The sequence below is a fragment of the Akkermansiaceae bacterium genome (assembly GCA_024233115.1).
Lineage (GTDB): Bacteria > Verrucomicrobiota > Verrucomicrobiia > Verrucomicrobiales > Akkermansiaceae > Oceaniferula.
Genome location: JACKQB010000003.1, coordinates 1 through 57,671 on the forward strand (window position 1 = coordinate 1; position 57,671 = coordinate 57,671).

Sequence of the window (57,671 nt, forward strand, 5' to 3'; positions counted from 1 at the left end):
CACATCCTCCCGCGTGCCGTAGTGGCCATTGTGAAAGGCCCACTCCTCGGTGACTTCGTAAACGTTGCGCGACGGACCGTCGTAATCGATCAGGATCAGGTCGCGCTCGCGCTTCTCCTCGTGATCGAAGAACTTGCCCCGATTGCGCAGGTGCTCGACGAATTCCCGGTTGCCGTAGATGTCGGTGTGGAGATGGCGGAACTGACCGAGCAAGGCGCCCTCGGCCTCGGCATAGCGCGGGCTGAATTCCCGCACCTTGGCGTCGAGCAGATCGGAGCAAAGGTATGGACACGCTCCCAACCCATTGATGCTCTGCATCTTGAGTCCTTCCCCCGAGAACAAAATGCGTGTGACGAGAAGAAAATTCTTGCCATGTAACATCGCTATGTTACATCACATAACATGGCTCGTGGCGATTCCGGACGAATAGTGCTCGAAATAGATCCTTCCCTAAAGGATGAGCTTTACTCTGCGCTGACCCGAGATGGGCACACATTGAAAAGTTGGTTTCTGGCGAACACTGAGAAATACCTTCTTGAACGAAACCAACTCCAATTGTTCCGACCAGCCCTCGTGGCCGAGGAACCTGCAGAATACAAGGCCAGTGGCAAAAAGAATGGCGGCCGTAATTCTGACAAGAAAAATAAATAAACAAATATATGAATTTTATTGAATTTGAGTCGGCTCAAAAACTCAGAGGCGGCTTCTACACCGAATCCGCTATTGCGGAGTATCTTGTGAGGTGGATTTCAGAGAAGAAACCGAAATCCATTCTTGAGCCCAGCTGCGGAGACGGCTCGTTCCTTCGCGCCATTAAAGCCGTCGGATTAAACTCTGTTAGCGATATTGTTGCTTGCGAACTGGATCCAGTTGAGGCCGCAAAAGCACGGGAGACTACAAAACTGCCTGTTGAGGTGCTCGATAGCGATTTTTTGCGTTGGTATCTGATCCATGGTCAAAATGGAAAACGGTTTGATGCAGTCCTCGGGAATCCGCCTTTCATTCGATACCAGTATCTTCCCTCTGAACAGCAGCTGCTAGCCGAGAAAATATTCTCCCAATTGGGGCTCCGCTTTACAAAGCACACCAACGCTTGGGTGCCGTTTGTATTGGCGTCGTTACGCCTTCTTAAGCCAGGCGGACGGCTTGCCATGGTCATTCCTTCTGAAATCTTTCACATTCCCCACGCACAGTCATTACGACAATATTTGGGCGAACATTGCTCAAAGATTTTGATCATTGATCCGAAAGAAATCTGGTTCGGTGAAACTCTACAGGGAACAGTTCTCCTGCTAGCGGAAAAGAAGGCCGAAAGCAGGGAAAAAGGACATGGGGTCGCGGTAATTCCTGCCCGGTCACGCGAATCCCTCAACGAGAGCCCCGAGGAACACTTTCAATCTTCGATTTATGCAAATGGCTCCACGATTGAAGGAAAGTGGATGCCCGTATTTTTGACGGTAGAAGAAAGAGCACTCCTCTCCGACTTGAGATCACGTGACGATGTAAAGAAATTCTCCGAAATCGCGTCAGTAGATGTGGGAATAGTTACCGGAGCAAATAAATTCTTCCTCGTTCCTGACGCTACAGTAAGTGAATTTTCGCTGCAGCGATGGGCACATCCTATGTTTGGCCGGAGTAATCATGTCAAAGGGCTCGTATATGGAGGTGCCGACCATGAATCGAATAAGAAAACGGGGCTTCCCGCCAACTTCTTATGGTTTGAAGAAGAGCAAATCGAAAAACTACCCGCGAATGTGAGGAAGTATTTAGATATAGGATTGAGCCAAAGTCTCCATACGAGGTTCAAATGTAGAACACGGAAAACTTGGTATAAAGTTCCATCGGTATACTCAGCACCCATAGCGATGTTGAAACGAGCGCATCATTTTCCTCGACTGGTATTGAACAGTGCAGAAGCTTACACAACTGATACCGCATATCGCATCCAGCCTCTCAATATCAAACCTGCTCAGCTCGTGTTTGGTTTCGTGAATAGTCTTACTAGTCTTACAGCAGAAATGGAGGGCAGGCACTATGGCGGCGGAGTGCTGGAACTCGTTCCGTCTGAAATTGAGCGTCTTCTGGTGCCCGTCATTAAAGCAACGAACCGTGATTTACAAATGGCGGACAAGAGATTTCGGTCAGTCTCAAACGACACAGATTTTCTTCGTATCCACGACGCACTCGTTTTGGGGCGTTTGGGATTGAGTGAGTCTGATCAGGACTCGCTACATTCAGCCTGGATGAAGCTTCGAGATCGTCGACATAGAGTAGACTCATCGGCTGTGAAAGACAGTGCCAAGTGATGTTCAAGCCTGCAGGCGAAACCTACGTTATATCGATGGCAAACTCGACGTCATCATCTGCCGTTTCGTAGAGTGAAAACACTGCTCCAGCCAAGTTTTCCCTAACTACAATGGGAGTGAATTCTTGTCCCCATCGAAGAATTGTAGTGTAATTCGCCTGTCCTGCTTCTCCTGAAGGTTTGTGGCTGATTTCAAAGTTTCGGATCCCGTAATCCTGACCGCGTATAATTATCCGCATTGGAACGAATGCATGCTCTTTCTCTTGTTGGGTATGGCCGAATTCACGCTCCCAAGGATAGTCCGCAAACATTTGTCGGAAATATCGTGTCCAATCAATCCTTGTTCCTTGAGGGTTCTCGAATCGAGCCTGCGTCAATCTGACACCGCCGACGTGGTTTGTGCCCTCAGCGACCTGCAAGGCGTCGGAATTTGAAAGGCTCTTTCTCCACATTAATACTCGAGGTGGAAATCTTTCTGGATCCGCGTCAACTGAATCCTCGGAGGGGTTGACCGGTTCCGGAGCTTCGCGATCTGCATGTGGCGCAGGTTCTTCTTGCCGGAGGTTGTCGGGTAAAAGTGGTGGCAGTTGTATTCCGATAGCACCAAAAGGATTTGGCGGAATATCCCCATCCCGGGAACGTCTTGCTCTCGCCTCGGCTCGCCTTCCTCGGCGAGCATCTGCCTCTGACGGCAGTTCGCCTCGTGCAATGAGCGTTGTAATCAGGTCGGCGTCGAGGCTTTGAACTATAGATCCGGAGGGGTCGAGGAAAGCGCCTAAGGGACCAAGAATCCGGTGATACTCGCCTTCATCATCTGCTAGTTCAAAGTCGTATCGGGTAGCGGCTTCGTAGTTTGTATAGAAACCACCGTCTGTCAGATTGTTCGATCCAATAAACAAAGTGGATTTTGTCTCACGTTCAAATAGATAAACTTTAGGATGAAACGTTGATCGGGGTATTGCGTTGTGAAAGATGTTCACCTCGCAATCCCATCGGAGAAGTTCTTCTAAGACTTCGCGGCTTGTTCCTCCGAGATCTATGCCGACGTTAAAGCGGAGGTCGGATCCTCCTGCCGCTTTGGTAAGGAGGCGCTCTCGCAGGCGGAGCGTTGTGCGAAGGGAGACGAAGGCGGAAACGAAGATAATTCGTGAGAAAACTTCGCTCTCTTCAAGAATCAGGTCAATTTCAAGACCAAGTTGGGTTTCAGGCTGCGTTATGGTAGTGACGTTCATTGAAAAACTGGCCCCGCTTAGGTAGCCGCTTGTGTTTAGATTCGCGTATGAGTAGTTGCTCCCTAATCCCCTCAATGGGTCGATAGGTTTCGGCGTCGCTGGTGTGGATGTAGCGGCTGGGGGAGATGGTGTAGTCGTTTTTCTTCAGCTCGGCGTGATCGACGATGCGGCTGAGTTTTTTCCTCTTCCTTACACCCGATGAGAGTGTCGGCGATGCGCTGGATGCCGGCGTCGGGGATGAAGTTCTTGGGATCGCCCTTTTCGAAGACCTGGCTGGCGTTGACGAGGAAGACCTTACCCTGTCGGGTCTTGGGCTTATCCCTGTTGAGGAAGAGGACGATGCCGGGGGCGGTGGCCGATAAAGTTTGAAGGGAGAATGATGATGGCAGCACAGGAGAAATTTCTAAAGCACTTCGATCCAGTGCAAAGCTCATACTCCGATCTTCTCCAGAATTTCCTTCAAGGCTTTGTCCGTCTCCCGCGCCTCCACCTTCGTCCCGCTTGGCGGGACTACGGCGGACAGGTCGGCCGGTTTTCGCACTCACTCTGTGCCTCCTTCCAACTGCTTTGCCGTCCGTGCGGTAAGCGTCTGCATCTGGCGAATGGCGATGGCGTTGAGGCGTTTCAGGCGCTCGCCTTGGGGGAGTTCCATGTGGATGAACTCGGCGTTCATGTTCTCGATATTGGCGAGGACGAGGAGTTGTTCCAGGGTGGCGTGGTCGCGCATGTTGCCTTCCTTGTCGGGGTTGGCATCGCGCCATTCGCGGGCGGTCTGGCCGAAGAGGGCGACATTGAGCAGGTCGGCTTCGTTGGCGTAGGTGATGGAGGCTTGCTTGGGGGTCACTTCCGCCGGGATGAGGTGCGCCTGAATGGCGTCGGTGTGGAGGCGGTAGTTGATTTTGGCGAGAGTGCGGTTGAGGTTCCAGGCGAGGGAGAGACGGCGGTTCTCGTCTTCCTTGAGCCGCTGGAATTCCTTGATGAGGTAGAGCTTGAATTCGACCGATATCCAGGAGGCGAACTCAAAGGCGATGTCCCGATGGGCGAAAGTGCCGCCGTAGCGACCAGATTTGGAAACGATGCCTACGGCTGAGGTGGTCTCGATCCATTGGCGCGGGGTCAGCACAAAGCTGTTGAGACCCGCCCGATTTCTAAACCCCTCGAATTCGACGGGATTAAAACCGGGGTTGTGGAGCTGCTCCCAGATGCCGAGCAATTCCAGCGTGTTGCGGTTGCGGAGCCAGTTGCGAATGAGATCGTCGGGGTGGTCGGCGTTCTTCGACTTTGCGATGTCAGTCAGGGAAATATAATCCTCGTCCTGATGGCGGACGACTCTGATTTCGTTCCCGCGAACCTCAATCGTGGCGTTGGTTGGCTTCTTTTTCATGTGTTACCTCCTTCCCTGTTCTCCAACCTTGCCCGGGAAATCTCGATGGCGGCGTGGAGTTTTTGTTGGAGGAGTTCGCGGGATGGCAGGGCGGTGAGGTATTCCTTGAGATGGCTACTGGCCCATTGGCGGAACTGCACGCCGCGTGGAGAGTGGACGCGGTAGCCGATGGCGAGAATGAGGTCGAGGTTGTAGAGCTTGGTCTTGTAGCGCTTTCCGTCGGCGGCAGTTGTCAAGGAATCCTTGACAACTGAATCCTCAGCCAGTTCGCCATCCTCCAGGATGTTCTTGGCGTGGAGGGAGACGTTTTGCTTCGTGGTTTGGAAAAGTTCGGCGATTTCGAGCTGGGTCAGCCAGACCGTCTGGCCTTCGACGCGAAGGTCGAGCCGGGTGCGGCCGTCGTCGGAAGTGTAAAGGACGAGTTCGCTCATTGGCTACCTCCTTTGTATCGCCCCTTCAGGGCTCCGGAATTCATGGGTCTCGGGAACCCAGGGCGTTGCCCTGGGCTGTCATATGGCCGCCCCGTTGGGGCTTTGAAGGTCTGGTCGTCGCTCATATCCCGAGTTGCTTGAGGATTTTTCCGAGGGCCTTGTCGGTCTCCTTGGCTTCCGCCTCGATGACCTTCAGTTCCTCGACGATCTCGGCGATGGGCCGGTAGGTTTCGGCGTCGCTGGTGTGGATGTAGCGGCTGGGGGAGATGTTGTAGTCGTTTTTCTTCAGCTCCGCGTGATCGACGATGCGGCTGAGCTTTTCCTCCTCCCTCCACCCGATGAGGGTGTCGGCGATGCGCTGGATGCCGGTGTCGTGGATGATCATGTTCATGTTGGCCATGGCCCAGGTCTCGGGGGTGAATTCCTGGCCGAACAATTTTAACGGAGCGCGGGTTTTCTTACCCGCGTCCTTTTCTCCCTTTCGCGGGTTGGAAAACCCGCGCTCCTTTTCGATCTCGCATTTCACGAGGAGACCGCCGGAGCCACAGCAGGGGTCGTAGATCTCCATGCCGGACTCGGGCTGGAGGACGCGGGACATGATGGTGCCGACCTCGGGCGGGGTGTAGAATTGATGAACGCCCCCGCGTTCACCCTCCGGGCAACCCTGTCGGGTTGTCCATGTCGCTCCGCTCCATTCACCGGCGCTCTGGCCGCCGCCCTCGGCGAACTTGCGGATGAGGTATTGATTCACGCCTCCGCGCTCACCCTTCGGGCTGCCCTGCCGGGCAGTCTGTCTCGCTTCGCTCCGGCTGTCCTTGGGGGTGGCGGCTTTCTTACGAGCTGCTTTCTTGGCGGCACGTTTGCGGGTGGCTTTTTTGGCGGCGGGCATTAGGGGATATTAAGAATGACGCCAGACTAACAAAGAGCGGATGCGTGGCAAGCGGGAAAGGGGATGGGGAAGAAGAATGTTGAATAGAGAATAGAGAATGTTGAAAAGTGAACTCATCAAAAACCCATGAAGCATACTCATCGAATATCATATTTCGAGGGCTTGGTGAAGCCTTTGATGAGTGGTGTAATACGCTCGATAGATGTGCCTCTGGAGGTAGTAATTAGAGTAAACGTGAAATGCGTAGCCACGCGCATACCACCACCTTGTTGCCACTTAGACCACGGTTTGTTGTAGGGTTTGATCCGAAATGGCTGATCAGCGGTCAGCTTGTATATGACACGACGCTGGACGCCGTTTTTCTTGTCAGACTCGTTCAGGCGGGTTTCCAGAGCTGAAAATGAGAGATTCTGAAAATGATACACATTGATGGACGGCTTGTGTTTGCTGTCGTATTTAGTGTAAGCATTTTTTGTAGTCCCGTCGGGGAAGTAGAAGTATTGGGCAATTTCGTTGTTGATGATATTCGCCTCAGCGGTCGTGGGCTCGGTATTGCTTTTGGGGTTGGTCAGGTTCTCAACAAAACTCTCAGCCGCGCGTTGGCAGGAAACAAAGGAACAACACAACACGGACAGACAAGCGAAATAACACACACACGTTTTCATAAGCGCATTTAAGACATAGTGACTATCAAGCAGCAAGAAATATTACAGCGGGATCGATTTCGCTACGCATGCACAGGGGGAGGGGGGAATGTGAGGCTTGGAACACTGACGAGCAGTTACCTCTACGGAGCCCAGGCAGGGGACGACAACTGGGTCTACTTCAGCAACAACGATAACCCAGGTAATGAAAAAACCTCGTTCTGGGCGCAGATCAATCTCACAGAGACAACAGCAACACCGGTGCGGTTTGTCTACGATACAACGAATCCTACCTCAGACATTACTTTTGCCGCTGCCATTGAGGCTGTGAACAATGTGCCAGAACCCAGCTCACTATTCTTGCTGGCTCTGGGATCGGGGATATGCTGGCAACACGCAGGAAAAAGGAATCCTGTGTAAGCGAAATACCGTAGCGGAAGCGCTACCGCTTCCGACATCTCTCAACTCTTCGCGTAAATTGAGGTCTATGGTTGCTCAGATGGAATAGAGCAACGAGCAAGGATAGGATTGTCGATGTGAGGAAAGGGATAATTGACACAGCCGGTCGCGTGGGGACACGCGCCCCTACCAACACACCATAAACAACCACGCATTACATACATTGTGCGAAGTTACATATAGATGCTGTAGAATGGTGGGTTTGTGGGGCTGTTTGGGTGTGAATACGTGAAAATGGCCATTTTCCGTGAACTTGGCGATTTTCCCCTGATGCAGGTAAATTGGTCAAAAAGTTAAGGCCCTGAGAATCGCGTATTTAAAACCCGGAACCCGCTGGTGCGCGAATTCCGGGTGTTTTAAGGATGATGTTTTAGGTTTTAAAGTTAGGCTGGTTACTTAACCCGCAACGAAGTTTACTTCTTATCAACCAGCTTCTCGATGAGTTCGTTCATGCGTGCGGCCATCTGGTGTGGGTTTTCCAGAAGTCCGGCGGCGAGCAGCGCGTTGTCGGTGAGTTGCTGTGCCACCAGCCTGGCTGTCTCCTCGTCTGAGTCAACGAGCTTGGAGAGCCCGTGGATGACATTGTGACGCGGGTTGATTTCGAGTGTGGCCTTGGTGACCGGCATCTCCTGGCCCATGGCCTGCATCATCGCGCGCATCTGGGCGTTGGGTGCGTCCTTGGGGGTTAACGCGGCCACGGGGCTTTTGACGAGTCGACCGGACGATTCCACCTTGCTGATTCTGTCAGCCAGTTCTTTTTCAAGGAATTTGATGAGTTTTTTACGTTTTTTACTGTCCAGCTCCTCGCCCTCGGCAGCCACCTCGTCGAGCTCGATTTCGCCCCGGTCGGCCGAGACCAGCTTCTTGCCTTTGAACTCGGGAAGCGCCTCCATGACGTAGGTATCGACCGGCTCGGTGAAGAAGCAGACCTCAAGCCCCCTCGCCTTGAACGCCTCCAGGTAGGGACCGCTCTCGATGGCGTCGCGGGACATCCCGGTCAGGTAGTAGATACTCTCCTGCTCGTCTTTGGCGCGTTCGAGATATTGTGCGAAGTTGGACAATTCACCCGGTTCGTTGAGTGAGGTTTCGAACCGCAGCAAGCCGGCCAGTTGTTCCTGGTGCTCGTAACTGGTGGCGATGCCCTCCTTGAGGAAACGGGAGAATTTCTTGTAGAATGCGTCGTATGCCTCGGGGTTGTTTTTCGCCTCTTTTTCGAGGAATTTGAGGTAGCGTTTGGTGATCAGCCCGTTGAGCTTCTTCACCAGCGAGCTGTCCTGCATGGATTCGCGGGAAATGTTGAGCGGCAGGTCCTCGCTATCGATGACACCACGGAGGAAGCGCAGCCATTCGGGCAGGAGTTTATCCGGTTTGGCATCGATGAGCACCTTGCGGCAGTAGAGCGACACGCCGGGCTCCATCTGGCCCATACCGAATTGCTCGGTGTTTTCGGTGGGGGTAAACAGCAGCGCGTTGATGGCGAGAGGCGCATCGGCGCTGAAGTGCATGGTGAAGCGCGGATCGTCGAAAGCGTGGGCTGTGAACTTGTAGAACTCCTTGTATTCGTCCTCGGTGATGTCCTTTTTGTTTTTCAACCAGAGGGCCTCGACCTTGTTGATGTGCTCGCCGTTGAGCTTGATCGGGAAAGAGACAAAATTGGAGTATTTCTCGAGGATGCCCTTGATGCGGGCCTCCTTGCTGAACTCCTCCGAGCCCTCCTTGAGGTGGAGCACGATGCGGCAGCCCCGTTTGGCCTCGGCATTTTCCACGATGCTGTAGCCACTGGCGCCATCGGAACTCCAAGTATGGCCGTCGGTGCCGTTTTCCCATGAGTGGGTGTGGACATCGACGTGGTCGGCGGCCATGAAAGCGGAGTAAAAGCCGACCCCGAACTGACCGATGACATCGGCGTTGGCATTGCCCTGCTCCTTCATTTTCTCCAAAAACGCCTTTGTTCCCGAGTGGGCGATGGTGCCGAGGTTTTCGATCAGTTCCTCGTTGTTCATACCGATCCCGGTGTCGGAAATCGTCAGCGTTTTGGCTTCTTCGTCGGTGGTGATTTCGATTCCAAGTGCAAGGTCGGAGTCATAGACATCTTTTTCAGTGAGCTGCTTGAGTCGCATTTTCTCCAGCGCATCGGAAGCATTGGAAACGAGCTCGCGGACGAAGATCTCCTTATCCGTGTAGAGTGAGTGGATCACGATATCGAGGAGCTGGCGCACCTCGGCTTGGAATGTGTGGGTATGTTCTTCTGTGGCAGTTGACATGGCTGATTGAATGAATAATTTAAGATTGCAGAATGGATGATTGCTGCGGGCGGAAAATAGCGTGACTCCCCCACCCTGCAAGTGAAAATCGTGGCTGTCTGTGGGCGGAAAAAACCCCCACCCCTGGAAACGAGGTGGAGGTTGCTTAATGTGATGTGTGATTCGAAAAGAAGGTCCGACTACTGACCAACGCTGAATGATCCGCTGAATCCACCACCTGCGGCAGTGAAAATCATGCTGAGCACCCAGCATGCTGTCCAGATCATCATGATCTTTTTATGGTCGTGCTTGGCAGCATTGATCCATCCCCAGATGAAGGCCCACAGGGGGCAGATGATGCCGAGGATGGCGAGACCGATGTTCTCTTTTTGAAACATTTTAATGAGTGTCATAACCCAGCATACGATAGATCCCAGGCTGAACAGTAATCCGATAATGGCCATAATTGTATTTTTGTTAGTTTATTGATTGTTATTAGGCGGAATGCCGATGAAGCGCTGTTGGAACTTGTTTCCAACAGCCGTTTAAACCCTATCACGTGATGAAATTCCGCGTCAATGCGTAAATGACAAGAGATATTCCGAGAATGACCGGCCATCGGGTCACCCGCTCGCTGGTTTTCACGGCGGCGAGGAATTTTCCTCGCCACGGCTCGGGCAGGACCAGGCCGATGCCTACCGCGCCCCAGAACAGGATGAATACGGGAGTAAACCAATGAAAACCCAGGGCCGCCCCCCAATCCCCGTGGAGTAGGGCACGGCTGCCCCGGGTAAGCCCGCAGCCCGGGCAGTCCCATCCTGTGAGGTCCTTGAAGGTGCAGGAGAAAAAATGGAAGCCAAGGAGTGAAAGCGCGAAGTAGCCCAGGCCACCCCCCAACATCCCCCATCCGAGCTTCCGGTTTTCGAGCAAGATGGAGAGCAGAGCCACACGAGGCTCTTTATTCCCGTTGTTGGAACCCGTTTCCATGATCCATCAAACCCTACTCTTCCTGCTTCTTTGGTTTTTGCAAATTGGCATCACGCCAGATTTGCTGGCTGACATTGCCGCTGGCCCGGTTGTTTTCGAACTTGAGCACCTTGACCCCCAGGTGCGTCAGGATGCCCGCTTCGTGGTTGCCCTTGGTGACATTGTTGACGAGACTTACGGTGGTGCCATCGCTGCGGACAACGATGCCGCTGAGAAGATTTTTCTCGCATAGATTGGATGCGAGGTCGGCGGCGACAGCATCGGAGATGAGGATACCGGCTTCGCGGTTGCCGGAGCAGGTATTGGATGTGAGCCTGACCTGCGTGCCCTTGCTCATGGCGACGATGCCGCAGAGGCCGTTTTTCAGTAACCGGCTATTGGTCACGCTGCCACTGCCCCCCATCCAGAACCCCACGCCCTGTTGCAGATTTTCCCGGCAGAGGGTGTCCTTGACTTCCGCTGTGCTGTTCTGGCCATACACAGAGATCCCGTCCCAGCCGCAGAGGGTGACCTTACAACCGGTGATTTTGACCTTGGCACCATCGATCACAGCGATTCCGTGGCCGGCGGAGTGCTCGACGTTACAGGAGCTGATGGTCACCTGATCGGCTTCAACCGTAATTCCCGAATAGCGGTCCAGGCCATGATCAAACCCGGTGTGCTTGAAGTCGAAACCACTGACGTGCGAGCCGTCGGCATCGGCGGTGATTGTCAGTAATCCATCTTCTTTGGCTGGAAGCTGGATGATGGTTTTCCCGTCCGCGCTACCCTCCAGGCGGATTGGCTTGTCAATGGTAAGTGATTCTTTGTAAACCCCGGGGGCCACCCGGATGAAATCCCTCGGTCGGGCCGCTTCAATGGCTTGGGAAATCGTGGGGTAATCCACAGGGACATTGATGGCGCGTGTGTAGTTGCCCATTTTCTGATGAAGAGCCAGGATCTCCCTGGACTCGGGATGAAGCCTGCGGGCGTCCTCCAGGAGCGCCATCGCCTTGGGTGAGAACTCGCCATTGTCTAGCTTGAGTGCCTGTTGGTAGAGTTCTGCCGCCTGGTCGTGGCGCATTCTAATCTCTTTCGCCTCGGCGTCGATACGGTTGGAAAATCCAGAGAGGTTCGGGTTTTCCGGATCAGATTCACGAAGTGCTGCAAGGGCGACTCGGGCCTCTGATAGATTACCGGCATCAATCGCATCGGTGATGGCCATGAGCTTCAGCGAGATTTCCTGCTTACGCCGTCCTTCCCGGATGATTTCGATTTTCCGTTGGGCCGTTTCGTTTCCGGGAGACTGTTCGAGGACCGACCGGGCAAGCTTCTCCGCCTCGTCCCATCGACCCGCCTCGAGCGCGGCTTGACTCTCGCCAAGGGTGTAGAACAACTGCTGGCTTTTCTCCTCCTGCCGTCCCTTTTTGATCGCCTCGAATCCAGCCGCCGCCACTGGTGATCCGGGGTCAAGCTGTTTGATTTCCTGATAGATTCTTTCAGCTTCCGGCCACTTGCGCCCCATGACGGCGATGCGGCCATCGGATTGCAATTGGGCAAGCTTCACTTCGACCTGGGCATGGGTATTCCACTGTTGTTGATACCACTGGTAGCCCCACCAACCGACGGCACTGAAGGCGGCGATGAGAAGCAATACGACGATGAAGTCGGTGTGCGCACGGATCTTTTGTTTTCCCGCGACCACCTTGACGGCAGCCTCGTATTCGAGCAGTTCCTGCTGGTATCGGAATTTTATTGCCGCGCTGGGAGCATTGTTGACCAGTTCCTGTTTGTATTCGCGCGTCTCCTCGAAGGCGGGCAAAAAGGCACGCGGGTCATCGTCGGGATCGAGACCAAGGATTTTGCGTGCTTCGGTGTTTTTCATGGGAGGGAATGAAAAGTGATGGCATATTACCTGGGTAAGTATGCGGGTTAGTCAGTGTATCGCTGGACAATGGGCATGCGTCGACCGATGCCAAAGGCTTTCGAGGTGACTCTCAGGCCCGGGGCTGCCTGGTAGCGTTTCCACTCGTTCAAGTCTACCCGACGTTGCACCCAACGGACAAGGTTTTCTTCAAAGCCATGGTCCTCGATGATTTCGGTGCCTGATAGATGTTTCTCGACGTAGAGTTCCAGGATGGCATCGAGAACCTCGTAGGGAGGCAGGGTGTCCTGGTCTTTCTGGTCGGGCCGCAGTTCCGCGCTCGGTGGTTTTTCGATGGTGTCCCAGGGGATGATTTCCTTGTCCCGGTTGATCCAGCGCGAGAGCGCGTAGACCTGCATTTTGGGTAAATCACTGATCACAGCGAGACCACCACACATATCGCCATACATGGTGCAGTAGCCGACAGCGAGCTCGCTTTTATTGCCGGTGGTCAGGAGTAGCTGGCCGGTTTTGTTGGAGAGTGACATTAGAAAAAGGCCACGTATGCGCGCCTGCATGTTTTCCTCGGTGACGTCCTCCGGCAGATCGCCAAAGACCGGCTTCATGGCGGTTTTGACCGCCTCAAACGAACCGCCGATAGGGACTGTTTCACAGCGCATTCCCAGATTCTTGGCGAGCTCGATGGAGTGGGCGACACTGCCGCCGGAGGAAAACTCACTCGGCATGGTTAAACCAAGCACATTTTCCGCTCCGAGGGCTTCGCAGGCAAGTGCCGCCGTCAGGGCGGAGTCAATCCCGCCGCTAAGTCCGAGACAGGCCTTGGTGAAGCCGCATTTGTGCAGGTAATCACGCAAGCCAAGCACCAAGGCCCGGTAACTCTCCTCCTCGGGGCAGGTTTCAGGCTGGGCGTTCCCCTCATGCCCTTCGCGGGAAACATCGACAACGGCGCAGTGCTCCTCGAACGCTGCCAGTGCTGCCAGGGGGCGGCCCATGGCGTCGAATGCAAGCGAGCTGCCGTCGAAAATCAGTTGGTCCTGTCCGCCGACGCTGTTGCAATAGACCAGGGGCGTGCCGGCTCCGATCGCCACGTCGGAGAGCATTTTGTGTCGGAGCGCCGGTTTCCCCAGGCTGAAGGGTGACGCGCTGAGGTTTAAAATGAGATCAACGTCCTTGGAGACAAGTTCCTCGGCCGGGTCACGGTCATAGAGCGGGCGGTGCAAGTAATCCTCCGTCCAGATGTCCTCGCAGATGGTGATGCCGATCCGGGTGCCGTTCCATACGATCGGATCACAGCTCTCCCCGGGTTCGAAATAGCGGCGCTCGTCGAACACATCGTAGGATGGCAGGAGGGTTTTCCAGACCTTGTGGCGGATGGCGCCATTCTGGAGGAATGCCGCGGCATTGCGAAAGGGTTTGCCAATGGCATCATCAGGACATTGGTCGACGTAACCCACAACCAGCGGAACCCCTTTCACCTCGTCGGCCAGATAATCCAGGGCTTGCAGGCATTTGGGCACAAACTGGGTTTTAAACAGCAAATCCCGTGGTGGGTAGCCGACCAGGGCCAGCTCCGGCACCATGACCAGATCCGCCCCCTTTTCGAGGCATTCACGGTAGGCGGCGAGGATGCGTTTGGCGTTTCCTGGAAAATCACCGATAACGGCGTTGATTTGAGCGATTCCTATCTTCATGGTCTGGGTCGGGTTGGGATCGGGCGATTTTTTACAGAATTCACAAAATGAACAGGATTTTCCCCCGGTATTACCACAGCCCGAATTTGCCGAATTCGATGGCATACCAGCCCATCAGGAGGTTGGCGACGCCGTGCATGACCACACAGGCCAGCAGGCTCTTGCTCCTCACCGCCACCCAATACATCAGGGAGCCAAAAACCAAGGCGCCAAGGTAATCAACCGGCTGGTGCACCAATATAAACGCCAGCGTGACTACGATGTAGGAAATCCAGGCCGGTTTTCCAAAAGGCACCTTCCAGTAGTCGCGGTCCATATCGAGCAGAAAACGCATCAGGAAACCCCTCCAGAAAATCTCCTCAACCAGCGCCACCACAACCACGGCGCGGAAAAAACGCATCAGCAGCGAGGCCCAGTAGACACTTGGACTACCATCAAACTTATCGGCCAGGTCCTGGGGATTGAATCCTTCCGTCCTGGGCATCACCCCGAGCCACTTCAGCACCCCTTGCTGCTCGCCCTCCAGCCCAAGCCAGCTGTGCATTTGCGTGGGCAAAATCCAAAAACCGATCCCGACAGCCCCCATCAGCGCCCCGAAAAGCACGGGTTTCAGACTCCATTTCAACTCATAGTTTTTGCGGAAAAATAGCAATAACGCTATCGCAATCAATGACTGGGCTGGATACTGCCACTGTGCCGGGTAGTGTTGCCACCATGCGGCGTCCGGGTGTTTCCACTCCAGCCATCCCGTGAGTTGAAACGGGGCGAGCAGCACCATGAAAACAGCCAGGGGAACGACGTGGGCCTTGGTGCGATCGTGCTGGATTTTTTTCAGGTCGAGCATGTGGCGGGCAGGTCTAGAGGGTCTTCACAAAGCGCTCCATGCGCTGCATGGCGATCTTCAACTCCTCGAAGGAGGTGGCGTAGCAGCAGCGCAGGAATCCCTCCCCCGCCTTGCCAAAGGCATCACCGGGCACGGCGGCCACGGACTCGGTCTCGAGCAGTCGCATGGCAAAATCCTTACTCTTCAGCCCGGTCTTGCGGATATCGGGGAAAACGTAGAACGCACCGCCAGGGGAATGGCAGTCGATTCCCATCTCGTTGAGTCTGCCGACCACGTAATCGCGCCGCTGATGATAGCTGTCGCGCATCCTGATCATCGCTTCCCCGCCATTCTGCAAGGCCTCCAAAGCCGCCGCCTGGCTGGTGATCGGGGCGCAGAGCATGGCATACTGGTGGATTTTCATCATCGCCTCGATCAGCGGGCCGGGCGCACAGGCGTATCCGAGCCGGAATCCGGTCATCGCGAACGCCTTGGAGAAACCGTGCAGCAGCACCGTGCGCTCCTTCATCCCGGGAAGAGAGGCAATCGAGACATGCTCCCCCTCGTCGTAGCGAAGCTCGCAGTAGATTTCGTCGCTGAGCACGATCAGGTCGTGTTTGACGCAAAGCGCCGCGATTTTCTCCAGTTCATCCAATGGCATCACCGCCCCGGTTGGGTTGGTGGGGAAGTTGAGCATCACCACCCTTGTTTTTGGCGTGATCGCGGCTTCCAGCATCTCCGCCCTGAGGGAGAAATTATCCTCCTTGGTGGTGGCGACATCGACCGGCACCCCATAGGCAAGGGCGATACTGGGAAGGTAGGAAACGTAACACGGCGAGTGGTAGACCACCTCATCACCTGGGTTAAGCAGGGCCCGGAGCGCCAAATCAATGGCCTCAGAGACACCAACGGTAACAAGCACCTCGCCGGAGGCGTTGTAATCGACGTGAAAAAAATCGCTGACATAGCGACAGATCTCCTTGCGCAGACTGAGCAGACCCAGGTTCGAGGTATAGCTGGTATTGCCTTTTTCCAGGGAGTAGATCGCCGCCTCACGTATATGCCACGGGGTGGCGAAATCCGGCTCGCCCACACCCAGCGAGATGACGTCGTCCCGTCCCTGCACCAGTTCAAAAAAGTCCCGGATACCCGATCTCGGGATGCCCGCCACCTGACGGGAAATTTTATCTGTGTAATCCATGTTGTTGAGGGATTAGGGGCTGACCGGCAAACGACCTTCAGGCTCCTCAGCCTCAAAGATGAACCCCATTTCCTTATAGGTCTTCAGTCGAAAATGGGTCGCTGTCGAAAGAACCCCATCCAAAGTAGACAATTTCTGGGAAACAAAGCTGGCCACCTCACGCAGGTCATTGCCTTCGACCACCACCATCAGATCGTAGCCACCACTGGCGAGATAACAGGACACCACCTGGTCAAAACGTGCGATCCGCATGGCCAGTCGGTCAAAGCCGCCGCCACGCTCAGGCGTGACTTTCACCTCGATAAACGCAGACACGCCCATCTCCCCGGCCTTGTCATCATCGATCACGGCCTGGTAACCAAGGATCGTGCCGTCTTTCTCCCACGCCGAAATACGTGAGGCGACTTCTTCGGAAGAGAGACTGAGCGTCTCGGCTAACTCCGTATTGGTGTAACGGGCCTTGGTCTGTAGTAGAGTGAGTAGCGGGTCATTCATGCGCGCAAATGCATGCCATAAAATCGATCAATCGCCTAGACAAATACCAAGCGCACGCGCGGTTTGAACCACTTCTCCATCGGGGTCGACCAGGCGGAGCTGGTTAACAGCATCCGCGATGGGGACCGAGCTGACTTCACCCGATTTGTAACTGACCATGCAGCCGAACCTGCGCTCGGCGATCAATTTCACCGCCTTCACTCCAAAGCGGGCACTGAGGACACGGTCGAGCGCCGTTGGTGAGCCTCCGCGCTGAAGGTGCCCCAGTGTGCAGGCACGGGTATCCTTCCCTGTCAGCCTGTAGAGCTCTTTTGCGACCATTTCGCCAGCCCCCCCCAGACTCACCTCGCTGGCTTCGCCCTCACAACGGGTGACAATCCCCCCGTTGAGGATCTTAGCACCCTCGGCCACCACGACCAATGAGCTGCGTTTGCCCTTTTTCTCACGTTCGATGATGAATTGGGCCACTTTTTCCACACGCGCGTCAATCTCAGGGATCAACACGGCGTTGGCGCCACCACCGATGGCCCCCCAGAGGGCGATCCAGCCTGCATGGCGTCCCATGACTTCAAGCACCATCACGCGCTTGTGACTCTGCGCCGTGGTATGAAGACGGTCGAGCGCATCCACCACGGAGGAAACGGCACTGTCAAAACCAAAGGTCATCGAGGTCGCTTGCAGATCATTGTCGATGGTCTTGGGAACCCCGACCACATCAAAGCCCTCCTCGCTCATCTGCAAGGCCGTGGTCAGGGAGCCGTCACCACCGATGATGACGAGCCCGGCAAGGCCGAGTTTATTGACGTTGTCACGGGCTTTATCCATGATTTCCGCAGGGATTTTGGCGACATCACCCACCCCTACCTTGGCGGCAAAATTACCTTTGTTGGTGGTTCCCAGGATGGTTCCTCCAAGACCTGCCACGACACTGGTGTCATCCGGCGTCAAGGTCATGTAATCACACCCGTCCGGCAACAGGCCTTCAAATCCGTCCCGGAAACCCAGGACCTCCCAACCCAATTTATCGGCCGCACCTACGACACCGTTAATCACGGCATTCAGTCCCGGGCAGTCGCCTCCGCTGTTTAAAACTCCAATTTTCATGTTTGAATCTAATATATGATAGGTTAATTGCTAAATCTGATTATTTGAGGTGGGGAACGGCCATGATCTCTTTCCCCTTCGGTGAGACCGGGTATCCGGCTGCTGCCCATTGGTCGTATAGCGGCCACGCCTGGCTGATCAACTGCTTGGCTCGCCCTATTCTGTCAGCACTCCCCAGAATAACCACAACGAGGTCACGATTCCTGATCTGGGAGCGCTCTTCACTGATTTTCTTGACGATGGGGTCACGATGGGCATTCACGGCGATGCATTGGCCCGCAGCAGTTGTCATACCAGTTTTGATGCCATTGACCCCCATCTGCCCTAACAGGGAGTTGGTATTGGCCACTTTGAAAGAGCGTTTTGCACCATTGAGGTCCACCACAGTGATCGTGCGGGATTCCTGTTTGACGTAAAAAGTAAATCCGATATCCCGCATCACATGCACGCCCATGCGAGCCATGTCCGATGCCGTCGAGTAGCCTTTTTTACCAGGCAGGTCGAGTCCATGCGCTGTGGCAAAGCGCGTCCGCGTCATGCCCAAGGCCTTGGCCAGGTGGTTCATTTCGCCCGCAAACGTGCTCTCCGGATCGCCTGAGAGTTGGCGTCGTACCAGCAAGGCCCTTCCCACGTGGTCAGCAAGAGTCAGGGCTGCAATGTTGTCCGAGCCAAGAAGGGCTGAGTAAAGCGCGTCGCGAAGCGAGATCCGGTCGCCAGGCTTCAACCCCATGGGATTCACACCACCCACGGCAAGAGCACTCTGCGGCACGGACGCCATGGTCGACAGGCTGGTTTGGGACAGCTTGGCCCAATCGAGAACCACCTTGGCGGTCACCATCTTTGTCAGACTTGCAATAGGTCGCTTTTGCTCGGGATTGGCGGCGAGCAACACCCGTCCGCTGTGGGCTTCCATGACTAAATAGCTTTCTGCAGCCTTGATTGGCTGAAGGACGGATAAAGACAAACAGGTGAGGACAAGGCTAAGGTGCTTCATACGATATTTCATATGGGGGATGGATTGGCGGTGACGCGTGGAGACTCTACCTAAGTAAGGGCATCTGACAACTCTTGATTACGTTCTTGTGTTTTCATTTTTCACAGCTAGGTTTTCAGCGCCAGCGACTGTTCTCATGCCAACGCAACTGCATTCCTACCCCATTGCCGCTCTGGCCCCCAGGTATCACACCTCCGGGCCGGACGGGCAACCTGCGTTTGCCGATAACAGAAGTGTCTTGTCCGGAACTGCCATGACAAGCCCTGCCCTACTGGCAAAAAAACAACGCGCCATCGACGGGGCAACACCTGGAGCCCGGCTCTGGAAACAGAAAGAGGATCACACTCCGTCCGTTCCAGCGGTTCAGACCGCTACGGCTTGGATCCTGCCGACCACGGCAACCAGACCAATAAACACAGCACCGTCTGCGCACCCAATACAACCTAAAACGACTTATTACAATGTCTCAAGAAAACAACAGCACCCCTCGCAGTGGCGGGGGTCAGGGCCGCCAAGGCGGCAACAACAGCAACCGTAACCGCAATAGAAACCGTAACCGTCCCAGAAATCAATCCAGACCAGGTGGTGGCCCCAAGGGCAACCGTCAGGGTGGTCAGGGGGGTCAGGGCGGTAAACGTCAAAAGCAAACCACCGGCCAGGGTCGCCAGAGCGGAGGTGGCCCACGCCGCCGCCAAGCAGCCCCCCTCCCATTGACATTCTGGGAAAAGGTGAAAAAATTCTTCGGTCTCTACAAGGAGCCCACCCGCCCCCCGAGAAGGCCGGCTGCCGCCAAAAAAGCGAAGTCCGCGACGAAAAAAACGGCCAAGTCCAATACCCGGGTCGCGCGAACCAAGGGGCCTAAAAAAGACGCCACGGGTCCCATCAAGGCCCAGGGAGCGGGAGCCGGTGAAAGCGGTAAGGATTTCCCCGTGGAAACCCCTCGCCTGTATCTCGGCAACCTTTCCTACGATGCCACCGAACACGACCTCGAAGAACTCTTCAAAGGAATCGGCACCGTACGTAACGTGGAGATCATCTACAACCGCCACACCCATCGCTCCAAAGGCTACGGCTTCCTGACCATGCTCAGCGTCGAGGAAGCCGAGCGGGCTGTGGAGGTGCTCCACGATCAAGAGTTCATGGGCCGCAACCTCATCGTCAATGGCGCCAATGCCAAGCCTGATGAATCAAACGGCTCATCGGAAGACCGGCCAGCTCGTGCAGGCAAGCCGGCGGCAGGCAAGAAAACCCGCACGAGCAAGCCCGCCAGGGAGCGCGGGGGGAGCCGCAACTCCGCTGCCCGCCTCCACCTCGACAACCTCTCATCCGTGGTGGACGAAAGTGCCCTGGAGGAGCTTTTCAAGGGAATCGGCAACGTGCGTAAAGTTGAACTCGTCTACGACAGCCAGACCCATCAACCCAAGGGCTTTGGTTTTATCGAAATGCAGAAATCCGAGGACGCCCAGCGCGCCATCGAAATTCTTCACGACCAGCCGTTCATGGGGCGCAACATCAAAGTCACCAGCGCCAATGAGAAACCTGAAGACGGGAAACCTGGCCAGGAGAACCCGACGGCTGACGAGCCTGCCAGTGAGGTGAAAACCGCAGAACAAGCCGAAGAAACAACCGAACAAAAACCCGCTGAACTCACGGTGGAGCCCACACCTGAAGTGGCTGAGAAAACCGAGGACACTCCGGTTTCTACCACCCACTAATCCAACCGCAGTCAATCACTTCAAAAACCCGCTTGCGAATCATTTCCAAGCGGGTTTTTCTGTGAATCACCCATCACCCATCACCCATCAAAAACCCCCTCTACATCTGCGGTCCGACCGCTTCCGGCAAATCCGCTCTGGCCATCGAGCTCGCTCATCTGCTTGATGGTGAAATCGTCAACGCCGATGCCTACCAGCTCTACCGCGGCCTGGAAATCATTTCAGCCGCTCCCGCCCCTGATGAGCGCGCCCTCGCCCCCCATCATCTTTATGGTGTCATTGCTCCCAGCGAAACATGCGATGCCATGCGCTTCCGCGAAATGGCACTACCCGTGATCGCAGACATTCAATCCCGGGGGAAAACCCCCATCGTCACCGGCGGCTCCGGGATGTATCTCAAGTTCCTCACCCACGGCCCGTCCCCCGTGCCTTCCGGTGACGAGGCTCTGCGTGCCGAGCTGGAAAAAGAAAGCGATCCGGCACTGGTGGCGCGACTCACCGAGTTAGACCCGCAAGGTGCCGCCATCACCAATCTTAAAAACCGGCGCTACGTGATCCGGGCCTTGGAGATCTGTTTGCTGTCAGGCCGTAAAATGTCGGAGCTGAAAAACGACTGGAAACAAGCCAGCGACACCATCGAACAAACCCTGCGTGGCGCCTACCTGCTCTGGGACCGGGAAACCCTGCGCCAGCGGATCAATCAACGCGCCGTGGATATGTTAGAAAACGGAGCCGTCGAGGAAGTCGCGGCCCTGGCAAACGCATCAACCACCTGTGAAAAAGCCATCGGCGTACCTCAGATCCGCGCCTACCTCGCAGGCGAACTTTCGCGCGAAGCATGCGCCGACCGCATCGCCGCCGCCACCCGCCAATACGCCAAACGCCAACGCACCTGGTTTGGCAAGGAACAATGGCTCACCCCCTGCCCTGTGGATGCAGGCACCGGCATGCGGACACTTGCCATGTCTCTATCAGGAAGCATAGGCTAACGTCAGCTATTTCCCGGCATCCCCTATTTTTCCACAAAGTCTGCAATACCGCGGAAGTCGATCCTCTTGGTGCGGGGGTTGTGGGAAATGAGGATCAGGTTGCGCACCCCGGACTGGATAATGAGACGGCTCGAGAAAAACGGCTGGGTTGCCCACTTGCCATTCGCTTGTTGTTCGTAACAGACGATGCTTCGCTTTTTATTGTCACTGGCTTTGGCTCCCGACTTGTAAACGGAGCATTTCCCCTTGGGGATGATCAGTTTGGCATCATTGATCTTACAGCCGATCGCACTGTGGCTGTAGTTCAAAAAAGCATAGTCCCCGGAGCCGAAGCTCTCCTTGGGCATCGGCAGAGCGTGGACAAAATACGGATACTTGCCGTCCTTGGCTGACGGGAGGAAAACAAGGATAAACTCCCTGCCCGTGGCCGGGAGCTTTGCCTTGGCCAGGATGGTCTCATCATTTTTGGGTGACACAAAAACCAGCGACCTCGATTTCAAGCCGGCAGCGGCAGAGAGTTGCTGGGTGGGTAGCGGCACAGAGTCCTCGATTACAGGCTCCCCTTCAGGGTCAAGGATCCTGACCGCCAGATCCTCACCTATGCGGGCGAAGGCGAGTAGCCTGACTTTGGCAACGGGTGCCTGGTCCTGCGCCGCAGCGGAGGTAATGAGCGTGACCACCAGCAGACTGGTGGCGAGGGTAGTGTGGAGGATGTGCAGGGCGTTCATGGGTAATAAAAAAAATCAACGTGCTTCACCGGGGTGCAGCCAACGGAATGTAACCACCTTGAACCGGCGGCCAAATGATTGGTTCTCCTGCCTGGTCAGGCTGTCTGCGTCAGTCCACGCCGGATCACCGGAGTTGAGATAATCGGCCGTGCGCTGAACCACCGCCTCGCACCACGCGGTGGCGAGGACCTTCCCGCTCGTGTCACGTGATTCACCCATGGCACGGATGGTAAAGGTGTCCGAGCGCGGGGAAATCATCGGCCCGATCGAGTTCAGCAGGTCGGCCTGGGTGACATAACCATTGATACCCTGGCGGCGGGGGCCCTTGGCCGCATCCGGGAAGGGATAACTGGGTTTGCCCGCCGTGGTGCTCTCGTTACCCGTGATAACGTCATAGCGGAACGGCTCGTTGATGCTGCAGTCATCATCGTCCAGGGCACTTTGCAGCGCCCCGCTGATGGCAAGCTCTTTGTCGGTGGTAACACGGCGGTTGACAAACTCGGCGAGAGAAAGGAAGGGGCCGCGTTTCTTGACCTGTTTGACAATCGCCGCAGCAAGCTCCTTGAGCTGGTCCGCATTAATTTCGCGCGAGCCGTTCCAGTAGCTGTCCTCGCGTGCCTTGCCTTGTTTTCTTTCGGCGGGCTCGGCATTCGACAGGGTGTTGCGTGAAATCAGGAAACTATCATACCCGTCCGGCTGCACCAGACGCGGCTTCTCAGTGCCGGTCTTGGACTCCATGACAAGCACCGGGCGGGAGAACAAGCCGGCGAGGAAATGTGTCCAGGCCACTTCCGAGACCGAGTTGATATTAAATCCGCCGCTGATACGGATGTATTCCGCGATCCTGTCCACCGCTTCCGCCTTGGGTTTGCCGTCGGCCTGGAAAAGCTCGTCGAGCACCTCCCCCGCCGGTTTGTCGAGATCGGCGGTCATCATGTCGTTGGGTAGCGGTGTGTCGCCCTCAAAGAAGTCGCGGGCCACCTCGCGGCTGTTGCGCGGGCTGATATCCCTGGTCAGCAGCAACCCGTCCTGGGCGGCGACGGATGAGCAGAACCAGGAGTCCCATAACACGGCATTGGCCATGTAGGAACGGTCGGTACGCAGGTGCCTGGCTTGGCTTGATGTTGAAAACCTGTAGTTCCAGCCCTGGTAGGTGAGTTTGTCGGCCGGGATGCCCGGACTGGCGTAGGAGTTGCCGATGGCGTGATTCTGCGCAAACTGGGTCACGCGCCCCTCATGGAACCAGTACGCGCCTTGCTTGGTGTACCAGATAGTATTACCGTAGCTGATTATCGGATCGTAGGTGGGCCGGTAGTCAAACAGAGGTAGATGCTGGAGCTGCCCCAGGGACACCAGCGGGGATAGCGGTATCTCCTGGTCAACCACATTGAGCTGGCCGGCGGGCGAGTAGCTGTTGCCAAAGTAGATATGCTTGTCGCTATCTGGGGGAAGCTGGAAGGTTTTGGTCACATCAAACCATGAGCTGATCGCCTTGAAACGGAAAGAATACGGCTTCTCAAACCAGGGGGTGACGGTGTCGGAGTTTCCCGTCTTGCTGGAGGTATGGGGGTAGATTGGGTTGCCGGCCACCGAAAAAGAAAAGGTCTTGCTGGGGAAGAGATCCTCGTCGGCGGGCTTGCGGTAATACTCAAAGTAGAGCACCGGCGTCGGCGTATCCTTGAGCGCCCCAAAGGTGTGCTGGGGTGCCTCGGACGCCGTCAACAGGCTGATCTGGGGCGACCGACCCCCGGCCTCAACCTGCATATTGTCCTGACATGTGACACCGAATTTTTGCAGGGTTTCGGCATTGTCCGTTCCCGAGCCGTTATTGCCCCACCAATCGGTGTGCTCCGCTATCACCCTGAAGCGATAATCCAGGCTGCCTTCCGCAGGTTTGGCGGTAAGTTTCACTGTATCGGTCGAGCTGCCCCATATCTCGTCGCTCCCTCCGGAGTCAAGATTCTCAATCGCCCCGTTGTTGAGGTGTTTCATGACGCCCCCGAAGTTCCCCCCCTCTCCCAGGGTGAAGTCTCCCAGTTTTCCCCATATATAATAGTGGTAACGGAAGCGATAGTGCCGGTGTTCATTGCGGTGCGCGTAGTCAGTGCGCACGCGTTGGCCATAGAGCACCGCTGTCGATCCGGCGGGGATGGTGATATTGGAGAAACGCTCAATGCCTCCCATCTCGGGACCAAAACCTGTGAACACTTCCGTGTTCTTACCGGTAAGATCGAGACTATAAGTCCTGTTTGTCGTACCACGGACCTCGAAGTTTAATCTGAGCGGAAGGTCTGCACTTGAAATATACTCGGGGATAAGGAGATCGACATTGTAGGGATTCCACAAGGCTAGTATCGGGTAAGTATAGAGGTTCAGGGCGTAAGGTTTGGAGGGGTCGGGCACTTTCGAGGTATTGGTGACATGCTCGGTGGCGTAGCTCATGGCTAACCCAAACTTGAGGATCACCGGCTGGAGGCGAAAACGATCCTCGGCGATATAAGGGTTCCACTCAGGTTCGCCGTTAGAGCCGGAATATCCTTGTTGCTTATGCACCCGGACAGTTGGGCGACCCGTGGCTGAGTCTATTGTCAGGTTGGTGTTAGACCGCGCCAAACTCTCGTAGTTGCGCAGTTGGTCCCATGAGAACAGACGGTAGTCGGAGTAGGCGTTTTTCATCGGGCCCACGGTGCCCTGGGCAGCACGTTGTGATGCACTGAGTCCCTGAAGCCAGTCGAGCTTGAGGTTCATACACTTGCGGAACCCTCCGTTAGTGACATCCACGGGAATGATCTCGCTTTGCGTGCTGAGATCGTGGATGTTTTTCCACCCGACCCGGTCTTCGCGGGCAGTGATAGGTTTGGCGGCATCAACGGTTTGTAAATCCACCAACCGGCTATCGAGTCCCTCGTCCCGGGTGGGGAGGTCCGTGTTGAGCGCGGCATGACCTTCGGCACTGGGACGGTGGAGGCCGAGCAGGGATTTCCCAATGGACGCTGGATCGGGTTTCTCACCCGCACGGAGCGTCGCCTTGGTCCCATTATCCGATGTCCACCAGGCAAATGCCGAGCGTGTGCCCTCCACCAGCGGCACGGTTACGCCCCGATTGGAGGATGTGGCAGAACCTGCTGCCACCATACTCGCCGCATTGGGCCCTGTGTTCAACGCTGTTTTCACGAGATCCATTTGTGCCAGCGAGACCGGGTCCCCGGATACAAGCCACTTACGAAAGCCGGACTTCTTGTCATACGACGGTTGATGCAGTGTTCCTTGCTCCAATAGCGACTCGGCGGCCGTCCATACGCCGGTGTAGTGAAGCCGCCCCACTCCATCCGCTGCCGGTGTGTCCGGTGTGCTGTCCATGATTTCGGAAGGTGCACTGATGCGCTGGTCAGGCCCCATTTCCTGCTGGAGCTGGCCGAGTGCGAGCATCAGCGACACCCGGGCATTGGCACGCGCTTCCGCCATCGCCGAATCCTGACCGGATGAGCGCAATTCAAGTGCCGACAGCGTAAGCATCGCCAAGGCAATCATCACCAGCAATACCATCACCGAAATGGTGGCAATCAGTGCGAATCCACGGCTCGAAATGCAACGTTGATGTTTCTCTGGATAGTATCCGGTGTTTGTCATGTGTGTTATGTTGGGTTGCTTTTCAAGCATTCTCATAAAGCGAGGTAAGCACGTATCTACGTCCTTGTCAAGTAATCACGAAGTAAAACATGATCGTCAAGCGTAAATTCGCATCCTTTGAATAATGAGGGGCGGAAAGCCCCCTTCCAAACGCGGCGAGAGGATTACAGAGGGATTCGCTGGACAGCCCCAAACCATCATGGCCATGTGAACCGAAGCCATGCAGTCGATGACACCGTCGCCTGCATAGCAGCCATGTCCGAAACGCGTTTGTGGATCATAGTGGTGAAAAAAATGGAGATACGCTACATCCTCACGCCCGGTTTACAGTCGTGTTTGTTAAATCCCGGAATATGGTCGGGTGATGAAGTGGTAATATTCATATCTCTCCCTGGGGAGTAAGCATACCGGATTCGTCGGGTATGACGCCTGTGATAGTGATCCCCTGTTCCGGAGTTGATGCGCCGAACAGGGTCACCCCATCAGCCAACGGCTCGACGTGAAAACCCGGTAGTAATCGACCCCAGGTTCCAGGCCGGTGGCCCTCCTGATGCTGGTTGGTCGCAGTGATGGCTTCCGGGTGGGGCATCGACATCGAGATCACCCGGTCATGCGTGGTATAACATGGGAATACGCCGTGGTGTCGGAGTGCCTCCCCTGAGAACTCATAACAACAACCGGCGAGTTTGGTCGCCCTCCAGGTTTCCCCTAACAGGCTGCCGCCAAGGTAATGATCCACCCGGTGCTTTTTACTCAGCGCAGTCAATTCATCCGCCGATACCGCGGCATGAACCAGAACCACTTTCAGGTTGAAATACTGGGCGAACACAATCCCCAATGCGTCACGGAAGGCACCGAGCTCATCCCATCCGATCATGACCGTCTGGCCTCTGCGGATTGCATTCACCTCCCCGATTTGCAGGGCATTGGCCACGAGCTGGGCCTGGTCATCATGCTTGAGTTCCCTTAGCTCAGCCATCCTCATTTGGTAGCCTTCTACACCATGGCCGCAGACCTTGACACCCCGGCCGAGCAGGCTCATGGGATTAGCAATGGCGTCCCGCTTTTGGAAAATCCCGGCACGCAAGGATTCGACGGCTCGGCGGACGGTGCCGGCATCGGCTTTTTCTGCCGGGATGGGGTCTCCAAAATCCACACTGACGCCATAGCGCACCCGGTAGGGCCACTTGTAGATGAACTTGTTGCGCTCGAATGAGAAGATCGACCCCCACAAGCCGTCCATGGCAGCGGGAACGACAGGGCAGTTTGCCTTGCGCGCAATCATTTCGAAGCCACGCTTGAACTCATTCATCACCCCCGTCCTTGCAAGTTGTCCTTCAGGGAAGATGCAGACCACCGCCCCTTCCTCTAGTGCCTCGGCGGCGACCCTTACCGCCTCTTTGGCACGGGTTTGGGAAATAGGCACGGTATCAAACAATCGCACAAAACGGCCAACCCACGGGTGTTTGAAATAGCCGTCAAACATCAGGAACCGTATTTTGCGAGGACATGCACACGAAAGGATAAAGGCATCAATGTAGCTGACATGGTTCGGTGTGAGTAGGACACCTCCCTCTTTGGGAATACGGACCGGGTTATGCGACCTCACACGGTAAAACATCCTGAACAGGCTGAGCCCCATCAAGCGGACAAAATGCTGTGGCAGCAACTTGGCAGCATAGTTGGTCACCAGGATACAAAGAACGGCCAGACCGATAAACTGCCATTTGAAATCGACACCTTGTGCGACCAAACCAAGCTGGATCAACGCGGCAAATAAGCCGGCCAAACAATCGAGCAGATTGAGTCCTGCTAGAATTTTACCCCGTTTCCTGGGTGGGCACAGGTCCTGTAAATTCGCGTTGAGTGGCACTAACAAAAGAGCACCGCCCGCACCTGCGACAACAAACCAGGCTTTCAACCAGTGTGAATCCATCGGTGTGAATGCCAGTGCCAGTGTGCCGACGACCATCACCAGACCGCCTAACGGAATCAGCCCGAGCTCGATGTTTTTTCTGCACACCAGTGATGCCATGGCACCACCAAGAAAAATACCCACACTCGCAGCGAGCATCAACAGCGCCGATTCAACGGCAAATTCATCACCGCCCTCAGTGACCTGCTTGGCGATATTGATCGCCGCAAGATTCAAGTAGCCGGCAAACCCCCAGAAAAACGCAGCACCGGCCGCCGAGAGTTTGATGGCCCGTATTTTCCATAACTCCCCGAGCTGGCCGAAGTGCTCGAACAGGATGGGCCACTTGAATTTGCGATGCCCCTGAACCGGCACGCGTTGAATGATGTAGGAGACGATCAACGCGCCCACAGACGCAGCGGTAAAGACAAGCAATGGCGTGTAACCCGACGCCCAGCCGTCGAGGCCTGATTTCAAGCGGTTGGTAAACCAGAACCCGGTGATGATCTGGCCGCCACAGATGGCCAGGACCACGGTGATTTCCATCATGCCGCTGGCAAATCCCAGCCTCTCATGCCCGATCAGCTCCTTGACGATGCCCCGTTTTCCCGGACTCAATAAAACCGATTGCACTGAAAGCATGAAAAAACCGAAGATCGCAAGCCAGATCTGATGGTAACAAATGGCCGCCGAGATCCACACCAGGACGATTAACTGCAGGATGGACGCCCCCCTGATGACGCTTGTTTTACTGAAGCGATCCGACAGCCAGCCGGCAAGTGGAGAGAAAAGGATAAAGGGTGACACGATGACAACCGCGAGAATATACTCGATGTACTTCATCAACTCCAAACCCGGTATCGCAATTTTCTCCTTAAACAACCACGCCCCCATGGGTATGAGCAAAAACTGCGCCGCCTTGTCGTTAAAGGCATTCTGCGTCTGCAATACCAGGAGGCTCCAAAACGACACCCAGTTCCTCCTGGGGGGTACAAAACCTTCCTCTGTGCTGCTCATCCCGTGCATACTGCGCAGTACATCAGAAAATAGCCAGCCTATCAAATCGACTTTTTTAGCGGGATCATCGACCCGATGGATGATAGAAACAGCCAGGTTCCCATGATACTACGCGTCAAAGCAACACCAAACGCCAGCCGGGACGGTATAGTCGGTTGGCAGGATGTCCCGCTGGCAGGGCCGGTCCTCTGTGTCAAGGTCCGGGCACCTGCTGTCGATGGCAAAGCCAACAAGGCACTGATACGTTTTCTTGCCAACACATTGAAAATCCCGAAGTCGTCCGTCACTCTGTTGAAAGGGGCAAGTTCAAGGATCAAGACGTTTGAAATCCCTGACAATACGGCTCTGAATGATGCCCCGGATTGACTTGCATAAGCCTGGTGAACATCCGTCTATCAAATGGGACGGGTAAACGCGCTTGCGTTACCCCCCGTTTTCCTGTAATTCCATTGCCCTGTTACCCCTAGCCATCATACACATGAAATTCTCCATCATCATTATTCCCGCCCTGCTGATCGTATGTCTATTGAGTAGTTGCAGTAACCCTGGAACACCGAATCCAAACCAGACCGCCCCTCTGAAGGCCGCCCACGTCAACCCGTTCGCGCCAGGCACCTATGCCCATTTCCGGGCACAAAAGGGCTATCCTAGAAACTATGGAGTGTGGAGGAATGAAGCTGTTCTGGCCCGCACCAATGCCTCCAACTCAAGTATCCGCATTGATCTTTCCGCCCAGCGTGGATACCTGATGAACGGCACGGAGCTCGCCATGGATTACCCCGTTGCCACAGGACGGGGCAAGTATCCAACCCCCAAGGGAAACTTCCGGATTCTCGAAAAAATCAAAAGCGATAAACGCTCGTCCACCTACGGCCGTATTTATGACGCTGAAGGTAAACTGGTGAAATCCGATGCCGATAGCCGGAAAGACCCGATACCGGAAGGTGGCAAGTATGTTGGTGCAGCCATGCCCTACTGGATGCGAATCACCTGGGATGGTGTCGGTATGCACAAAGGGAATGTCCCCCGCTACCCCGCCTCCCATGGCTGTATCCGCACCTATTACAAAGTCGTGGCCACGGTCTATTCAAAGGTCCGTGTTGGAACACGCGTGACGATTGTTCCGTAAAGCCATGCCCGATGCTGTCGGACAGATCAAACCATGCCGCGCAGGAACTCACCTTCTGCGCGGTTATTTTTTCCCCTGGTCCCTCGCACATGCGTCACAGTGCCTCCATCCCAAAGAAAGGATGAATAACACCGGCATCGTCCCGCCATGTTCCACCCGTGGCTTCAGGAAGCACCACGCCACTGGCATCCGGGGGGCATGTATGCTCACATGAGTTCGACGCCAAACCGCTTCATAATCCACGCCGTAAGAACAAACAGCACTGCGGTCAACACACAGGCTGCCAATAAACACCAGCCGTAGTGAATCCCCCTGCGCAACATCCACGGCATCAGCAGGAACATCGGCAATGTGGGGATGACATACCAAAACGTGTAATAGGCATGGTTGGCGATTTTTTCCGTCCGCACCTCACCTTTGAGGTCGAAAAACATCCACGTCATGGCTAGCACCGTGACCATCGGTAACGAGGCGATCAGGGCACCAAGCCGGTCATTCCATTTGGCGACCTGGGAAATCAGGACAATCAGTGCGGCTGTAATCAGGTATTTTACGAGGATGGGCATAACTTCTTCTTGGACTCGCGCCATTAGAGCGTATTATCCCGGCATAATGCAAGCCTATCCCTCTGTCATCCTATCCGCTCTTGCCCTGACCGGTGCAAGTCTGGTCGCATGTGCTCCCGCTTCCAAACCAGCTCCGGTCCGTCCGGCGGGGCGGGCTGCAGTAGCTCCCGGCCAGGCTGCCAGCAGCGGGCTCTCCGCATCAGCCAAACAGAAGATCGGTCACAAAATCTGGATCAATGAATCAGGAGGGAAAATCACCGGCCTCACACACTGGAACGATGGGGAGGAGTTCCCCTCCATGGGGATCGGTCATTTCATCTGGTATCCCCAGGGCTTCAAAGGCCGGTGGACCGAATCATTTCCGCTTTTTGTCCGTTATGCCCAGCAACGTGGAAGTGCCGGAATCCCGGCATGGGTCACGGCTGGCAAACACTGTCCATGGTCTAACAAAACCGCTTTCCAGCGCGATTTCAACGGTCCCAAACTCACATCCTTGCGCACCTGGCTGGCTAACAACGTGGCATTGCAGACCGACTATATCATTGCCACTAGTCGCCAGGCTCTTCCCAAAATATTGGCATCCGCCCCGGCCGCACATCGCGCACGCATCCAGGCGAATTATCACAAGGTGTCAACCACCTCAAACGGCACCTATGCCTTGATCGACTATGTCAATTTCAAAGGCGATGGCACCAATCCCTCCGAGCGTTACCAAGGCCAGGGCTGGGGGCTGATGTGGGTGCTGATGGAAATGCGTGATGTCCCCGCCGGACAGGCCGCTGCCGCCGAATTCGCGTCTGCTGCGAAACGGTGCCTCGACCGCCGTGTCCGTAATTCCCCACCGGCCCGCGGCGAGAAACGCTGGACCGCAGGCTGGCATAACCGCTGCGACACCTACGCCAAACCTCTGTAGACCGCTGGAGCCGTTTAAGTCTGGTATTTGGTATTTGGAGTTTAACACCCGCAACCACTGCCACACGAGTGGCCTCCACCCTTGGCCCCTTTATCCTTTGCTGGCGCCGGTTTGGATTTGGCTCCACCGTCGCTGGATGCCCCCTTTTTATAGGAGTCACTGCGATAGTCGGTCTGGTAAAATCCAGTACCTTTGAAAATAACACCAGCGCCGGTGCCGAGCAGTCGTTTGACTTTTCCCGGACAACCGTCTTGCGGGCAATCCTCAAGCTTGGGATCACTCATTTTCTGAAAAACCTCGAAAACGTGGTTACATTGGTCACAGCGGTAGTCGTAGTTTGGCATGGTTGTATTCGGTCGGGTTCAATTGGATACTTTTACGTCCGGCGCTGGATAACCACGGAATCCAGCATACGCAAGCAAGAAAGCCCTCATCCAACCGTATCCAAGGCTGATCATTGGCTCCGTCCTCTCACGGTGGGTGTCGTGCTTGTGACCATTTTACCCACAGAACACATCTTGACCCGTCGGAGAATGGAGTACATAGTCCCCCGCATCATCCTCTTGCAGCCATTATTACAAGTTTCCTGATAATAGACTTTTATTTTATATTACCCCCATGCACCACACCATCTACCTGACCCTCCCCTTCCTCTGCATCGCCGTGGCTCTGTTAAGCCAATGTGCCCCCTTTGACCCTTCCGGCTCCCAAGGCGCTGGCACACAGTATCTTTCCGGCTATGGCCCGCAAAACGGCCTGCCTATGTCAGCCGGCACACCGGTCTATCAACCCAAGGGATACTGGGACGGCGATGGGGTCGATGGTCCGGCGAAGATCCGGATCGTGCGCTCGGAGCAAAAAGCCTACTTTTACAAGGGAGGTGTGCTTGTCGGCGTCGCTCCGGTTTCCTCAGGAGACAAACAACACCCAACCCCGGCCGGTAGTTTCCGGGTGACCGAAAAAGACATCGATCACGTGTCCTCTGCCTACGGAGTCATCAAAAACCGCGCCACCGGTGAGGTCGTCAACAACAATGCCGACTTTAGAAAAGACAAACCAGGACCAGGGGAAATCGCAGTCCACGCCCCGATGCCCTACTTCCTGCGTTTCAACCATGGCATCGGGATGCACACCGGATTCCTGCCAGGCTATGCCGCGTCACATGGTTGTGTGCGCATGCCCGACCACATGGCTAAAAAGTTCTACGAACATGCTGAGATCGGTACTCCTGTGATTGTGGAATAAGACTTCTACCCTTGTCGGCTCTGTGTTAAAACTGAACCCGTCCACCATATTCCAACCACTTGTTTTCATGTCTACATCACTAGTTCTTACCGTCTGCGCCCATGACCGGCCAGGTATCATGAGTCGCATTTCCAACACCGTCTCCGAAAATGGCGGAAACTGGCTTGAGAGTCGTATGGCTCGGCTCGCGGGGCAGTTTGCGGGGGTTGTCAGGGTCGAATGCAACGGTGATGATGTCGCCAAGCTGACCCAATGCCTGACGAACCTCGCCAGTGAAGGCATCGCCGTGCAAATCCATGGCGAGGGTGACCTTTCCGACTACCCGTACACACGTTGTTTGAAAGTCGATATCTACGGCAACGACCGCCCTGGCATCGTCAGCCAGCTTACCCAGGCTATTTCCCATGCGGGTGCCAATATCGAGGAACTCAACAGCTCGATCAAAAGCGCGGCCATGTCAGGCCACCCTATTTTTCACGCATCAGGCACCATCTGCCTGCCCGACAGCACGGATGAAGCCACGCTCATCGCAGCCATCGAAGATCTCAGTGACGATCTCAACGTCGAGGTGAGTGCTATCTAGAACGCCAGAACGGCAGTCCAGCTGAAAAAGGAGCTTTATCTCAACACCATTCGCGGCTATAGTGCCGCAAGCCGTGCTGCTCGGCAAGGAACAGCAGCAACACATCATGCTTCGTAAATGCACAGCGATATCCTTCCTGATGGTGATGATCATGCTCATCGCCCTGAAGCATCCTGTGCTTGGATACTGCTTGTGTCTCGACGCCTATTTCACCGGTGATTGTGTCTGCCAGCATGAAACAAGGCCATCTGCAAAGAGGCTTGGCTCAGCACCTACCTGCCCTGATTGCTGCCCTGACCAATCACAGGGGAATACGGATACGCCGCGAGAGCCATCGGAACCGTGTGACGACTGCACGGCACATCTGACGGTTGATGTCGGGGATTTTGTCTGGGACAACTCCAACGATACCCCTGCCGACACCGGGTCCACCATCCTGCCTCCCCTCGCTTATGCCGAGCCGGCTACTGCGCATCCTGCTGCCGTCATCGATTACCGGAAGCCCATTCGTGGTGATCCCCCGCCCTACCCCACGGTCTCCAAGGTTCCCCTTTTCCTCAGACATTCCGTCATGAGGCTTTGATGTTGTCTAGTTTGCGGATGTTTTTGTGACATCCGCCCCCACGTCTGTCCCGGCCTGGTTCCGCGCAGACCCATGTTGCCGTTCTCCTCGCCGAATGATCGTTGGCTCGGAATGGTTCCCATTCTTCAACATCCACCTCTCACTCTACCCATGTCTCTGGCTCAACTCACCAATTCCAATAACAATAAACACACCTCCCCCGGTCAATCCGCTGGTCGGAGCGGTCAATCGCGCCGATCTTATGCCTGGCTTCTTCCCGTTGCACTGGTTCTCGGGTTCATCATCGTGATCGCAAGCCTCTTTGGCAAACGCCTGCTGCCGGCTGTGGTGGTGGAGACAGCACCCGTGATTACGCTCCGCCTGAGCGAAAAACAACTTCAGGAAAACGCTGCCAATACCACCACCCCCTCGGAGCCCACCACAACCACGGGGGACAATGGCGACAAGGGCAATATGATCTTTCAAGCATCAGGCTGGGTCGAGCCCGATCCCTACATCACCTATGTGCCCACTCTAATCAACGGCGTCGTGGACGAAGTCAAAGTCCTCGAGGGACAGGCTGTGAAAAAAGGCGACCTGCTCGCCACGCTCATCGATGAGGATGCCAAACTCGACCTTCGCGAAGCCGAACAGAAGATCGTTCGGATGAAGGCGCAAATCCAAGCTCACTGCGCTGGTTCCGATATCGCCGGTGCCGAACTCACCGCTGCCATGAAAAAAGTGGACTCACTCAAAGCTCAACTGGCGGAGGCTGAAGACAATCTTCGTCGACTGGAAAGCATTCCCGCAGGAGCCGTTCCGGTGCAGCAGGTCGTGCAGGCCCGATTGGAAAAAAGCCGACAAGTCGCATTGGTGGCGGAAGCCGAGTCGGAAATACCACGGATCCGGGCACGCCTCGCCCAGATTCAACTAGAGCGTCTCGCCATGACTGCCTCGGTCAGTGAATTGGAGACAGCCCGCGACCGGGCCAAACTCGCCAAGGAACGCACCCGCATCACCGCGCCGATGAATGGTATCGTGCTCAGGCTGCATGCCGCACCGGGAAAGAAGCGCATGCTCGGCATGGACGACCCCAAGTCCGCGGTCATCGTGGAGCTCTATGATCCAGAACACCTCCAGGCCCGTATCGACGGCCCCTCACCGAGGCGGCCGGACTCAGACTCAACCAAGCGGTCGAACTCATCTCGGACCTGCTCCCCAACATGACATTTTCAGGTGTCGTCACACGTATCAGTGGCGAGGCAGACCTGCAGCGCAATACCCTGCAAGCCAAGGTATCGATCAATAATCCCGACGCCCGACTTCGCCCCGAGATGCTCGTCCGCGCCCGGTTTTACGGAAGCGTTAGTTCCGGCTCTGGTGCATCGAAGCCCAATTCCCCGTCCGGTGAAAGCCAGCGGTACGCCATCTATGTGCCGGAAACGGCTCTGGTCGATGACGCCAGGGAAACACACGTATGGGTCGTCGCCGCCGACCAATCCGCCGAGTTTCGTGCCATCACCCTGAGCGAGGAATCACGCGATGGCCACCGGAGGGTGCTCAGCGGCCTCCGCTCCGGTGAGCGGGTCATCCTACCCCCCCATACCGATCTCAAACCAGGCACCCGCGTATCCCCACGCTCTGAATACTGAATACTAACACAATGAACCCATTCATCTCCATTCACTCGGTTACTAAATCCTTTACCAAAGGAAAAACAACCATCACCCCCCTCGAAAACCTTTCCCTGGATGTGCCCAAAGGCGAGTTCCTTGCCCTGATGGGGCCGTCCGGCTCGGGTAAAACCACCCTGCTTAACCTGGTTGCCGGAATCGACTCACCGACCATGGGTGAACTCGTTATCGATGGCCACGACATCGCCCGACTGTCCCGAGCCGAACTCACCCGCTGGCGGGCGTCCCATGTCGGTTATATTTTTCAACTTTACCACCTGGTACCCATTCTTTCCGCGTTTGAGAATGTGGAACTCCCACTCCTGTTAGGCAAACTTTCCAAAGCGCAGCGACGGGAAAAGGTCAACGCCGCACTTGATCTGGTGGACCTCGCTGATCGGGCCCATCACCGGCCAGCTGAACTTTCCGGGGGCCAGGAACAACGCGTCGCCATTGCCCGGGCCATCGTCCATGACCCCGGTTTGTTAGTGGCGGACGAACCCACGGGCGACCTCGACCGGGAGTCGGCCGACTCCATTCTTGCCCTGCTGAATACGCTGGCTGATGAACACGGTAAAACCATCGTCATGGTAACCCATGACCCCAAGGCCGCCGATGCCGCCCATCGCACACTGCATCTTGAAAAAGGGCAGCTGATAGAGAATTTAAAGGCCAAGTTTTAAACTCAAAACACCCATGAAACTCGTTTCACTCGCGTTAAAAAACCTGACACGTCACCGGCTGCGGTCGTTGTTGACGATCCTGGGTGTAGCTGCCGGGATGTTCCTTTATGCCTCCGTGGAAACCATGCAGACCTCCTTGGCGAAAGCGACCCAATCGAGTGCAAACGATACAACCCTGGTGGTTTATCGTGAGAACCGCTTCTGCCCGATGACATCGCGGCTACCTGAACATTATTTGCCAACCATCAAGCGTATCAAGGGCGTGCGTGAGGTCATCCCCATTCAGATCAGCGTCAACAACTGTGGCGCCTCCCTGGATGTCATCACCTTCCGCGGGGTGCCTCCAGAAGCCCTGAAGCAGTACAATCCGGCTCTGGAAATCCTCGAGGGCTCGTATAATGATTTCACCAAACGTAGCGACGCAGCACTGGTGGGAAGGCATTTCGCCCAACGCCGTGGACTCCATGCCGGCGATAAGTTTGAAGCCGTGGGTGTAAATGTTTATGTGGCTGGAATCATCACCTCTGACTCGCCCCAGGATGACAACGTCGCCTACGTGCATCTTCCCTTTTTACAACAAGCTTCACGCATCGGACTCGGGGTTGTGACCCAGTTTAATGTCAAAGTAGAATCCTCCGACCAGTTGGATGCCGTGGCCTCACAGATCGACGAGACCTTTAAATCGGACCAGCAACCAACCCAGACTCGACCTGAAAAGGCTTTTTTTGCCGAGACCGCCAAACAAATGATCGAGTTGATTGGATTTACCCGATGGCTTGGACTTGGCTCAGTGCTCGCTGTGTTAGGCCTGGTAGCCAACGCAGTGCTTCTCATTGTCCGTGGCCGGGTCAAGGAAACGGCTATCCTGCAAACCCTGGGTTACTCGCGCAAAGACATTGCGGTTATTGTGGTTTTTGAAGGTGTGCTACTTGGAATCTTCGGTGGTTTTATCGGGGTTGCGGGTGCTTTCATGTTTTTCCACGTTCAATCATTCACGCTCGGCAATGAGGGGCTGACCCTTGCATTAGCACCAACGGTCTCCGTTTTTGTTAGTGCTATGGTCGTCGCCCTGTTGCTCGGCCTGCTAGCTTCACTCTACCCCGCCTGGAAAGCCACATCCCGCCCATTGATTCAATCCCTCAATGCCTGACCAGCGCAACACTCAACTCTCAAGATTTTCCCATGCTTCCCTTTTCATACGCCCTGCGCAATTTGTTTCGCGATCCGGCCCGCCTGGCCCAAACCGTCGGCGGCTCGGCGTTAGTGGTGATTCTACTGATCGCCGCGGTAGCCTTGAACAAGGGGATGGATTCCGTCCTGTCAGCTTCTGGATCGATGCGTAACGTCGTTATCCTCGGCAAGGGCTCCGAAGAGTCGATCGAACGCTCAGAGGTGCATCTCGAGGCAGAATCCATTGTCGCCACCAGTGTGAACGGACTCCAGCAACAATTGGGGGTTACCGCCGTCTCCGGTGAGATTTTCTATCAGGCACCCATCAAGACAGAGACCGGAAAAGAGAACCAGGCGTTGCTGCGCGGAGTTCTGGAAAAAGCATTGTTGGTGCACACCTCCGTGCGACTCCTGGATGGCAATTTCCCTGGCCCTGGCGAGGTGATGGTCGGCCGCCTCGCTTATCGAAAACTTGACATCGACAGCTCTGAGCTAGCTGTCGGCCGGAAGGTGTATTTCGGCAAGGTTGCCATGACGGTTTCAGGCATTTTCGAGGCTCCGGGCACAGTACTCGAATCTGAAATCTGGTTTGATCGCAATGACCTCGCAACCTTGACCCAGCGAGATACGCTGTCAGCCATCACACTGAGAATGAATCAAGCGGAGTTCGATGATGTCCAGGTATTCACCCTGCAACGCAACGACCTGGAGCTTGCCGCCATCCGTGAAGACAAGTACTACGACAAGTTGAGTATTTTCTACAAACCTATCAAAATGATGACGTGGATCACAGCGGCCCTGGTTTCGGCTGGGGCCATCTTTGGCGGCCTGAACACACTCTATGCTGCCTTCGCATCGAGAATCCGGGAAATGGCGACCTTGCAGTCAATTGGCTACACACGTCTGGCCCTGCTGGCCTCCCTGATCCAGGAGTCCCTCCTGGCGACGCTTACCGGCACACTCGTGGCATTCCTCGCCGCCTACTTTTTACTTGATGGGAAAACCGTGCCGTTCTCGATCGGCACCTTTACCCTCACCCTCTCTCCTGCCGTGATTGGCACAGGCCTTGTCGCGGGTGTTCTTCTCGGGACACTCGGTACATTGCCTCCTGCCATTCGCTGCCTCTCGCCGTCGCTGCCCAAAGCTCTGCGGTCCTCATAATCCAACAACCAACCAATAAAAAACAAATACCATGAAATACACCACACTCACACTAGCCCTCTGCTCCTCGCTTGCCCTAATTTCCTGCGGCGAGAAAAAAACCTCCAGCACCGATACGCCACCGGCAACGGCCGTGACCCTGGAATCCATCATCGTCAAGGAAGCGCCCGCCCATGCCCAGTCCATTACGGATGTGCGCAAGTCCATCGAAGTCGGCAAGAAAGTCACTCTTTCCGGGAAAATCATGGGCCGCAAAGATCCCTTTGTCGAAGGGCGTGCCCTCCTCATGTTAGGCGACCCGGCCATCATCACCTCCTGCGATCTTCGCCCAAGTGACAGCTGTCAGACCCCTTGGGATGTTTGCTGTGATGACAACGAGGATATCAAGGCGGCTACCGCAACCATTCAAGTCGTCGATCAAGACGGCAAGCTGATCAAACAAGGCTTCAAAGGGGTGCATGGCATCAAAGAACTGAGCCAGCTCGTCATCACAGGAACGATCGCCGAGGGTTCGAATGCGGATAATCTCCTGATCAATGCGACGGCAGTTTATGTAAAACAGTAGGGTAAGTTTGCAACTTGCCCCCCCGTTAGAAGCTCGTCTTACTTCATTCCATGAAAACTGCAATCTCCATCATCATTTCCAGCACCCTGCTGGCCAGCTGTTCGATGTCGCCCACAGCTTCCTCCTCCAAAAGTCACAAGGCATGGAAGCAAATCCCCTCATGGGCAAGTGCGCGGATACAGCAACGTTGGTGGAGGCAATACGGTGATACCCAATTGAACCGTGATGTAACCACTGCCCTTGCTAACAATCCCGGTCTCGCCGTCATCGCGGCGAGGCTGGACCGGGCAGAAGCACTCGTTGCCAAATCCCGGGCCGCCAGCCTCCCCAGCATCAACCTGGGGATTGGCCATCGCGATGGCAGACAACAAGAGGTCGCTATGGGTCCCTATAATCTCGCCCCCTGGGAAGGTGGCGGCCAGTTTTCCTGGGAAATCGATCTGAGTGGTCGACTGCGGGCAGCCACGCGGTCGGCCAAGGACGCACGCGACGCCGCCTTCTGGGATGTGCATGCGGCAAGGTTGCAGCTCGCGAGCAGAATAGCAGCCACCCGGTTTAACCTCTACCGGTTCAACGCCGAAATTTCCTGCTTGCAGGAATCGACGCGAGCCAGCCAGGAAACGGTCGATACACTTAAGGCACGAGCCGATGCGGGTATCGTCGCTGCCAGCGCCTACCACCGTCAGCAGGCAGAACATGAAAAATTCACCAGACAACTTATCGAGGCCCGGCGTCTGCGTGATGTTACCATCGTCCAGCTGCGCACGCTCACCGGGGGGGCTGTGGTTTCTGGAACCACACGCAGTCATTTGCCGACGCCGAACAACCCGCCCGCCCTATCGATGGCCCAAATACTCAAGGCCAATCCGAGTTTGCTTGCCGCCGAAGCCAGGGTCAGATCGGCGTTCCAGTTAGAGAAATCGGCCAAGCTCGATTTACTCCCCTCATTTCAATTCAATGCGTCTGCCACAGGCGTAGGAAGTTCACTTACCGGGCGCTATTCAGCCTGGCAGCATCACGTTGGCCCAGCACTCGATATTCCCATCTACGACCCGGTTCGACTTGCCAATATCAAAGTCCGTCGTGCCGAAGCGAAAGCCGCCGCCGCCCAATACAGGTCTGCCGTAATCACTGTGCTGGAGGAAGTCGACAAGGCCAGGATCAATCTTCAGAGCCGACGGCGGCAGCTCCATGCCAACCAGCGGGAAATATCCTCACTGACTCAAACCCGGCGATACGCGTCTGACCAGTTCAAGGCCGGTATTACCTCTCAAATCGAATACCTCGATACCGAACGCCGCTGGCTCGAAGCCAAACGCACCGAAGCCTCCTTACGCCAGGCTTACCTCAACGACCATATCCAGCTGATCAAGGCCCTTGGTGGTAGTTGAATGGAGGATTTGAATAGCTAATGGTCAGGGTAACCACTACAATACACGCAGCCCCTCTTCGCTTCTTCACCACTGCCACTCCCGCGGGTCTTTCTGCGCGCCTTTTACAATTTCCGCAGGCAGATTGATGAATTCCACATCTTTGGTGGTGTTGGCTTGCAGCTGGAATTTGACAAGCCGGCGTTGGGTTTGATTGGCACTTGTCACCGACACATCAGCAAGGATTGTGATATCACCGTCGGTAAGAGGATACACTTTGAGTTTCCCGGGGATTTGAAAAACGGCATAACACTTGCCGGGCTCCTTTTTGAACGGTTTGAACGGCTCTCGGTAGCCAAGATGATTCGCTGGATACCACTCACTGCGCCTGGTCTTCGAGGTAATAACCTTAACCCGATGTACCACCATCGACTGATGAACTCCCTCGTGGCCTTCTGCTTCGACACGCCAGATAAACGGGCCATCGAGCGTTGCCGAGCCTGCCATATAAACCATCGCGGAAAGCGCAAATCCTGATTTGCCTCCCACCGGCCTTACAGAGGCTCCGATCTGCGCTCCATTAATCCCGACTGTGGAGCTTTTCTGATACGTATGGCTTTTGGTGAAAATATGACCGCACGAGCAAAGCATCATAGTAGAAAAAACAGCTAAAAAATGGATAGGGTTCATAACGAGCAAACTTCCACCGATGAGACAGCGGTGGTGCTATGATTCGTCACTTTTATTTGGCATCCTTTGACCATTGACTAATGCACGTTGACTCATAACCATCCAGCGCATGGACAACCCGACCGCGATTTTCATCCTCGTTGCCTTGCTGGCACTGTGGAATCTCGATTTCATCTCCGCCCTTTTTAATCTCAAGGCTCTCGACCCCAAACTTCCTGAAGAGTTCCGTGGCATCTATGACGAGGACAAATATGCCGAATCCCAGGAGTATACCCGCGTCTCAGAGCGCTATGGCATCATCACATCCACCTACAGCCTGACCATCCTCCTGGTATTCTGGTTTATGGGTGGTTTCGGATGGTTGGACGGGTGGCTACGCGATCTGGGATGGGGTGAAACCGTGACCGGCCTTGCATTTATCGGCGTGTTATTCCTCGGCAACACACTGCTGAGCCTCCCCTTCCAGGTATATGACACCTTTGTGATCGAGGAACGTTTTGGTTTTAACAAAACGACACCAAAGACCTTTGTAATCGACCAAATCAAAGGCCTCGTTCTCGCCGCCGTGTTAGGCGCGCCTCTCCTCGCGCTTGTTTTATGGATCTTTGGGAATATTGACAATGCCTGGCTCTGGGCGTGGCTGGCATTCACCGCCTTCCAGCTTCTGATGACCTACCTCGCACCCACCTTCATCCTGCCGCTGTTCAACAAGTTCGAACCCATGGAGGAGGGAGATCTGAAGTCGCGCATCCAGGAAATGAGCCAGCAATGCGATTTCCCCCTTACCGAGATCCACGTCATGGACGGCTCCAAACGATCCACCAAATCCAACGCCTTCTTCACCGGCTTCGGAAAACGGAAAAAAATCGCCCTGTTCGACACCCTGATCGAAAACCACGGTACGGACGAACTGTTAGGCGTCCTTGCCCACGAAATCGGGCATTTCAAAAAGAAGCACATCATCCAGCGTATGGTTTACATGTTTGTGCAAACCGCCGTTGTCTTTTTCCTACTCGGGTTGGTAACCGATAAAAACAGCAGTTTCGCCCAAGGTTTATTCGAGGCATTCGGCATGACTAAAGACCAGATTTCCATCTACGCCGGGCTGGTATTTTTCATGCTACTGTTCTCGCCTGTCAGCCGTGTTCTGTCGGTGGTTGGCAATCTCTCCAGCCGAAAACACGAGTTTGAGGCCGACGCCTACGCGGCAGAAATCCAAGGCACGCCCGAACACCTCATCAAGGCCCTCAAAAAACTCGCTGCCGATAACCTTTCCAACCTCACCCCCCACCCACTGCCTGTGTTTCTCGATTACTCGCACCCGCCAATGCTGGTGCGGATCAAGGCATTAAGGAAACTTGGGTAAGCAACAAGCACTTGGTTCCATCGTATGAGAGAGGCTAGCTGATAAATCTTCCGTGATAAACGCCATACGTGGCGGGGCCCTCCTGATTTTGGAACTCGTAGACTCGCGTTGACAACACACACGGATCTTCCGATCCACGATCAACGGGAGAAACATAACGACGGACGGTGCCCCGCCACGCTTTCATGGGTGGCAGTGCCAGCTTGCAAACCGGAGCCATAGCCAGGGATGGGGCCAGAGCACGGTCTACTGCGCTGTTGAAAAGCAGTTGCAGCTGCACTTCACGGGATTAGGACTCCCGGATGATCTTTTTGTCAGAAATTATTTTATTTCTAACGTTTTGCGATCCAAGTTGTCACCCACCCGGTTATTTGATTTCAATCACAAAAGGGGTGGTTTTTTCATCGGCCTGCGGCTTCTGGTCTTTGTTATACAGCCGCTTCCACTTGACATAGTAACCTTTCCAAAGAGCCCCCTTTTTTCCGTGGTAGCGATTTTCAAAATCAAAGACGCCCTTACCATCGAGCGTGGAAAATAGAAAATCTTTTCCTTCCTGCCCATCCATGGTCACCTCCAGTGAAGTGACCCCACCTCGGGCCAATCCTTCATCGGACAGATCAACCTCTTCATAGGATTTCAGAGAAACACGTTTCCCGTCCTTAGCCCGGACAAATTTAATCCGGTCCCTGCGCATGGCGCTCTTGAGCTTCTTTTCGTCAGCACTGTTGTAGGTATTACTATACATGGCAGGAACCATCACCTTGAAAGCCAGGTAGATCTTTTCCTCCTTCAGCGTGCCCGGATCAAGAATCCGACCATCCATGATAATCCTGTCGCGATCATATTTCACGTGGATCCCGACTTTGGCATCACCAGTACTTTCAGCGGTGAACCGGACTTCCTTATGATCTAGGCCCGGCTTCATCTCCGTTGCAAACCCCTCATCCTCCTTTAGTCGTTTGGCATACGTTTTGCCGTCAGCATTTTCGACGAGCACTTCTGCGTATATTTTGATGGTCCGATTATCCCCCACCCTTTTCTTGTTATTTTCTCCTATCAAAAACAAGGAACACTGCCCCTCGTTGTCGATTCCAAATTCAAAGGACCTGCGTGTATAACCTGAAAAATATTGAAACCACGGCTGGTCCTCCATACTCGGTAACATCTGGGCTCCTGCTGGATTTGGTAGTAACAGAATAGAGCTCAATACCAAGGCTGCCCAATGCCGGGGGGCTTTTTTCTCATTCATATACCCCACAATACAGCGCATCCTGATGCCTGTCTAAACAAAATTCCACCAGCCCGGAAAAGTATTCAGCTTTTATTCGTTATTCACCGTTGCACCTTCTGCAAATCTTTGGAGAATACAGCCGTCATTCAATGAATAACCAAGAACTTTCAAATAACATCACTCAAGCCTGCCAGTGGGTTCCCGTCATCAAAGAGGAAATGGGCAAGGTCTTGGTGGGACAAAGCGATCTCGTCGACCGACTCATCGTTGGTCTCCTTTGCAAGGGACACATATTGTTAGAAGGCGTACCAGGACTTGCCAAGACTTTGGCGATCAAAGCCCTTTCAGGCTGCTTGCATACCAATTTCGCGCGATTGCAGTTCACTCCTGATCTACTGCCGTCCGACCTGTTGGGCACGATGATTTACAACCCTCGTGAAGCGATCTTTTCAGCCAAGCTCGGCCCCATTTTCAGTAATGTCATTTTAGCCGATGAAATCAACCGCGCCCCAGCCAAAGTGCAGTCGGCTCTGCTGGAAGCGATGCAGGAACGGCAAGTCACCATTGGTGACACCACCTACCCTCTGCCCGACCCCTTTCTGGTGCTCGCCACGCAAAACCCAATCGACCAGGAGGGAACCTACCAGCTCCCGGAAGCCCAGCTGGACCGCTTTTTACTCAAGGTGACGGTCAACTATCCCAATCGCGACGAGGAGCTGCTTATCCTCGACCGCATGGCAACCTCCGAGCCGGTCTATCAGACGTCTCCAGTGGTTGATATTCCAACGGTGGCCAGTAGCATTCACCTGGTAAACAACATCTACATCGACCCCGCTGTCAGAAAATATATCGTCGAACTCGTTCACACGACCCGCTATCCGGCCAAAGTGGACACCAATTTGCAAAACCTGATCCGGGTGGGGGCCTCGCCACGTGCAACCATCAACCTGGCTCTCGCGTCACGGGCCAAGGCATTTATGGCAGGCCGGGCTTTTGTTACCCCTCAAGACGTAAAGGATCTCGCGCACGACATCCTGCGTCACCGTATTTTGCCGAGTTACGAAGCCGAAGCCGAGGATATCACCACCGACTCCATTATTGACCGCATCCTCGCCCGCGTGCCAGTGCCGTAGGTTGAAACTCCAAGACTTAAGCCCCCCAATTACCAGGGTTAGATTTCCGGGATCACACGCTGGCGCATGGTGCCAATACCCTCGATGCCTAGCTCGACCTGATCCCCGGCCGATAAATAGCGAGGTGGTGTCATGCCCATACCCACCCCAGCAGGTGTCCCGGTGGCAATGATGTCACCCGGCAGCAATGTCATGAATTGGGAAATGTAGCTTACCAGATAGGCAACACCGAACATCATGTCACCACTCCAGCCGTTTTGACGTTTCTCGCCGTTGACCTTGGTCCATAGACACAGGCATTGAGGGTCGGAAAGTTCATCGGTCGTCACAAGACAAGGACCAAACGGAGCAAAGGTGTCGGAGCTTTTCCCTTTTACCCACTGGCCACAGCGTTCTTTTTGCCAGGCCCGCTCACTGTAATCACACAGGATGGTATACCCAGCAACATGGTCAATCGCATCACGCTCCCTGATGTTTCTCGATGTCTTGCCGATCACAAGCGCCAACTCAACTTCGTAGTCGAGTTTCTGACTGCCCGTGGGAAGGATCACATCATCATAGGGACCGCAACATGCCGTGGTCGCCTTCATAAAAAGGACGGGTTCATCCGGCACACCCCCACCAAACTCCTTGGCGTGATCCATGTAGTTTTTACCCACGCAAACGAGTTTCGATGGCCTCGCAACCGGGGAACCGAGCCGGGTATCGGCGGAAAGTTCCCGCCCGCCAAGGCAGCCATCGTCCACCCAACTGCGCAAGGACTCCAGTCCGCCACAGGCAAAAAACCCCTCGTCAAAATCCAAGAATTCATCGGAAGCATCCATCATTCTGCCATCCGGAAGAATCACCCCCGGACATTCCCTGCCCGCTTCACCGTGTCGGATTAATTTCATCAGTCATTCAATGTGGGTTAGTTTGTGCCGCAACTGAAACGGAAACCATTCAGGAAAACAAAGCCGCCGCCTCACCTTCCGAAGGAAAAGATCCTCCACGTTCTTTTTTCCACAATAATTTGCCGTCGTTACGGATTTCGAAAATCCCGCCGCTGCCTCCGACCAGAAGGACCTCTGCTCCGGTCGCTTCTCTGATTTCAGCCGACACACGGTCAGCTTCAGGACGGTAGTTTCATTGTTCGCAGTATTCTATTTCAATTTCCATGCCGGTATTATGGATCAAGCTGACCCGTCTTGTCACGTAGAAGCTGTGATTAATCGGAGCAATCCACTACGCGAAAACTCCGGGCACAAAAAAGCCCGGTTTTGTCGGTGAAGACAAAACCGGGCATAGACCTGGCAACGACCTACTCTCACAGGGCCTGTCGCCCCACTACCATCGGCGCAACAGTGTTTCACTTCCGGGTTCGGAATGGGACCGGGTGGTTCCACCATGCTATGGTCACCAGAGTTCGCGCTTTGCGCTCGGGTTGTGAGTGTTGAGTTGTGAATGTTGAGTTCATAACCACCCATCGTCAGAGTAAAATGCGAGCTCTAATTACCTTAGCTACCATGTTGGTGATTGCTGGATGCAGAGTATGTGTTGTTGGTCCTGGGAAAGAGGGTTTGGAAGTGATCCTTATGGTCGAACTAAAAGGCGTTCCTTGACAACTGTAGAGGGATATTTCCTATTGTGTTCGTTGCAAACAATACAAGCTTTTGACGGCTTCAGTCCATTGTCCTTGGTGTTTTACTCGTTTCATATGGCTTTCACCACACCAAACCTCTTCATTTTCGAACTCGGTCCGCCCCGGACTGCTTATGTTCCGGGGTTTTCCTTTTGATTCCGATGTTCCAGATGTCGTGAATGCTCATCAACTATGTTGGTAAACATACTTCAAACTGGAATTTCGAAGGAATCAAGCCGGACAGACGATTAGTACTGGTGAGCTGCATGCATTGCTGCACTTCCACCCCCAGCCTATCAACGTGGTGGTCTTCCACGGTCTTTCAGGGAAAACTGATCTTGAGAACTGCTTGGCGCTTAGATGCTTTCAGCGCTTATCAGTGCCGCACTTAGCTACCCGGCCATGCCCTTGACAGGACAACCGGAGCACCAGAGGTGCGTCAAACCCGGTCCTCTCGTACTAGGGTTTGAACCTCTCAATTTTCCTACGCCCACAGAGGATAGAGGACCGAACTGTCTCGCGACGTTCTGAACCCAGCTCGCGTGCCGCTTTAATGGGCGAACAGCCCAACCCTTGGGACCTGCTCCAGCCCCAGGATGCGACGAGCCGACATCGAGGTGCCAAACCGCGCCGTCGATATGAACTCTTGGGCGCGATCAGCCTGTTATCCCTAAGGTACCTTTTATCCGTTGAGCGACGGCAATTCCACTTTCTACCGCCGGATCACTAAGGCCTACTTTCGTATCTGCTCGACTTGTGGGTCTCACAGTTAGTCTGGCTTATGCCTTTACACTCGAAACACGGTTGCAGACCGTGCTGAGCCAAACTTCGCGCTCCTCCGTTACTCTTTAGGAGGATACCGCCCCAGTAAAACTGACCGGCTGCCACGGTCCCCCGGCCGGATGACGGCTCGGGGTTAGATTATCCAATGTCAAAGGGTGGTATCTCACTGACGACTCCGGGCGCGCCTAAACGCGCCCTTCAAAGTCTCCCACTTATGCTGAGCATTAAAATCGAATAACCAGTAACAGCTTACAGTTAAGGTCTATAGGGTCTTTCCGTCCTTCTGCGGGTAGCCGGCATCTTCACCGGCACTACAATTTCACTGAGCTCCTGGTCGAGACAGTGGTCAACTCGTTGCACGATTCGTGCAGGTCGGAACTTACCCGACAAGGAATTTCGCTACCTTAGGACCGTTATAGTTACGGCCGACATTCACCAGGACTTGGACTCGAAGCTTCGCCTCAAGGGCTAACATCTCATCGTAATCTTTTGGCATTGGTCACGTGTCACATCCTATACATCGGCTTGCGCCTTGGCAGAATGCTGTGTTTTTGCTAAACAGTCGGTTGACCCTTTTCACTGCGGCCCCCCGAGGGGGGCACTCCTTATCCCGAAGTTACGGAGCTATTTTGCCGAGTTCCTTGACCAGGTTTCACTCTTGCGCCTTGGTATACTCTACCCACCCACCTGTGTCGGTTTACGGTACGGGCTGCTTTTGGTCGTGTCGGCTTTTCTTGGCCCTTCTTCATGCAATGCGGTTCGGCACAAGGCCTCCCCTCGGAATTCAATAACCTGGTTGCAATCCAAAAAGCGTCCCCTTCACTTCGCAGGTGCAGAAATATTAATCTGCTTACCATCCCCTACGCCTGTCGGCCTCGGGTTAGGTCCCGACTAACCCCGGGACGAAAAACGTTGCCCGGGAAACCTTGGGTTTACGGCGGCCGGGGATTTCACCCGGCTTATCGTTACTAATGTCTACATACTCTCTAGTCAGCAGTCCACGGTCGGTCGCCCTTCCGCTTCAATCCGGCTGACTATGCTCCTCTACCACGCCAGAGTCCCGCAGGACTCTGACATCCAGAGCTTCGGTATCATGCTTATCGCCAATCATTTTCGGCGCAGGGTCTCTCGATGAGTAAGCTATTACGCATTTTTTAAATGGTGGCTGCTTCTAAGCCAACATCCTCACTGTCTAAGAAACCCCACCTCCTTTCCACTTAGCATGATTTTGGCACCTTAGCTGCTGATCTGGGCTGTTTCCCTTTCGACAATGAAGCTTATCCCCCACTGTCTCACTGCTGCGCTCTATTGAATGGTATTCGGAGTTTGATAGGGGTTGGTAGGCGGGTATGCCCCCTAGCCCTTTCAGTGCTCTACCCCCACTCATCAACACGCAACGCTGCACCTAAATGCATTTCGAGGAGAACCAGCTATCACGGGGCTTGAATAGCCTTTCACTCCGACCCACAGCTCATCCGAGCGTTTTTCAACACACAACGGTTCGGTCCTCCACGTCGTTTTACCGACGCTTCAACCTGGCCATGGGTAGGTCGCCTCCGCTTCGGGTCTGGCGCCTGCAACTATGTCGCCCTGTTCGGACTCGCTTTCGCTACGCCTGCGTCCCAGAAGGACTTAAGCTTGCCACAGACACCAACTCGTAGACTCATTAAGCAAAAGGCACGCAATCACCGGAACGAATCCCGGCTCTTACACCTTGTAGGCACATGGTTTCAGGTTCTGTTTCACTCCCCTCACAGGGGTACTTTTCACCTTTCCCTCACGGTACTTGTTCACTATCGGTCGCTAGTTAGTATTTAGCCTTACGCAGTGGTCTGCGCAGATTCACACGGGGTTTCACGTGTCCCGTGCTACTCAGGAACTCCCTAGGGCCTTCGAGGATTTCGGTTACGGGGATCTCACCCTCTCTGTCGCATCTTTCCAAATGCTTCACCTATCCTCTCCGGTCCCACGGCGGGGTCCTACAACCCCGGGGAATAAATCCCCCGGTTTGGGCTCTTCCGTTTTCGCTCGCCACTACTCACGGAATCGATTTCTCTTTCCTTTCCTCCGGTTACTGAGATGTTTCACTTCACCGGGTATTGCGTATGCTTGCCTATTTTATTCAGCAAGCAACGACTGGATATTACTCCAGCCAGGTTACCCCATTCGGAAATCTCCGGGTCAAAGCCTGTTTGCGGCTCACCGAAGCTTATCGCAGCTTATCACGTCCTTCATCGCCTTCTAGCACCAAGGCATCCACTATGTGCCCTTTAAAGCTTGATTCCTGTTTCGAAAATTCAGCTTTGTCATCCCCGACCTAGGTCGAGGGTAACGAAATTTATTGCCATAAATTTTTTGGTTCCTTCTCTCCTCCCATCACTTTGACATGACGGTCGGATCGTTGGTTTGTCAATCATGGCCGATGATCCGCATTGCTGCATGCCACCGGCCGTGCTTGGTTTCGCATCATCAGGAATGATGATGCGGTTTGGTTGGTTTCGAGTATTTCCAAGGACTGCAGGACTAAAGCTCAAATCAAAATTGTATTGTTTTTCTTTTGAACCGTCCCCACCGCTCGCGCGGCCCGGACAGTCATACAGAACAGGAAATATCAATGACTTCAGACTTTCAATCCCCTACCGAAGTAAGTTCATGAGGCTCGCCCGAAATCATTTCTCTACAGATGTCAAAGAACTTTGCGAATGAATGATTTCAGATTGCAGAATGAATAATTGGATTATTCTCGCTGCGCTCGTCTTTTTTTAACTGTGCTTTTTTTAAAACCTCCCTGAACAACGTGGGATCGGAGTCCGGATAAATCATCCATTCTGCAATCTGCAATTATCCATTCTGAAGATGGTGGGCCAGGCTGGACTTGAACCAGCGACCCCACGCTTATCAAGCGTGTGCTCTAACCAACTGAGCTACAGGCCCCTTTGGAAATGAACGATTGAATCATTGAATGATGAATCATTTATTCACTTCTTCATTCTTCATTCCTTCATTCAGAAGATGGTGGAGGTAACCGGGTTCGAACCGATGACATCCTGCTTGCAAAGCAGGCGCTCTACCAACTGAGCTATACCCCCTTCAGGAGGGCGGTTTTTGTGAAGAGTTCCAGTTCGTTAGAACCATTGAAAGATTGAATTGTACGCTGCGTTCATGCCTTAACACATGGTGCGCCATAATAATTAATAAGTCGTGAACCGCTTTCGCGTCTTCACTCAGACACCCTGGCGACTTGCGTCACTTTAGGCGCCGACCTTCGGCAGCGGGCGCGTGAACGCCTTGCCGATTACTCCATAGAAAGGAGATGATCCAGCCGCAGGTTCCCCTACGGCTACCTTGTTACGACTTCATCCCAGTTACCAGCTACACCTTAGGACCTTGCTTCTTAAAAAGTTAGCGCAGATACTTCGGGTGCGACCGGCTTCCATGATGTGACGGGCGGTGTGTACAAGACCCGGGAACGTATTCACGGCACCGTAGCTGATGTGCCATTACTAGCGATTCCAACTTCATGGAGGCGAGTTGCAGCCTCCAATCCGAACTGGGCCCAGTTTTGCAGATTTCCTCCACCTCGCGGCATCGGTTCTCATTGTACTGGGCATTGTAGTACGTGTGCAGCCCAAGGCGTAAGGGCCATACTGACCTGACGTCATCCCCACCTTCCTCCCAGTTGACCTGGGCAGTCTGAATAGAGTCCCCGCCATTACGCGCTGGCAACTATTCACAGGGGTTGCGCTCGTTGCTGGACTTAACCAAACATCTCACGACACGAGCTGACGACGGCCATGCAGCACCTGTGTAAGGTCCCCGAGGGGTCACACGCTTTCACGTGCTTAGCAATACATGTCAAGCCTTGGTAAGGTTCTTCGCGTTGCATCGAATTAAGCCACATACTCCACCGCTTGTGCGGGTCCCCGTCAATTTCTTTGAGTTTTAGTCTTGCGACCGTACTCCCCAGGCGGCGCGCTTAACGCGTTAGCTCCGGCACGGAAGGGGTCGAGTCCTCCCACACCAAGCGCGCACCGTTTACTGCCAGGACTACAGGGGTATCTAATCCCTTTCGCTACCCTGGCCTTCGTACCTCAGCGTCAGTAAATGTCCAGCAGGCTGCCTTCGCCATTGGTCTTCCTCTTGATATCCACGCATTTCACTGCTACACCAAGAATTCCACCTGCCTCTCCATTACTCCAGTCTGGCAGTATCGGGTGCAGTTCCGGGGTTGAGCCCCGGGATTTCACACCTGACTTACCAGACCGCCTACGTACTCTTTACGCCCAGTGATTCCGAATAACGCTCGGGACCTTCGTATTACCGCGGCTGCTGGCACGAAGTTAGCCGTCCCTTCCTCTTATAATACTATCAAACATACACGACTCTTAATCACGTATGCCTTACTCTTATATGACAGGAGTTTACGACCCTAGGGCCTTCATCCTCCACGCGGCGTTGCACCATCAGGGTTTCCCCCATTGTGAATGATTCTCGACTGCTGCCACCCGTAGGTGTCTGGACCGTGTCTCAGTTCCAGTGTTGCTGATCATCCTCTCAGACCAGCTACCCGTCGTCGCCTTGGTGAGCCGTTACCTCACCAACAAGCTGATAGGCCGCGAGCCCATCCCGGAGTGACACCCGAGGGCGTCTTTGATCCGTAGATCGTATGCGGTATTAATCTTCCTTTCGGAAGGCTATCCCCCGCTCCGGGGCAGGTTGCTCACGTGTTACTAACCCGTCCGCCACTGGAAACACAATTAGCAAGCTATTCATGTTCCCCGTTCGACTTGCATGTCTTATCCACGCCGCCAGCGTTCATTCTGAGCCAGAATCAAACTCTCCGTATAAATGCCGTCCATAGGACGGGCTTTTTAAACAGTTACAGGCTTTGTATTTTATATTCTCCAATTGCTTGGAGCGTAAATTTACGTTTACCAAATTGACAAGTAGTAGAGCTCCGGGCCGAAACCCTTTTCTCCCTACATGATCTGCGCACCATTCTTCAACAGTCGCGCAGCGCACAATTCAATCTTTCCTCTTCCATCCTGTCCACACCGTCCGGACAACACTCCAATGCAACCGTGGTGGTCGCACCTTCATCGTCTCATCCGCCTTGCAGCCAGGACCGCACTGTTAAAGATCACTTCAACGCAGAGGATAAAAAATCGACCGGTAAACTTCGCTCCTTCAAGCTCTGTTCGCGGTCGACTCACTGTCTCTTGCGTGCCCTCCGTTGGAGCGGCGGGCGGAACCTACTAGATTTTCCCTCCACGTCAACACCTTTCGACACTTTTTCTCCATCTTTTTTCACCCCTCCCCACAACCCCCTTATTTTCAATGGTGAGGGGCCATGCTTTTTTCCGTGAAAACCGGTCAATGCTGGACCGGAGGTGGGGTGTCGTTGTCATCATCTGCATTATCCGGCAACCTGATCGACTCAACCATCTGTTGAATCTCGAGTGGAGGTGGGGGCGTGAATGCGCTGACGACAAAGGCGACGGCAAAATTCAGCAGCATCCCGATGCAGCCGATTCCTTCCGGCGAAATACCAAAGAGGTAATCTTCGGTTTTTCCGTCGAGGAATTGGAAATAGACGATGTAGGCGAAGGTGAAGCTAATGCCTGACACCATACCGGCGATGGCTCCTTCCCTGTTTACCCGTTTGGAGAATATGCCCATCAACAGCGTGGGAAAGAAGGACGAGGCGGCCAGGCCAAAAGCGAAAGCCACGGTCTGGGCGATGAAGGCTGATGGCGGATTGATTCCAAACCATGCGGCAACACCCAGGGCGATGAAGGATGCCATACGGGCGTAGTTCACCTCTTCTTTATCTGAAAGGTCGGGTTTGATGATCCTTTTCATCAAGTCATGGGAAATCGAGGTTGAAAGGACTAACAGAAGTCCTGCTGCTGTCGATAAAGCCGCAGCGATACACCCCGCCATGAGCAGGGCGATCACCCACTTGGGGAGCCCTGCCATGTGGGGGTTGGCCATTACCATGATGTCGTTACCAAACCAGAGTTCGTTGGGGTTGGTCATATCCGACTTACTGACAAGGAGGCGTTCACCGTGTTTGCCGATGCGCTGCTCTTCCGGGGCATTGTATTCGGGGTAAACGGGGGCCTTTCCTTGGAATGGAGAGAATGTGCCTTTGTCTGATTCTGACTTCGCAGGCCCAAAGTACTGGATTTTCCCGTCGTCGTTTTTATCCACCCATGCCATTTGCCCCGTTTGCTCGAAATCCTTGAACCAGGAAGGAGCGTCGGAGTAACTCGTATTGTGCAGCTTTTCTATCAGATTGACACGGGAAAAAGCACCGATCGTGGGTGCCGTCAGATAGATCACGGCAATAAACGCCAGCGTCCAGCAAGCGGAGCTTCTAACAGCGCGGACATTCTTCACGGTAAAGAAGCGGACGATCACATGGGGCAGCCCTGCCGTTCCGCACATGAGCGCGGCCGTGATACAGAACATGTTTACCGTGGACATCTTGCCCGAGGTGTATTCGCTGAAACCCAGCTCGGTGTTAATGGTATTGAGCTTGGTTAAAAACGGGATTTTTTCACCACTTCCCGCTGTGTAATCACCGATCAGCCCGAATTGGGGGATCACGTTGTTGGTCAGGGTGATGGCGATGAAAACAGCTGGAATGGTGTAAGCAAAGGCCATCACGCAGTATTGGGCCACCTGGGTGTAGGTGATGCCCTTCATCCCCCCCATCCCCGCATAGACAAACACGATGAGAGCGCCAATCACGACCCCCGCAGGGATGCCGATGCCAAAAAGCTGTGAAAACACCACCCCGACACCTCGCATCTGCCCCATGATGTAGGTCATGCAAATAAAGATCGCGCAAAGCACCGCGACGCCACGGGCGACTTTGGAATAATAGCGGTCGCCAACAAAGTCAGGGACGGTTGCTTTTCCAAATTTCCGCAGAAAGGGCACCATCAGGATGGTGAGCAGCACAAAGCCTCCTGTCCAGCCCATGAGGAAACGGGAGGCATCATAGCCGCTGATGGCAATCGTGCCGGCCATGGAGATGAAAGTGGCCGCGCTCATCCAGTCGGCTGCCGTAGCCATACCATTGGCAAATGGGGAGACCCCACCACCCGCTGTGTAATATTCCGTGGTGGAGGCGGCACGCGACCTGACGGCTATACCGACGTACAAGGCAAACGAAATACCGATGAAAATGTAGTTCCAGTAGTCTTGATTCATGGTGGTCTATTTTTTCGATGTGAATCCCTCCTCACCTTCGAGTCGGTTCATCAGGACTTTGTAGATGATCAGAAGCATTACAAAACAGATAATCGACCCCTGCTGGGCCATCCAGAAGCCAAAGGGGGCGTTGCCAACATGGGGGAAGTTGGCATCCAACCAATCCCGGAACAGGATTCCTGAACCCAGGCTGACCAGGAACCAGACAAGGAGCATCACGAGGACGAGGATGATGTTTTTATACCAATAGCGGCGGCAGTGTTCGGAAGACGGTTGTTGACTCATAATGTGGATCTATCCGCTGGTTATAGGCATCATGGTGAGGGATGCAAACTGAGAATTTCAAAAACGCGGTAATTTCCCACAGGATATTGCAGCTTGGGTTGACAAATACGCAAGCCCATGTGATCACTCCGGCATGCAGACCGAGATCATTACCAATCGTGAAGTCAATGCTGTGCAAATCCCGAGCGGTGACCCATTTGTTCTCCCCGCAGGCACCGCCGTGATCATTACCCAGACCCTGGGAGGCTCCTATACCGTGGCGACGCAGTCAGGGCTGGCACGTATTTCCTCTGATGATGCTGATGCCCTGGGGATTGATCATAACGACACTTCCGGCTCGGCAGCAGGCAATGACGACCTTCCGGCAGATGCCAGTCTCGAGGACCGGATTTGGAATCAGCTCAAACAGGTTTTTGATCCGGAAATCCCGGTGGACATTGTCAATCTGGGTCTGGTTTACGACTGTTCACTCAGTGAGGCGGACGGCAAGACCACCGCCAACGTCAAGATGACCCTGACGGCACCAGGCTGTGGCATGGGGCCTGTGATTGCTGCTGACGCGCAAGCGCGGATCATGACTCTGGCAGGGATTGATGAGGCCCACGTTGACCTAGTCTGGGACCCCCCGTGGAACCAGGATATGATTTCCGAGGAAGGGCGTATGAAGCTCGGGATGGTTTGATCCAGGGGGTGGGAATCAGGTGTCAGGGTTGCCACTCTAACGGGTCAACCCGGTAGTAACCGACCAGCTGCTGGTAGACCTCTGGAAATTCCTCGTGGAGTTGTTGGGGTTTTTCGTAGAAGGTTTCTGTGGCCACGGCGAAAAACTCGGCGGGATTGGTAGCACCGTATTCATCGATGGATGACCGCTTTCCATTTTCAAGTTTCCGTGTAAAGCGGTCATAGGCATTGGAAAAAACACGTGCCCATGCCCGGTAGGAACCCGTGCCGGAGAGTTCGGGAACACCGTCTGCGGCACCATCGACCTGGTCAAGCTGATGGGCGAACTCGTGCAGGGTAACGTGGTGCCCGTCCTCTTCATTGCGACCTCCTGCGACAACACTTTCCCATGCCAGGATAACGCTGCCTGAGTGCCAGCTCTCTCCGAGCCGGATACTCTCTTCACCGTGTTCGTCCTTGGCTTTATAGGCTGTAGGGTAGAGTAGGATACTGCGCAATCGACGGTAATAGTCGTGTTGCCGATTTACCAGTAACAGGCAAGCTTGCGCAGCGATCACGTGTTGCATGTGTACGGTGACCTGATCCAGTCCGCCGCAGGCCTCGAATGATTTTTCATGGATGAACACATGCATCAAACCTTCGAGTTCATCGCGAATATGACCAGGAAGCCGGGCAAACAATTTAAAGTCCCTGCTGATTTTCACGCGCTGGCTTTCAGTAAGCCGCAGTGCCAGCCAGCGTTTGCGGCGAGCTTTGATGATTGCCGCTTGCGCGATGAAACCGCATGCTATCAACGCGACGACCGAGATGATGATGATGACACCGGTCATTCAGTTCGGGAGTTCCAGGCTAACATGTCTTCAAATTTCACACCGCTGCCACCAAAAACATCCAGGGCACTTCCCACCGTCACATCCACATGCCCCCCGCTGCGGCTGGAAACGAGGTGAAGGTCATCCATGGTTGCCACACCACCGGCATAAGTCATCGGTATACCCGCCCATGCCCCTAACAAATCAACCAATTCGGCATCGATACCGCCGCAGAGTCCTTCGACATCGGCGGCATGAATGAGATACTCCGCGCACCACTCGGCGAGAGTTTCCAAGGTGGGGTGGGTCACATCGATGTGGGTCAGAGTCTGCCATCGGTTCATGGCAACCGTCCAGCCGGACCCTGTGCGGCGGCAACTTAGATCCACCACGATGTTTTCGCGCCCGACCTCATTGGCCAGTTCGCGGAGGCGATCCTCGCGGAATTTACCATCGTCGTCAAAGAGCCATGAGGTCACGATGACATGCGATGCCCCGGCCTCAAGCCATTCGACCGCATTGCGGATATTGATTCCCCCACCCAACTGCATCCCTCCCGGCCAGGCCGAGAGGGCCTCACGGGCTGCATCGGCATTTCCCGTGCCAAGCTGAATAACATGCCCCCCCGTTAGATCGGCATCGCGATAGAGATCGGCAAACCATGCAGGCGGACGGTCGGAAACGAAGTTCTCCTTAGGGCCTTCCCCGGAATCGAGCAAAGTCCCTCCGACGATTTGTTTCACCTGACCGGCGTGAAGATCAATACAGGGGCGGAATCGGGTCATGCCGCTTATCTAATCGGTCTCACCCGTTTCTGCAAGTGCCTCTGCAAGTAAGTTCAAGTATTCTTCGCGTGGGACTTCAAAACCACCGAACTGACGCAGGTGATCCGTCATCCACTGCGTGTCGAGGAGGATAAACCCCTTGTCCCTCATCCAGTCGACCAGATGAACCAGCGCCACCTTGCTGGCATCGGTCTTGCGGGAAAACATACTCTCGCCAAAAAACGCCTTGCCGATAGCCACTCCATAGAGTCCCCCCTGGAGGCCTTCATCATCCCAGGACTCAAAGGAATGGGCGTAACCCAAGTCATGGAGCTGGCAGTAGCTGTCCGTGATAACCTGGTCAATCCATGTCTCCGCCCTGTCGCCGCAGCCGTCCATCACCTCGCGGAATGCGGTGTTGATCCTCAGCTCGAAGGTGTTCTTGTTAATCGTTCTCTTGAGCCCGCGTGGGATATGAAAATGATCGTCTACAGGGATGAGTCCCCGCATCAGGGGAGAGAACCAGTAGATTTCACCGTCCTCGGCCATCGGAAACACCCCCTCGGTATAGGCACCGAGGAGGACGTGGGGGGGGATTAGCTCCATGTGTATGGATGGGGGGGCTGTGTGGGGGCGGTAATACACGTACAGGTACGATACAAAGGAATGGAAGCCTGGTTACATTTTTTTCCACCCTTTTTGTATATTACGTATCTTTACTTAA

50 protein-coding genes, 2 tRNA genes, 3 rRNA genes and 3 pseudogenes (1 of these 58 running past the window's edge) are annotated in these 57,671 nt (G+C 54.6%); 21 read left to right on the forward strand and 37 right to left on the reverse strand.

Features of this window, described 5'->3' with window-relative positions; all coding sequences use genetic code 11:
• Nucleotides 1–273: pseudogene (locus tag H7A51_07885) on the reverse strand (hypothetical protein).
• A gap of 129 nt (nucleotides 274–402) precedes the next feature.
• Here H7A51_07885 and H7A51_07890 point away from each other — a divergent pair.
• Both H7A51_07890 and H7A51_07895 read left to right on the forward strand, forming a co-directional pair.
• A complete protein-coding gene (locus tag H7A51_07890) occupies nucleotides 403–651 on the forward strand; it encodes a hypothetical protein (GenBank protein ID MCP5536145.1) in 249 nt (82 codons plus the stop codon).
• 8 nt (nucleotides 652–659) lie between these two features.
• Nucleotides 660–2,306 carry an SAM-dependent DNA methyltransferase gene (locus tag H7A51_07895; protein ID MCP5536146.1) on the forward strand — a complete coding sequence of 549 codons (1,647 nt, stop codon included), beginning with the start codon at nucleotides 660–662 and terminating at the stop codon, nucleotides 2,304–2,306.
• A gap of 22 nt (nucleotides 2,307–2,328) precedes the next feature.
• Here the strand turns inward: H7A51_07895 and H7A51_07900 are convergent, their stop codons facing one another.
• From H7A51_07900 to H7A51_07925, 6 genes and pseudogenes are all read right to left on the reverse strand, one after another.
• Nucleotides 2,329–3,537, reverse strand: a complete 1,209-nt coding sequence (locus tag H7A51_07900) for a phospholipase D family protein (GenBank protein MCP5536147.1) — start codon at nucleotides 3,535–3,537, stop codon at nucleotides 2,329–2,331.
• A pseudogene (locus H7A51_07905) lies at nucleotides 3,509–3,890 on the reverse strand (N-6 DNA methylase). Before H7A51_07905 ends, H7A51_07900 begins: the two are co-directional and overlap by 29 nt.
• Nucleotides 3,891–4,078: 188 nt before the next feature.
• The gene (locus H7A51_07910; protein MCP5536148.1) at nucleotides 4,079–4,921 is read right to left on the reverse strand and encodes a KilA-N domain-containing protein; all 843 of its coding nucleotides are present in this window, start codon (nucleotides 4,919–4,921) and stop codon (nucleotides 4,079–4,081) included.
• On the reverse strand, nucleotides 4,918–5,352 hold the full coding sequence (locus tag H7A51_07915; GenBank protein ID MCP5536149.1) for a virulence RhuM family protein: 435 nt from the start codon (nucleotides 5,350–5,352) through the stop codon (nucleotides 4,918–4,920). Before H7A51_07915 ends, H7A51_07910 begins: the two co-directional genes overlap by 4 nt.
• Before the next feature lie 121 nt (nucleotides 5,353–5,473).
• Nucleotides 5,474–6,097: pseudogene (locus H7A51_07920) on the reverse strand (N-6 DNA methylase).
• Nucleotides 6,098–6,378: 281 nt separating this feature from the next.
• The gene (locus H7A51_07925; protein ID MCP5536150.1) at nucleotides 6,379–6,906 is read right to left on the reverse strand and encodes a hypothetical protein; all 528 of its coding nucleotides are present in this window, start codon (nucleotides 6,904–6,906) and stop codon (nucleotides 6,379–6,381) included.
• Nucleotides 6,907–6,996: 90 nt separating this feature from the next.
• On the opposite strand from H7A51_07925, the gene H7A51_07930 reads away from it, so the two are divergent.
• Entirely contained in the window at nucleotides 6,997–7,305 is a 309-nt protein-coding gene (locus tag H7A51_07930) for a PEP-CTERM sorting domain-containing protein (protein MCP5536151.1), read from the forward strand.
• A gap of 452 nt (nucleotides 7,306–7,757) precedes the next feature.
• On the opposite strand, the gene htpG is transcribed toward H7A51_07930, so the two are convergent.
• The 10 genes from htpG to H7A51_07980 all read right to left on the reverse strand — a co-directional run bounded on the left by htpG (nucleotide 7,758) and on the right by H7A51_07980 (nucleotide 18,665).
• On the reverse strand, nucleotides 7,758–9,608 hold the full coding sequence (gene htpG, locus H7A51_07935) for a molecular chaperone HtpG (protein MCP5536152.1): 1,851 nt from the start codon (nucleotides 9,606–9,608) through the stop codon (nucleotides 7,758–7,760).
• A gap of 179 nt (nucleotides 9,609–9,787) precedes the next feature.
• Nucleotides 9,788–10,051, reverse strand: a complete 264-nt coding sequence (locus H7A51_07940) for a hypothetical protein (GenBank protein MCP5536153.1) — start codon at nucleotides 10,049–10,051, stop codon at nucleotides 9,788–9,790.
• Between the two features lie 91 nt (nucleotides 10,052–10,142).
• The gene (locus H7A51_07945; protein ID MCP5536154.1) at nucleotides 10,143–10,487 is read right to left on the reverse strand and encodes a DUF2752 domain-containing protein; all 345 of its coding nucleotides are present in this window, start codon (nucleotides 10,485–10,487) and stop codon (nucleotides 10,143–10,145) included.
• A gap of 100 nt (nucleotides 10,488–10,587) precedes the next feature.
• Entirely contained in the window at nucleotides 10,588–12,438 is a 1,851-nt protein-coding gene (locus H7A51_07950; GenBank protein ID MCP5536155.1) for a right-handed parallel beta-helix repeat-containing protein, read from the reverse strand.
• 47 nt (nucleotides 12,439–12,485) lie between these two features.
• On the reverse strand, nucleotides 12,486–14,129 hold the full coding sequence (locus tag H7A51_07955) for an NAD+ synthase (GenBank protein ID MCP5536156.1): 1,644 nt from the start codon (nucleotides 14,127–14,129) through the stop codon (nucleotides 12,486–12,488).
• 70 nt (nucleotides 14,130–14,199) lie between these two features.
• The gene (locus H7A51_07960) at nucleotides 14,200–14,973 is read right to left on the reverse strand and encodes a CAAX prenyl protease-related protein (protein ID MCP5536157.1); all 774 of its coding nucleotides are present in this window, start codon (nucleotides 14,971–14,973) and stop codon (nucleotides 14,200–14,202) included.
• A 13-nt stretch (nucleotides 14,974–14,986) separates the two neighbouring features.
• Nucleotides 14,987–16,153, reverse strand: coding sequence for an aminotransferase class I/II-fold pyridoxal phosphate-dependent enzyme (locus H7A51_07965; GenBank protein ID MCP5536158.1), 1,167 nt, complete (start codon nucleotides 16,151–16,153; stop codon nucleotides 14,987–14,989).
• A 12-nt stretch (nucleotides 16,154–16,165) separates the two neighbouring features.
• Nucleotides 16,166–16,648 carry an Lrp/AsnC family transcriptional regulator gene (locus H7A51_07970; GenBank protein ID MCP5536159.1) on the reverse strand — a complete coding sequence of 161 codons (483 nt, stop codon included), beginning with the start codon at nucleotides 16,646–16,648 and terminating at the stop codon, nucleotides 16,166–16,168.
• A gap of 27 nt (nucleotides 16,649–16,675) precedes the next feature.
• Entirely contained in the window at nucleotides 16,676–17,752 is a 1,077-nt protein-coding gene (locus H7A51_07975) for a 6-phosphofructokinase (GenBank protein MCP5536160.1), read from the reverse strand.
• 40 nt (nucleotides 17,753–17,792) lie between these two features.
• Nucleotides 17,793–18,665 (reverse strand): D-alanyl-D-alanine carboxypeptidase, encoded by an 873-nt coding sequence (locus H7A51_07980; GenBank protein ID MCP5536161.1) that lies wholly within the window; start codon nucleotides 18,663–18,665, stop codon nucleotides 17,793–17,795.
• Between the two features lie 542 nt (nucleotides 18,666–19,207).
• Between H7A51_07980 and H7A51_07985 the strand changes: the two genes are divergently transcribed.
• Both H7A51_07985 and miaA read left to right on the forward strand, forming a co-directional pair.
• On the forward strand, nucleotides 19,208–20,461 hold the full coding sequence (locus H7A51_07985) for a hypothetical protein (GenBank protein MCP5536162.1): 1,254 nt from the start codon (nucleotides 19,208–19,210) through the stop codon (nucleotides 20,459–20,461).
• Between the two features lie 65 nt (nucleotides 20,462–20,526).
• Nucleotides 20,527–21,450: a tRNA (adenosine(37)-N6)-dimethylallyltransferase MiaA gene (gene miaA, locus H7A51_07990; protein ID MCP5536163.1), complete on the forward strand. Its 924-nt coding sequence runs from the start codon at nucleotides 20,527–20,529 to the stop codon at nucleotides 21,448–21,450.
• A gap of 23 nt (nucleotides 21,451–21,473) precedes the next feature.
• Here miaA and H7A51_07995 read toward each other — a convergent pair whose 3' ends face one another.
• From H7A51_07995 to H7A51_08005, 3 genes are all read right to left on the reverse strand, one after another.
• Nucleotides 21,474–22,178: a hypothetical protein gene (locus H7A51_07995; protein MCP5536164.1), complete on the reverse strand. Its 705-nt coding sequence runs from the start codon at nucleotides 22,176–22,178 to the stop codon at nucleotides 21,474–21,476.
• A 15-nt stretch (nucleotides 22,179–22,193) separates the two neighbouring features.
• Nucleotides 22,194–25,808 carry a hypothetical protein gene (locus H7A51_08000; protein ID MCP5536165.1) on the reverse strand — a complete coding sequence of 1,205 codons (3,615 nt, stop codon included), beginning with the start codon at nucleotides 25,806–25,808 and terminating at the stop codon, nucleotides 22,194–22,196.
• A 379-nt stretch (nucleotides 25,809–26,187) separates the two neighbouring features.
• The gene (locus H7A51_08005) at nucleotides 26,188–28,740 is read right to left on the reverse strand and encodes an MFS transporter (GenBank protein MCP5536166.1); all 2,553 of its coding nucleotides are present in this window, start codon (nucleotides 28,738–28,740) and stop codon (nucleotides 26,188–26,190) included.
• Nucleotides 28,741–28,815: 75 nt separating this feature from the next.
• Between H7A51_08005 and H7A51_08010 the strand changes: the two genes are divergently transcribed.
• Together H7A51_08010 and H7A51_08015 are read left to right on the forward strand one after the other, a co-directional pair.
• On the forward strand, nucleotides 28,816–29,106 hold the full coding sequence (locus H7A51_08010; GenBank protein MCP5536167.1) for a DUF167 domain-containing protein: 291 nt from the start codon (nucleotides 28,816–28,818) through the stop codon (nucleotides 29,104–29,106).
• Between the two features lie 112 nt (nucleotides 29,107–29,218).
• Nucleotides 29,219–29,869, forward strand: a complete 651-nt coding sequence (locus H7A51_08015; protein ID MCP5536168.1) for a L,D-transpeptidase — start codon at nucleotides 29,219–29,221, stop codon at nucleotides 29,867–29,869.
• A gap of 206 nt (nucleotides 29,870–30,075) precedes the next feature.
• On the opposite strand, the gene H7A51_08020 is transcribed toward H7A51_08015, so the two are convergent.
• A complete protein-coding gene (locus tag H7A51_08020) occupies nucleotides 30,076–30,459 on the reverse strand; it encodes a DUF3147 family protein (protein MCP5536169.1) in 384 nt (127 codons plus the stop codon).
• A gap of 22 nt (nucleotides 30,460–30,481) precedes the next feature.
• Here H7A51_08020 and H7A51_08025 point away from each other — a divergent pair, with 22 nt between their 5' ends.
• The gene (locus H7A51_08025; GenBank protein ID MCP5536170.1) at nucleotides 30,482–31,348 is read left to right on the forward strand and encodes a hypothetical protein; all 867 of its coding nucleotides are present in this window, start codon (nucleotides 30,482–30,484) and stop codon (nucleotides 31,346–31,348) included.
• A 41-nt stretch (nucleotides 31,349–31,389) separates the two neighbouring features.
• Here the strand turns inward: H7A51_08025 and H7A51_08030 are convergent, their stop codons facing one another.
• Nucleotides 31,390–31,692, reverse strand: a complete 303-nt coding sequence (locus tag H7A51_08030; GenBank protein MCP5536171.1) for a zinc ribbon domain-containing protein — start codon at nucleotides 31,690–31,692, stop codon at nucleotides 31,390–31,392.
• Between the two features lie 274 nt (nucleotides 31,693–31,966).
• On the opposite strand from H7A51_08030, the gene H7A51_08035 reads away from it, so the two are divergent.
• The 10 genes from H7A51_08035 (at nucleotide 31,967) to H7A51_08080 (ending at nucleotide 40,381) form a co-directional block, all read left to right on the forward strand.
• Nucleotides 31,967–32,593 (forward strand): L,D-transpeptidase family protein, encoded by a 627-nt coding sequence (locus tag H7A51_08035; GenBank protein ID MCP5536172.1) that lies wholly within the window; start codon nucleotides 31,967–31,969, stop codon nucleotides 32,591–32,593.
• Between the two features lie 67 nt (nucleotides 32,594–32,660).
• Nucleotides 32,661–33,176, forward strand: a complete 516-nt coding sequence (locus tag H7A51_08040) for a glycine cleavage system protein R (GenBank protein ID MCP5536173.1) — start codon at nucleotides 32,661–32,663, stop codon at nucleotides 33,174–33,176.
• 61 nt (nucleotides 33,177–33,237) lie between these two features.
• On the forward strand, nucleotides 33,238–33,759 hold the full coding sequence (locus tag H7A51_08045) for a hypothetical protein (GenBank protein MCP5536174.1): 522 nt from the start codon (nucleotides 33,238–33,240) through the stop codon (nucleotides 33,757–33,759).
• 150 nt (nucleotides 33,760–33,909) lie between these two features.
• Nucleotides 33,910–34,965 (forward strand): biotin/lipoyl-binding protein, encoded by a 1,056-nt coding sequence (locus H7A51_08050; protein MCP5536175.1) that lies wholly within the window; start codon nucleotides 33,910–33,912, stop codon nucleotides 34,963–34,965.
• Complete coding sequence (locus H7A51_08055; protein MCP5536176.1) at nucleotides 34,941–35,390, forward strand: hypothetical protein; 450 nt, start codon at nucleotides 34,941–34,943, stop codon at nucleotides 35,388–35,390. Before H7A51_08050 ends, H7A51_08055 begins: the two co-directional genes overlap by 25 nt.
• Before the next feature lie 11 nt (nucleotides 35,391–35,401).
• Entirely contained in the window at nucleotides 35,402–36,094 is a 693-nt protein-coding gene (locus tag H7A51_08060) for an ABC transporter ATP-binding protein (GenBank protein ID MCP5536177.1), read from the forward strand.
• A 13-nt stretch (nucleotides 36,095–36,107) separates the two neighbouring features.
• A complete protein-coding gene (locus H7A51_08065) occupies nucleotides 36,108–37,244 on the forward strand; it encodes an ABC transporter permease (GenBank protein ID MCP5536178.1) in 1,137 nt (378 codons plus the stop codon).
• Nucleotides 37,245–37,276: 32 nt separating this feature from the next.
• Nucleotides 37,277–38,425 (forward strand): FtsX-like permease family protein, encoded by a 1,149-nt coding sequence (locus tag H7A51_08070; GenBank protein ID MCP5536179.1) that lies wholly within the window; start codon nucleotides 37,277–37,279, stop codon nucleotides 38,423–38,425.
• 31 nt (nucleotides 38,426–38,456) lie between these two features.
• The gene (locus tag H7A51_08075; protein MCP5536180.1) at nucleotides 38,457–38,990 is read left to right on the forward strand and encodes a hypothetical protein; all 534 of its coding nucleotides are present in this window, start codon (nucleotides 38,457–38,459) and stop codon (nucleotides 38,988–38,990) included.
• Nucleotides 38,991–39,040: 50 nt separating this feature from the next.
• Nucleotides 39,041–40,381, forward strand: a complete 1,341-nt coding sequence (locus tag H7A51_08080; GenBank protein MCP5536181.1) for a TolC family protein — start codon at nucleotides 39,041–39,043, stop codon at nucleotides 40,379–40,381.
• 66 nt (nucleotides 40,382–40,447) lie between these two features.
• Here the strand turns inward: H7A51_08080 and H7A51_08085 are convergent, their stop codons facing one another.
• Nucleotides 40,448–41,014 carry a hypothetical protein gene (locus tag H7A51_08085; protein MCP5536182.1) on the reverse strand — a complete coding sequence of 189 codons (567 nt, stop codon included), beginning with the start codon at nucleotides 41,012–41,014 and terminating at the stop codon, nucleotides 40,448–40,450.
• Between the two features lie 145 nt (nucleotides 41,015–41,159).
• Here H7A51_08085 and H7A51_08090 point away from each other — a divergent pair, with 145 nt between their 5' ends.
• Complete coding sequence (locus H7A51_08090) at nucleotides 41,160–42,416, forward strand: M48 family metallopeptidase (protein ID MCP5536183.1); 1,257 nt, start codon at nucleotides 41,160–41,162, stop codon at nucleotides 42,414–42,416.
• A gap of 367 nt (nucleotides 42,417–42,783) precedes the next feature.
• Here the strand turns inward: H7A51_08090 and H7A51_08095 are convergent, their stop codons facing one another.
• On the reverse strand, nucleotides 42,784–43,665 hold the full coding sequence (locus tag H7A51_08095) for a hypothetical protein (protein MCP5536184.1): 882 nt from the start codon (nucleotides 43,663–43,665) through the stop codon (nucleotides 42,784–42,786).
• Nucleotides 43,666–43,796: 131 nt separating this feature from the next.
• Here H7A51_08095 and H7A51_08100 point away from each other — a divergent pair, with 131 nt between their 5' ends.
• Complete coding sequence (locus tag H7A51_08100; protein MCP5536185.1) at nucleotides 43,797–44,780, forward strand: MoxR family ATPase; 984 nt, start codon at nucleotides 43,797–43,799, stop codon at nucleotides 44,778–44,780.
• 38 nt (nucleotides 44,781–44,818) lie between these two features.
• Here H7A51_08100 and H7A51_08105 read toward each other — a convergent pair whose 3' ends face one another.
• The 9 genes from H7A51_08105 to H7A51_08145 all read right to left on the reverse strand — a co-directional run bounded on the left by H7A51_08105 (nucleotide 44,819) and on the right by H7A51_08145 (nucleotide 54,690).
• The gene (locus tag H7A51_08105; GenBank protein MCP5536186.1) at nucleotides 44,819–45,673 is read right to left on the reverse strand and encodes a fumarylacetoacetate hydrolase family protein; all 855 of its coding nucleotides are present in this window, start codon (nucleotides 45,671–45,673) and stop codon (nucleotides 44,819–44,821) included.
• 49 nt (nucleotides 45,674–45,722) lie between these two features.
• Nucleotides 45,723–45,881 carry a hypothetical protein gene (locus tag H7A51_08110; protein MCP5536187.1) on the reverse strand — a complete coding sequence of 53 codons (159 nt, stop codon included), beginning with the start codon at nucleotides 45,879–45,881 and terminating at the stop codon, nucleotides 45,723–45,725.
• Between the two features lie 186 nt (nucleotides 45,882–46,067).
• Nucleotides 46,068–46,183 (reverse strand): 5S ribosomal RNA (gene rrf / locus H7A51_08115).
• A 444-nt stretch (nucleotides 46,184–46,627) separates the two neighbouring features.
• Nucleotides 46,628–49,468 (reverse strand): 23S ribosomal RNA (locus H7A51_08120).
• Between the two features lie 573 nt (nucleotides 49,469–50,041).
• Nucleotides 50,042–50,118, reverse strand: a tRNA-Ile gene (locus H7A51_08125).
• Nucleotides 50,119–50,197: 79 nt separating this feature from the next.
• Nucleotides 50,198–50,273, reverse strand: a tRNA-Ala gene (locus H7A51_08130).
• A 206-nt stretch (nucleotides 50,274–50,479) separates the two neighbouring features.
• Nucleotides 50,480–52,029: ribosomal RNA gene (locus H7A51_08135) — 16S ribosomal RNA — on the reverse strand.
• The 16S, 23S and 5S rRNA genes sit together here with 2 tRNA genes alongside, the layout of an rRNA operon.
• Before the next feature lie 528 nt (nucleotides 52,030–52,557).
• Nucleotides 52,558–54,405 carry a cation acetate symporter gene (locus H7A51_08140; protein MCP5536188.1) on the reverse strand — a complete coding sequence of 616 codons (1,848 nt, stop codon included), beginning with the start codon at nucleotides 54,403–54,405 and terminating at the stop codon, nucleotides 52,558–52,560.
• Nucleotides 54,406–54,411: 6 nt separating this feature from the next.
• Nucleotides 54,412–54,690, reverse strand: coding sequence for a DUF4212 domain-containing protein (locus tag H7A51_08145; GenBank protein MCP5536189.1), 279 nt, complete (start codon nucleotides 54,688–54,690; stop codon nucleotides 54,412–54,414).
• A 133-nt stretch (nucleotides 54,691–54,823) separates the two neighbouring features.
• Between H7A51_08145 and sufT the strand changes: the two genes are divergently transcribed.
• On the forward strand, nucleotides 54,824–55,372 hold the full coding sequence (gene sufT, locus H7A51_08150; GenBank protein ID MCP5536190.1) for a putative Fe-S cluster assembly protein SufT: 549 nt from the start codon (nucleotides 54,824–54,826) through the stop codon (nucleotides 55,370–55,372).
• A 22-nt stretch (nucleotides 55,373–55,394) separates the two neighbouring features.
• On the opposite strand, the gene H7A51_08155 is transcribed toward sufT, so the two are convergent.
• From H7A51_08155 to H7A51_08170, 4 genes are all read right to left on the reverse strand, one after another.
• Entirely contained in the window at nucleotides 55,395–56,201 is an 807-nt protein-coding gene (locus H7A51_08155; GenBank protein ID MCP5536191.1) for a zinc-dependent peptidase, read from the reverse strand.
• Nucleotides 56,198–56,968, reverse strand: a complete 771-nt coding sequence (gene hisA, locus H7A51_08160) for a phosphoribosylformimino-5-aminoimidazole carboxamide ribotide isomerase (GenBank protein MCP5536192.1) — start codon at nucleotides 56,966–56,968, stop codon at nucleotides 56,198–56,200. Before hisA ends, H7A51_08155 begins: the two co-directional genes overlap by 4 nt.
• Nucleotides 56,969–56,977: 9 nt before the next feature.
• Entirely contained in the window at nucleotides 56,978–57,553 is a 576-nt protein-coding gene (locus tag H7A51_08165; GenBank protein ID MCP5536193.1) for a leucyl/phenylalanyl-tRNA--protein transferase, read from the reverse strand.
• 110 nt (nucleotides 57,554–57,663) lie between these two features.
• Nucleotides 57,664–57,671 carry the 3' portion of a hypothetical protein gene (locus tag H7A51_08170; GenBank protein MCP5536194.1) on the reverse strand. It continues 766 nt past the right edge of the window, so 8 of the gene's 774 nt are visible here — the last part of the coding sequence; its start codon lies beyond the right edge, outside the window — the gene reads right to left on this strand; its stop codon occupies nucleotides 57,664–57,666.

Bases quoted from the DNA above. Each gene is read 5' to 3' on its own strand.
- H7A51_08000 (MCP5536165.1), bottom strand. From the start codon at position 25,808: ATGACAAACACCGGATACTATCCAGAGAAACATCAACGTTGCATTTCG.
- H7A51_07900 (MCP5536147.1), bottom strand. From the start codon at position 3,537: ATGAACGTCACTACCATAACGCAGCCTGAAACCCAACTTGGTCTTGAA.
- H7A51_07895 (MCP5536146.1), top strand. From the start codon at position 660: ATGAATTTTATTGAATTTGAGTCGGCTCAAAAACTCAGAGGCGGCTTC.
- H7A51_08005 (MCP5536166.1), bottom strand. From the start codon at position 28,740: ATGAGCAGCACAGAGGAAGGTTTTGTACCCCCCAGGAGGAACTGGGTG.
- H7A51_07945 (MCP5536154.1), bottom strand. From the start codon at position 10,487: ATGTTGGGGGGTGGCCTGGGCTACTTCGCGCTTTCACTCCTTGGCTTC.
- H7A51_07925 (MCP5536150.1), bottom strand. From the start codon at position 6,906: ATGAAAACGTGTGTGTGTTATTTCGCTTGTCTGTCCGTGTTGTGTTGT.
- H7A51_08085 (MCP5536182.1), bottom strand. From the start codon at position 41,014: ATGATGCTTTGCTCGTGCGGTCATATTTTCACCAAAAGCCATACGTAT.
- H7A51_07955 (MCP5536156.1), bottom strand. From the start codon at position 14,129: ATGAAGATAGGAATCGCTCAAATCAACGCCGTTATCGGTGATTTTCCA.
- H7A51_07975 (MCP5536160.1), bottom strand. From the start codon at position 17,752: ATGAAAATTGGAGTTTTAAACAGCGGAGGCGACTGCCCGGGACTGAAT.
- H7A51_07940 (MCP5536153.1), bottom strand. From the start codon at position 10,051: ATGGCCATTATCGGATTACTGTTCAGCCTGGGATCTATCGTATGCTGG.
- H7A51_08090 (MCP5536183.1), top strand. From the start codon at position 41,160: ATGGACAACCCGACCGCGATTTTCATCCTCGTTGCCTTGCTGGCACTG.
- H7A51_08035 (MCP5536172.1), top strand. From the start codon at position 31,967: ATGCACCACACCATCTACCTGACCCTCCCCTTCCTCTGCATCGCCGTG.
- H7A51_08020 (MCP5536169.1), bottom strand. From the start codon at position 30,459: ATGGCGCGAGTCCAAGAAGAAGTTATGCCCATCCTCGTAAAATACCTG.
- H7A51_08100 (MCP5536185.1), top strand. From the start codon at position 43,797: ATGAATAACCAAGAACTTTCAAATAACATCACTCAAGCCTGCCAGTGG.
- htpG (MCP5536152.1), bottom strand. From the start codon at position 9,608: ATGTCAACTGCCACAGAAGAACATACCCACACATTCCAAGCCGAGGTG.
- H7A51_08030 (MCP5536171.1), bottom strand. From the start codon at position 31,692: ATGCCAAACTACGACTACCGCTGTGACCAATGTAACCACGTTTTCGAG.
- H7A51_07950 (MCP5536155.1), bottom strand. From the start codon at position 12,438: ATGAAAAACACCGAAGCACGCAAAATCCTTGGTCTCGATCCCGACGAT.
- hisA (MCP5536192.1), bottom strand. From the start codon at position 56,968: ATGACCCGATTCCGCCCCTGTATTGATCTTCACGCCGGTCAGGTGAAA.
- H7A51_07970 (MCP5536159.1), bottom strand. From the start codon at position 16,648: ATGAATGACCCGCTACTCACTCTACTACAGACCAAGGCCCGTTACACC.
- H7A51_08075 (MCP5536180.1), top strand. From the start codon at position 38,457: ATGAAATACACCACACTCACACTAGCCCTCTGCTCCTCGCTTGCCCTA.
- sufT (MCP5536190.1), top strand. From the start codon at position 54,824: ATGCAGACCGAGATCATTACCAATCGTGAAGTCAATGCTGTGCAAATC.
- H7A51_08050 (MCP5536175.1), top strand. From the start codon at position 33,910: ATGTCTCTGGCTCAACTCACCAATTCCAATAACAATAAACACACCTCC.
- H7A51_08140 (MCP5536188.1), bottom strand. From the start codon at position 54,405: ATGAATCAAGACTACTGGAACTACATTTTCATCGGTATTTCGTTTGCC.
- H7A51_08025 (MCP5536170.1), top strand. From the start codon at position 30,482: ATGCAAGCCTATCCCTCTGTCATCCTATCCGCTCTTGCCCTGACCGGT.
- H7A51_08105 (MCP5536186.1), bottom strand. From the start codon at position 45,673: ATGAAATTAATCCGACACGGTGAAGCGGGCAGGGAATGTCCGGGGGTG.
- H7A51_08095 (MCP5536184.1), bottom strand. From the start codon at position 43,665: ATGAATGAGAAAAAAGCCCCCCGGCATTGGGCAGCCTTGGTATTGAGC.
- H7A51_07890 (MCP5536145.1), top strand. From the start codon at position 403: ATGGCTCGTGGCGATTCCGGACGAATAGTGCTCGAAATAGATCCTTCC.
- H7A51_07995 (MCP5536164.1), bottom strand. From the start codon at position 22,178: ATGAACGCCCTGCACATCCTCCACACTACCCTCGCCACCAGTCTGCTG.
- H7A51_08010 (MCP5536167.1), top strand. From the start codon at position 28,816: ATGGATGATAGAAACAGCCAGGTTCCCATGATACTACGCGTCAAAGCA.
- H7A51_08015 (MCP5536168.1), top strand. From the start codon at position 29,219: ATGAAATTCTCCATCATCATTATTCCCGCCCTGCTGATCGTATGTCTA.
- H7A51_08165 (MCP5536193.1), bottom strand. From the start codon at position 57,553: ATGGAGCTAATCCCCCCCCACGTCCTCCTCGGTGCCTATACCGAGGGG.
- H7A51_08065 (MCP5536178.1), top strand. From the start codon at position 36,108: ATGAAACTCGTTTCACTCGCGTTAAAAAACCTGACACGTCACCGGCTG.
- H7A51_08080 (MCP5536181.1), top strand. From the start codon at position 39,041: ATGAAAACTGCAATCTCCATCATCATTTCCAGCACCCTGCTGGCCAGC.
- H7A51_07960 (MCP5536157.1), bottom strand. From the start codon at position 14,973: ATGCTCGACCTGAAAAAAATCCAGCACGATCGCACCAAGGCCCACGTC.
- H7A51_08060 (MCP5536177.1), top strand. From the start codon at position 35,402: ATGAACCCATTCATCTCCATTCACTCGGTTACTAAATCCTTTACCAAA.
- H7A51_08145 (MCP5536189.1), bottom strand. From the start codon at position 54,690: ATGAGTCAACAACCGTCTTCCGAACACTGCCGCCGCTATTGGTATAAA.
- H7A51_07915 (MCP5536149.1), bottom strand. From the start codon at position 5,352: ATGAGCGAACTCGTCCTTTACACTTCCGACGACGGCCGCACCCGGCTC.
- H7A51_07910 (MCP5536148.1), bottom strand. From the start codon at position 4,921: ATGAAAAAGAAGCCAACCAACGCCACGATTGAGGTTCGCGGGAACGAA.
- H7A51_07985 (MCP5536162.1), top strand. From the start codon at position 19,208: ATGTCTCAAGAAAACAACAGCACCCCTCGCAGTGGCGGGGGTCAGGGC.
- H7A51_07965 (MCP5536158.1), bottom strand. From the start codon at position 16,153: ATGGATTACACAGATAAAATTTCCCGTCAGGTGGCGGGCATCCCGAGA.
- H7A51_08070 (MCP5536179.1), top strand. From the start codon at position 37,277: ATGCTTCCCTTTTCATACGCCCTGCGCAATTTGTTTCGCGATCCGGCC.
- H7A51_07980 (MCP5536161.1), bottom strand. From the start codon at position 18,665: ATGGAAGCCCACAGCGGACGGGTGTTGCTCGCCGCCAATCCCGAGCAA.
- H7A51_08155 (MCP5536191.1), bottom strand. From the start codon at position 56,201: ATGACCGGTGTCATCATCATCATCTCGGTCGTCGCGTTGATAGCATGC.
- H7A51_08040 (MCP5536173.1), top strand. From the start codon at position 32,661: ATGTCTACATCACTAGTTCTTACCGTCTGCGCCCATGACCGGCCAGGT.